51 protein-coding genes and 1 tRNA gene (2 of these 52 only partly in view) are annotated in these 57,671 nt (G+C 44.9%); 7 read left to right on the forward strand and 45 right to left on the reverse strand.

Features of this window, described 5'->3' with window-relative positions; translation table 11 throughout:
- A protein-coding gene (gene polA / locus R2J37_RS09670) for a DNA polymerase I (RefSeq protein ID WP_316264766.1) crosses the window boundary here: on the reverse strand, positions 1 to 1,283 show its start. It extends 1,330 nt beyond the left edge of the window; the window shows 1,283 of its 2,613 coding nt (coding positions 1-1,283); the start codon lies at positions 1,281 to 1,283; its stop codon lies beyond the left edge, outside the window.
- A 140-nt stretch (positions 1,284 to 1,423) separates the two neighbouring features.
- Between polA and R2J37_RS09675 the strand changes: the two genes are divergently transcribed.
- Together R2J37_RS09675 and R2J37_RS09680 are read left to right on the forward strand one after the other, a co-directional pair.
- Positions 1,424 to 1,506, forward strand: a tRNA-Leu gene (locus R2J37_RS09675).
- 113 nt (positions 1,507 to 1,619) lie between these two features.
- Positions 1,620 to 2,336: a DUF169 domain-containing protein gene (locus R2J37_RS09680; protein ID WP_316264768.1), complete on the forward strand. Its 717-nt coding sequence runs from the start codon at positions 1,620 to 1,622 to the stop codon at positions 2,334 to 2,336.
- Here the strand turns inward: R2J37_RS09680 and R2J37_RS09685 are convergent.
- From R2J37_RS09685 to R2J37_RS09700, 4 genes are all read right to left on the reverse strand, one after another.
- Positions 2,333 to 2,983 carry a hypothetical protein gene (locus R2J37_RS09685; RefSeq protein ID WP_316264770.1) on the reverse strand — a complete coding sequence of 217 codons (651 nt, stop codon included), beginning with the start codon at positions 2,981 to 2,983 and terminating at the stop codon, positions 2,333 to 2,335. The genes R2J37_RS09680 and R2J37_RS09685 overlap by 4 nt on opposite strands.
- A gap of 61 nt (positions 2,984 to 3,044) precedes the next feature.
- Entirely contained in the window at positions 3,045 to 4,316 is a 1,272-nt protein-coding gene (locus tag R2J37_RS09690; RefSeq protein ID WP_230105948.1) for a diaminopimelate decarboxylase, read from the reverse strand.
- 39 nt (positions 4,317 to 4,355) lie between these two features.
- Positions 4,356 to 5,822 carry a pyruvate kinase gene (pyk, locus tag R2J37_RS09695; RefSeq protein WP_316264771.1) on the reverse strand — a complete coding sequence of 489 codons (1,467 nt, stop codon included), beginning with the start codon at positions 5,820 to 5,822 and terminating at the stop codon, positions 4,356 to 4,358.
- Between the two features lie 49 nt (positions 5,823 to 5,871).
- A complete protein-coding gene (locus R2J37_RS09700; protein WP_230105946.1) occupies positions 5,872 to 6,732 on the reverse strand; it encodes a rhomboid family protein in 861 nt (286 codons plus the stop codon).
- 266 nt (positions 6,733 to 6,998) lie between these two features.
- On the opposite strand from R2J37_RS09700, the gene R2J37_RS09705 reads away from it, so the two are divergent.
- Positions 6,999 to 11,252, forward strand: coding sequence for a 2-hydroxyacyl-CoA dehydratase (locus R2J37_RS09705; RefSeq protein ID WP_316264774.1), 4,254 nt, complete (start codon positions 6,999 to 7,001; stop codon positions 11,250 to 11,252).
- 184 nt (positions 11,253 to 11,436) lie between these two features.
- On the opposite strand, the gene R2J37_RS09710 is transcribed toward R2J37_RS09705, so the two are convergent.
- From R2J37_RS09710 to R2J37_RS09760, 11 genes are all read right to left on the reverse strand, one after another.
- Complete coding sequence (locus tag R2J37_RS09710) at positions 11,437 to 12,108, reverse strand: hypothetical protein (RefSeq protein ID WP_230105944.1); 672 nt, start codon at positions 12,106 to 12,108, stop codon at positions 11,437 to 11,439.
- Between the two features lie 205 nt (positions 12,109 to 12,313).
- Positions 12,314 to 13,852, reverse strand: a complete 1,539-nt coding sequence (gene gpmI, locus R2J37_RS09715) for a 2,3-bisphosphoglycerate-independent phosphoglycerate mutase (protein ID WP_256193554.1) — start codon at positions 13,850 to 13,852, stop codon at positions 12,314 to 12,316.
- 14 nt (positions 13,853 to 13,866) lie between these two features.
- Positions 13,867 to 14,691, reverse strand: coding sequence for an alpha/beta hydrolase (locus R2J37_RS09720; protein ID WP_230105942.1), 825 nt, complete (start codon positions 14,689 to 14,691; stop codon positions 13,867 to 13,869).
- A 69-nt stretch (positions 14,692 to 14,760) separates the two neighbouring features.
- On the reverse strand, positions 14,761 to 15,510 hold the full coding sequence (tpiA, locus tag R2J37_RS09725; protein WP_256193553.1) for a triose-phosphate isomerase: 750 nt from the start codon (positions 15,508 to 15,510) through the stop codon (positions 14,761 to 14,763).
- Between the two features lie 198 nt (positions 15,511 to 15,708).
- The gene (locus tag R2J37_RS09730) at positions 15,709 to 16,902 is read right to left on the reverse strand and encodes a phosphoglycerate kinase (RefSeq protein ID WP_230105940.1); all 1,194 of its coding nucleotides are present in this window, start codon (positions 16,900 to 16,902) and stop codon (positions 15,709 to 15,711) included.
- A 108-nt stretch (positions 16,903 to 17,010) separates the two neighbouring features.
- A complete protein-coding gene (gap, locus tag R2J37_RS09735; protein ID WP_230105939.1) occupies positions 17,011 to 18,024 on the reverse strand; it encodes a type I glyceraldehyde-3-phosphate dehydrogenase in 1,014 nt (337 codons plus the stop codon).
- 130 nt (positions 18,025 to 18,154) lie between these two features.
- Positions 18,155 to 18,958, reverse strand: a complete 804-nt coding sequence (locus tag R2J37_RS09740) for a histidinol-phosphatase HisJ family protein (RefSeq protein ID WP_316264777.1) — start codon at positions 18,956 to 18,958, stop codon at positions 18,155 to 18,157.
- Positions 18,959 to 18,980: 22 nt separating this feature from the next.
- Positions 18,981 to 20,066 (reverse strand): tRNA 2-thiouridine(34) synthase MnmA, encoded by a 1,086-nt coding sequence (gene mnmA / locus R2J37_RS09745; protein ID WP_316264778.1) that lies wholly within the window; start codon positions 20,064 to 20,066, stop codon positions 18,981 to 18,983.
- A gap of 18 nt (positions 20,067 to 20,084) precedes the next feature.
- Positions 20,085 to 20,528: a Fe-S cluster assembly scaffold protein NifU gene (nifU, locus tag R2J37_RS09750; RefSeq protein WP_076777272.1), complete on the reverse strand. Its 444-nt coding sequence runs from the start codon at positions 20,526 to 20,528 to the stop codon at positions 20,085 to 20,087.
- Positions 20,529 to 20,546: 18 nt separating this feature from the next.
- A complete protein-coding gene (gene nifS, locus R2J37_RS09755) occupies positions 20,547 to 21,728 on the reverse strand; it encodes a cysteine desulfurase NifS (RefSeq protein ID WP_316264780.1) in 1,182 nt (393 codons plus the stop codon).
- Between the two features lie 30 nt (positions 21,729 to 21,758).
- On the reverse strand, positions 21,759 to 22,220 hold the full coding sequence (locus R2J37_RS09760; protein WP_230105935.1) for an RrF2 family transcriptional regulator: 462 nt from the start codon (positions 22,218 to 22,220) through the stop codon (positions 21,759 to 21,761).
- A 126-nt stretch (positions 22,221 to 22,346) separates the two neighbouring features.
- Here R2J37_RS09760 and R2J37_RS09765 point away from each other — a divergent pair, with 126 nt between their 5' ends.
- Entirely contained in the window at positions 22,347 to 23,711 is a 1,365-nt protein-coding gene (locus R2J37_RS09765) for a polysaccharide biosynthesis protein (RefSeq protein ID WP_230105934.1), read from the forward strand.
- Positions 23,712 to 23,731: 20 nt separating this feature from the next.
- On the opposite strand, the gene R2J37_RS09770 is transcribed toward R2J37_RS09765, so the two are convergent.
- The 19 genes from R2J37_RS09770 to spoIVA form a co-directional block, all read right to left on the reverse strand.
- Positions 23,732 to 25,318, reverse strand: coding sequence for a ClC family H(+)/Cl(-) exchange transporter (locus R2J37_RS09770; RefSeq protein ID WP_230105933.1), 1,587 nt, complete (start codon positions 25,316 to 25,318; stop codon positions 23,732 to 23,734).
- 51 nt (positions 25,319 to 25,369) lie between these two features.
- Positions 25,370 to 26,401 carry an RIP metalloprotease RseP gene (gene rseP, locus R2J37_RS09775; protein ID WP_316264784.1) on the reverse strand — a complete coding sequence of 344 codons (1,032 nt, stop codon included), beginning with the start codon at positions 26,399 to 26,401 and terminating at the stop codon, positions 25,370 to 25,372.
- Between the two features lie 13 nt (positions 26,402 to 26,414).
- The gene (locus R2J37_RS09780; RefSeq protein ID WP_230105931.1) at positions 26,415 to 27,557 is read right to left on the reverse strand and encodes a 1-deoxy-D-xylulose-5-phosphate reductoisomerase; all 1,143 of its coding nucleotides are present in this window, start codon (positions 27,555 to 27,557) and stop codon (positions 26,415 to 26,417) included.
- A gap of 14 nt (positions 27,558 to 27,571) precedes the next feature.
- On the reverse strand, positions 27,572 to 28,369 hold the full coding sequence (locus R2J37_RS09785) for a phosphatidate cytidylyltransferase (RefSeq protein ID WP_316264785.1): 798 nt from the start codon (positions 28,367 to 28,369) through the stop codon (positions 27,572 to 27,574).
- Positions 28,370 to 28,387: 18 nt separating this feature from the next.
- Positions 28,388 to 29,086 carry an undecaprenyl pyrophosphate synthase gene (locus tag R2J37_RS09790; protein WP_230105929.1) on the reverse strand — a complete coding sequence of 233 codons (699 nt, stop codon included), beginning with the start codon at positions 29,084 to 29,086 and terminating at the stop codon, positions 28,388 to 28,390.
- 106 nt (positions 29,087 to 29,192) lie between these two features.
- Entirely contained in the window at positions 29,193 to 29,744 is a 552-nt protein-coding gene (gene frr / locus R2J37_RS09795; RefSeq protein WP_230105928.1) for a ribosome recycling factor, read from the reverse strand.
- A gap of 29 nt (positions 29,745 to 29,773) precedes the next feature.
- Positions 29,774 to 30,469, reverse strand: a complete 696-nt coding sequence (gene pyrH / locus R2J37_RS09800) for a UMP kinase (protein WP_230105927.1) — start codon at positions 30,467 to 30,469, stop codon at positions 29,774 to 29,776.
- A 110-nt stretch (positions 30,470 to 30,579) separates the two neighbouring features.
- On the reverse strand, positions 30,580 to 31,941 hold the full coding sequence (locus tag R2J37_RS09805) for an MATE family efflux transporter (protein ID WP_316264788.1): 1,362 nt from the start codon (positions 31,939 to 31,941) through the stop codon (positions 30,580 to 30,582).
- Between the two features lie 184 nt (positions 31,942 to 32,125).
- Positions 32,126 to 32,863: a tyrosine-type recombinase/integrase gene (locus R2J37_RS09810; protein ID WP_316264790.1), complete on the reverse strand. Its 738-nt coding sequence runs from the start codon at positions 32,861 to 32,863 to the stop codon at positions 32,126 to 32,128.
- Between the two features lie 54 nt (positions 32,864 to 32,917).
- Entirely contained in the window at positions 32,918 to 33,457 is a 540-nt protein-coding gene (locus R2J37_RS09815) for a stage II sporulation protein M (protein WP_316264792.1), read from the reverse strand.
- A gap of 85 nt (positions 33,458 to 33,542) precedes the next feature.
- Positions 33,543 to 34,112: an NUDIX domain-containing protein gene (locus tag R2J37_RS09820; protein ID WP_316264794.1), complete on the reverse strand. Its 570-nt coding sequence runs from the start codon at positions 34,110 to 34,112 to the stop codon at positions 33,543 to 33,545.
- A 96-nt stretch (positions 34,113 to 34,208) separates the two neighbouring features.
- Positions 34,209 to 35,762, reverse strand: a complete 1,554-nt coding sequence (gene rny, locus R2J37_RS09825; protein WP_230105922.1) for a ribonuclease Y — start codon at positions 35,760 to 35,762, stop codon at positions 34,209 to 34,211.
- A 72-nt stretch (positions 35,763 to 35,834) separates the two neighbouring features.
- Positions 35,835 to 36,452, reverse strand: a complete 618-nt coding sequence (locus tag R2J37_RS09830) for a regulatory protein RecX (protein WP_316264796.1) — start codon at positions 36,450 to 36,452, stop codon at positions 35,835 to 35,837.
- Entirely contained in the window at positions 36,452 to 37,492 is a 1,041-nt protein-coding gene (gene recA, locus R2J37_RS09835; protein ID WP_316264798.1) for a recombinase RecA, read from the reverse strand. The genes R2J37_RS09830 and recA overlap by 1 nt, the downstream gene beginning before the upstream one ends.
- Before the next feature lie 164 nt (positions 37,493 to 37,656).
- Positions 37,657 to 39,186, reverse strand: a complete 1,530-nt coding sequence (locus R2J37_RS09840) for a sodium:solute symporter family transporter (RefSeq protein WP_316264800.1) — start codon at positions 39,184 to 39,186, stop codon at positions 37,657 to 37,659.
- A 202-nt stretch (positions 39,187 to 39,388) separates the two neighbouring features.
- Entirely contained in the window at positions 39,389 to 39,865 is a 477-nt protein-coding gene (locus R2J37_RS09845) for a methylglyoxal synthase (RefSeq protein ID WP_230105918.1), read from the reverse strand.
- 40 nt (positions 39,866 to 39,905) lie between these two features.
- Positions 39,906 to 41,480, reverse strand: coding sequence for a putative ABC exporter domain-containing protein (locus R2J37_RS09850; protein WP_316264802.1), 1,575 nt, complete (start codon positions 41,478 to 41,480; stop codon positions 39,906 to 39,908).
- 1 nt (position 41,481) lies between these two features.
- Positions 41,482 to 42,174, reverse strand: coding sequence for an ABC transporter ATP-binding protein (locus R2J37_RS09855; RefSeq protein ID WP_256193540.1), 693 nt, complete (start codon positions 42,172 to 42,174; stop codon positions 41,482 to 41,484).
- A gap of 200 nt (positions 42,175 to 42,374) precedes the next feature.
- On the reverse strand, positions 42,375 to 43,847 hold the full coding sequence (spoIVA, locus tag R2J37_RS09860) for a stage IV sporulation protein A (RefSeq protein WP_256193539.1): 1,473 nt from the start codon (positions 43,845 to 43,847) through the stop codon (positions 42,375 to 42,377).
- 192 nt (positions 43,848 to 44,039) lie between these two features.
- Here spoIVA and R2J37_RS09865 point away from each other — a divergent pair, with 192 nt between their 5' ends.
- Both R2J37_RS09865 and aroD read left to right on the forward strand, forming a co-directional pair.
- A complete protein-coding gene (locus R2J37_RS09865; RefSeq protein ID WP_230105914.1) occupies positions 44,040 to 44,927 on the forward strand; it encodes a quinate/shikimate dehydrogenase in 888 nt (295 codons plus the stop codon).
- A gap of 19 nt (positions 44,928 to 44,946) precedes the next feature.
- The gene (aroD, locus tag R2J37_RS09870; protein WP_256193612.1) at positions 44,947 to 45,714 is read left to right on the forward strand and encodes a type I 3-dehydroquinate dehydratase; all 768 of its coding nucleotides are present in this window, start codon (positions 44,947 to 44,949) and stop codon (positions 45,712 to 45,714) included.
- A gap of 74 nt (positions 45,715 to 45,788) precedes the next feature.
- Here aroD and R2J37_RS09875 read toward each other — a convergent pair whose 3' ends face one another.
- The 4 genes from R2J37_RS09875 to R2J37_RS09890 all read right to left on the reverse strand — a co-directional run bounded on the left by R2J37_RS09875 (position 45,789) and on the right by R2J37_RS09890 (position 49,885).
- Entirely contained in the window at positions 45,789 to 46,421 is a 633-nt protein-coding gene (locus R2J37_RS09875) for a PepSY domain-containing protein (RefSeq protein ID WP_316264805.1), read from the reverse strand.
- Positions 46,422 to 46,503: 82 nt separating this feature from the next.
- On the reverse strand, positions 46,504 to 47,871 hold the full coding sequence (locus R2J37_RS09880; RefSeq protein WP_316264807.1) for a sensor histidine kinase: 1,368 nt from the start codon (positions 47,869 to 47,871) through the stop codon (positions 46,504 to 46,506).
- Positions 47,868 to 48,545, reverse strand: a complete 678-nt coding sequence (locus R2J37_RS09885) for a response regulator transcription factor (RefSeq protein WP_316264808.1) — start codon at positions 48,543 to 48,545, stop codon at positions 47,868 to 47,870. The genes R2J37_RS09880 and R2J37_RS09885 overlap by 4 nt, the downstream gene beginning before the upstream one ends.
- A gap of 311 nt (positions 48,546 to 48,856) precedes the next feature.
- The gene (locus R2J37_RS09890) at positions 48,857 to 49,885 is read right to left on the reverse strand and encodes a TRAP transporter substrate-binding protein (RefSeq protein ID WP_316264809.1); all 1,029 of its coding nucleotides are present in this window, start codon (positions 49,883 to 49,885) and stop codon (positions 48,857 to 48,859) included.
- 307 nt (positions 49,886 to 50,192) lie between these two features.
- On the opposite strand from R2J37_RS09890, the gene R2J37_RS09895 reads away from it, so the two are divergent.
- Positions 50,193 to 51,377: an IS110 family RNA-guided transposase gene (locus R2J37_RS09895; RefSeq protein WP_316264811.1), complete on the forward strand. Its 1,185-nt coding sequence runs from the start codon at positions 50,193 to 50,195 to the stop codon at positions 51,375 to 51,377.
- A 157-nt stretch (positions 51,378 to 51,534) separates the two neighbouring features.
- On the opposite strand, the gene R2J37_RS09900 is transcribed toward R2J37_RS09895, so the two are convergent.
- The 6 genes from R2J37_RS09900 to R2J37_RS09925 form a co-directional block, all read right to left on the reverse strand.
- On the reverse strand, positions 51,535 to 52,824 hold the full coding sequence (locus R2J37_RS09900) for a TRAP transporter large permease (RefSeq protein WP_256193533.1): 1,290 nt from the start codon (positions 52,822 to 52,824) through the stop codon (positions 51,535 to 51,537).
- Positions 52,825 to 53,325, reverse strand: coding sequence for a TRAP transporter small permease (locus R2J37_RS09905; RefSeq protein ID WP_256193532.1), 501 nt, complete (start codon positions 53,323 to 53,325; stop codon positions 52,825 to 52,827). It lies immediately after the preceding gene.
- Positions 53,326 to 53,461: 136 nt separating this feature from the next.
- Complete coding sequence (locus tag R2J37_RS09910) at positions 53,462 to 54,739, reverse strand: MFS transporter (RefSeq protein ID WP_230105907.1); 1,278 nt, start codon at positions 54,737 to 54,739, stop codon at positions 53,462 to 53,464.
- Positions 54,740 to 54,755: 16 nt separating this feature from the next.
- Positions 54,756 to 55,631, reverse strand: coding sequence for a shikimate dehydrogenase (gene aroE / locus R2J37_RS09915; RefSeq protein WP_230105906.1), 876 nt, complete (start codon positions 55,629 to 55,631; stop codon positions 54,756 to 54,758).
- A 42-nt stretch (positions 55,632 to 55,673) separates the two neighbouring features.
- Positions 55,674 to 57,599 carry an oxidoreductase gene (locus R2J37_RS09920; RefSeq protein ID WP_256193531.1) on the reverse strand — a complete coding sequence of 642 codons (1,926 nt, stop codon included), beginning with the start codon at positions 57,597 to 57,599 and terminating at the stop codon, positions 55,674 to 55,676.
- 57 nt (positions 57,600 to 57,656) lie between these two features.
- Positions 57,657 to 57,671: the 3' end of a sugar phosphate isomerase/epimerase family protein gene (locus tag R2J37_RS09925; RefSeq protein ID WP_230105904.1), read on the reverse strand. The gene runs 825 nt beyond the window's last position; 15 of the gene's 840 nt are visible here — the last part of the coding sequence; the start codon falls outside the window, past its right edge; it ends in the stop codon at positions 57,657 to 57,659.

Raw genomic sequence — 57,671 nt, forward strand, 5'->3', positions numbered from 1 at the left:
TGTTCTCTTGCCACATCCTCAAATCCATAATCATTTTTAAGAGGATTCAAAAGATATGCTGCAATAATCCCGTCGAAACAATTGTCTTTGACAGATGGCGTAAAATATTTCATTGTTTCTTTCAGATGAAAGACAGACAACGTCTTCGGGCCGGCAGATAATTTTTCCAGTTTCTCCAGGAGTTCCGCTATCTCCATCTTCTCTTCCGGAATACAGTAAATTTCCTTTTCTCCGAAGCAAAGAGCAACTCCTCCAATCCGTGCCTCTCCTGCAAAAAGCGGAAGTGCCTCTGCTGTTCTCCGAAAGACAGCCACACCCAGAGTTTCTGCTTCCGACGCTTCTTCGAGAATGCGTTCCGCCTCCTCGCGGCTTCCGGCAGTCCGGAAGGAATCTTCCACCGCATGGGAAGGGCCTTTCACCTCAAAACGGCTCAAAAGATTTTTGAACTGCAGTTTCTGAAAAAGGGTATATGCCTCTTCCGTGAAAATATTTCCAAGTCTTGCGCTTTCAATATCATAATCCAGCGATGCATCTACACAGATTGCTGCCAGCTTCTTGCTCATCACTGCCATATCCCAGTATTCTACAATAGCTTTGGATGCACGGGGCGGCTTCAGCTCCCCGGCATGCTGGTACGCGTTTTCTATACTGTGGTATTCTGTAATGATCTTCGCCGCAGTTTTCTCCCCAATTCCGGGAACTCCGGGAATATTATCTGAGGTATCTCCCATAAGCGCTTTCATATCAATAAATTCCAGAGGAGTCACCTGATAACGCTCTTTTACATCAGCCGCATAATAGTCCTCCACTTCTGTTCTTCCCTGCTTCGTCTTAGGGATACGGATCTTTACCTTGTCCGTGGCAAGCTGCAGAAGATCCCGATCTCCGCTGATGATGGTCACATCCATGCCTTCGCTCTCACATCGTTTTGAGAGCGTCCCCAGAAGATCATCCGCTTCCAGGCCTTCCTGTTCTATGATCCTGATTCCCATGGACCGGAGGACTTCCTTCATTACAGGGACCTGCTGTCGCAGCTCGTCCGCCATAGGTTTTCTTGTCCCTTTATATTCTTCATACATTTGATGCCGGAAGGTTGGCGCATGTACATCAAAAGCTACCGTAAGATACTCCGGCTTCTCCTCATCCAGCAGTTTTAACATAATGTTAAGGAAACCGTAAATGGCATTCGTATGAAGTCCCTCCGAATTTGTAAGATCCGGAAGGCCAAAAAAGGCTCTGTTCAAAATACTGTGTCCGTCAATCAATACAATTTTTTCCGCCATATTTTTTCTCCATCTTATAAAGCTACTGAATCTACTATACAACAATCTTTCCCATTTTAAAAGAAAAAATTTGTTGAAAAATCTTGTAATTCAAATATCAATATGCTATACTTACATTCGGTTCTTACAAAAGACCACCTGCGGATGTGGCGGAATGGCAGACGCACAAGACTCAAAATCTTGCGGAGGTGACTTCGTGTGGGTTCAAGTCCCACCATCCGCATCTTCTATTTTCAGACGCAAAAGTGCAGTTTTCTAAATCAGAAAACTGCATTTTTAATATACAAAAATAAAATTTGCAAAGATAGCATTATCTAAAGGAAAGGAATGTCTCTTATGAACAGTAAAATAGCAGAAGCAATTAAACTAACCCGTCAGCCGGTGGCCGTATTTACATCAAAAGAAATCCCGGAAAATGCCATGCAGTTTCGAAAAGGCGTATGGGGATGTGTGATCGCCATGATGCATGCAGTCTCTAAAGGCAAAACAGCTGCATTTGACAGGGAAACCGTTGTCTGCGCGGGAGGAAAGGCGGGACTGGGTATTCGAAAGTTTGAGCTTGGAACCATTGAATACTTTCTTTCCATCGGCGGAAAGGGACCGAAAAAAGGGGAATTTTATAAAAAAAGTCCGGACATTGCACGAAATTATATCGAAACAATGCCGGACATTGAAACAGATGAATATGTTATTATGAAACCTCTCAATGAATTAAAAGAAAATGAAACGCCGGAAATCGTCATTTTTCTGGTAAATGCCGACCAGCTTTCCGGTCTTGCAACATTGGCAAATTACGACCGGGAAACACAGGACAATGTGAAGCTTTCGTTTGGATCCGGATGCGCACAGTCAGTCCTTTACGGCCTTGATGCGGCACGGAACAATCCCACTGCCTGTTATATCGGTCTGACAGATCCTTCCGCCAGGAAATGTATACCAAGCGATCTCCTTTCCTTTACAATTCCTTTTCATCGTTTTCTGGAGATGGAGGAATGTGTGGAAAGCAGCTTTTTTCACACAGATACCTGGAAGGTCATTGCAAGAAGAATCTAAAATCCTTCCGTCGGAAACAGAATTTGATCTAAAGCCGTCAGATCAGACTCCGCGACAGAATATACGTTGTCAGAATCAGCCGCTACATGAAGATCTACCTGCTGCGGCTCCCCGTAAGTGGGCGATTCCATCCGGCTTTGAAGCCCTTCATACATCTTTTGGAATACCATCTGATTAATTTCATCTTCTCCCGGGATCTGGGAAACATCGGTGATACCCGCCAGTTCTGCCTGCACTGCCTCTGTAACTTCAGCTTCCAAACCTTCAAAAGCTGTGAGCGGCTTTGCCGTAACAGCTACTGTGAAGCTTCCATCCTCTTCTTCTGTTACCTCTCCCACTTCATACTCCGCCAGCGCCAACATGTCTTTAAAAAGCTGGCGGTAGTTGTCCAGCAATTCGTCTGACAATCCTGCCGAATCATAACCGGCAATGGTCATCATCTGATCAATATTGTTCTCATAAAGGTTTTCTGCTTCTTCCTTTGTGGAATCTGTCTGTTCCGTGTACTCGTCAAAATCCGCCTTATAACTGGCATCCAGAATCGATTGTGCATAAGTTCCAACTTCTTCCGGACTCATTTTGCAGGCTGTCAGCAGCATAACAGCCGCCGCCACGAGAAGACCAACTGCCTTTTTCCTTCTTTTCATACTTTTTCCTCCTCAATAAAGTAATTTTCTATATTTTACCTCATTAAGGACATATTATCAATTATTTCAGCAGTTTTTTCCCTATTTCAAAACAGTCAAATGTAGCGAAATAGTCTTTCGGCGTCTCTGCACGGCGGATCAGCTCTGTACTTCCATCTTCTTTTAAAAGTACTTCTGCTGACTTCAGCTTTCCATTATAATTATATCCCATAGCAAAACCGTGTGCTCCGGTATCATGAATGACAAGCAAATCTCCGGCGTCAATTTTCGGCAAGTGCCGGTCGATCGCAAACTTATCGTTATTCTCGCAGAGGGATCCTGTCACATCATACAGATGATCGCATGGCTCATTTTCTTTTCCCATCACAGTGATGTGGTGATAAGCGCCGTACATCGCCGGACGCATCAGATTCACCGCACACGCATCCACTCCGATATATTCTTTGTGAGTATGTTTTTCATGGATAGCCTTTGTCACCAGACAGCCATAGGGTCCCATCATAAATCTGCCAAGTTCCGTATAAATTGCCACATCACCCATTCCGGCAGGAACCAGCACCTCTTCGTACACCCGCCGCACGCCTTCTCCGATGGCGCGAATATCATTAGGCTCCTGATCCGGTTTATAAGGAATACCGATTCCGCCTGACAGATTAATAAATTTAATGTGTGCTCCGGTTTCCTTCTGAAGTTTCACTGCCAGTTCAAAAAGCACCTTTGCCAGCATCGGATAGTATTCATTTGTTACAGTATTGCTTGCAAGGAAAGCGTGAATGCCAAATTCTTTCGCACCTTTTTCCTTTAGGATCTTAAAGGCTTCAAAAATCTGCTCTGTTGTCATGCCATATTTTGCATCGCCCGGATTGTCCATAATATCATTACTGATCTTAAACAAGCCTCCCGGATTGTATCTGCAGCTGATTGTCTCCGGTATGTACCCAATCGCCTTCTCCAGGAAATCAATGTGTGTGATATCATCCAGATTGATGATCGCCCCAAGCTTTTCGGCCAATTTAAAATCTTCTGCCGGAGTATCATTGGAAGAAAACATAATATCGTCTCCTGTGGCTCCAATGGCTTCTGAAAGAAGCAGCTCTGTGTACGAGGAACAATCACATCCGCATCCATATTCTCTTAAAATCTGTATCAGGAAGGGATTAGGCGTTGCCTTTACCGCAAAATACTCTTTGTATCCTTTATTCCACGCAAAAGCTTCCTTCAGCGCTTCCGCATTCTTTCGGATCCCTTTCTCGTCATAAAGATGAAAAGGAGTGGGATACTTCTTTACAATTTCATCCAGCTGTTCTTTTGTCACAAATGTCTCTTTTTTCATAGGTACGTTACTCCTTATATCTGTACAGATTTTAATTTATTATTCAATCACAGCAATTCTCATCATATTGCTGACACCTTCTTTTGCACGGTTTACATTCGGGGAGGGAATGCCTGCTGTCAGCACCACAACATCTCCCGGATCAGCCATTTGCTTTGCACATACCAGCTCGATCGCCCCGGAACAAATATCCTCCGTCGTATTGAACTGAATAGATTTGATTGGCTTTACTCCCCAGTAAATCTGCATTCTGCGAAGAGAACGCTCATTAGGAGTCACGCCAATAATCGGCATTTTAGGCTTAAATTTAGAAACAACTCTGGTAGTAGCACCCGATACAGACGGAGTGATGATACACTTCGCTCCCAGATTGTATGCTGTCGTAACAGAAGCATGGCCAATGGCACTGGAAATTCCTTTCATACGGTGTTCCTCTGCCTTTTTGAGCATAAGATCATAATCCAGATGCTCCTCTGTATTCTCCACAATATGCACCATCATCTGAAGCGCTTCTAATGGATATTTTCCCTGTGCAGTTTCTCCAGACAGCATGACTGCATCCGTTCCGTCATAAACTGCATTCGCCACATCCGTCACTTCTGCCCGTGTCGGACGAGGATTGCGGATCATGGAATCCAGCATCTGTGTTGCTGTAATAACCGGTTTATAATAATAATTACATTTCTGAATGATCATTTTCTGAAGATAAGGCACTTCCTCTGCCGGAATCTCCACGCCAAGATCTCCTCTGGCTACCATAATACCGTCTGCACAGCGAATGATCTCGTCAATATTCTTAATTCCTTCTGCATTTTCAATCTTTGCGATGATCGGAATGTATGGAGCATCACATTCTTTCAGAAAAGCGCGGATCTCTACAATACACTCTGCATTGCGCACAAAGGATGCCGCAATAAAATCAATACCCTGTTCCACGCCGAAACGGATATCTTCTCTGTCCTTGTCTGTGATAGCCGGAAGTCTTACAGGCACATTAGGCACATTCACGCCCTTGCGCTCTCCCAACTCTCCTCCGTTCACAATCTCGCAGACAATATCCGTTACTGTTTTGCTGATCACCCTAAGACCAATCAACCCGTCATCTATCAAGATCGTGCTTCCAACAGATACATCGTCTACAAGTCCGCTATAGGAAATGGATACTTTCGTTTCATCCCCTGTAATATCCTCAGAGGTCAGTGTAAACTTTCTGCCTGTCTCCAGCATTACCTTTTTTCCATCTTTCAGGATACCGGTACGGATCTCCGGACCTTTTGTATCCAGCAGGATCGCTGTTGGCATATGTTCTTCATCCCGGATACGCTTCAGCATATCCATTCTGCCCTTCTGTTCTTCATGACTTCCGTGTGAAAAATTGAATCTTGCAATATCCATCCCATTCTTCACAAGCGCTCTCATCAGATTTTCATCATTTGTGTTAGGTCCCATTGTACAGACTATTTTTGTTTTCTTTTTCTTCATTTTTTTCACCAATTCCTTTTTCATATTTTTATTTCCAAAGTTTCAGGACAAATGCCCTGCTCTTTCCACGTTACTATTTTACATGTATATGGGAAAAGAGATGATCCTGACAGTACTCATAATTCCCATTACATCTGGAACAATACCGGAACTCCAGGGACGGATCGTCCAGCTCTGTGCGTCCGCACACGGCACAGCGGTGTCTGGCTCCGCCTGCATAATGATTTTCCGGCCGGATCTTCTGCTGAAATTCTCTTTTTCTCTTTCTCTGTTTTGGAGAATAAGGCTTCATATTTCTTGAACCCAGGAAAAAGATCACAAAATTCAAAATGGAAACTGCCGCCGCAATCGCGTTTGCCTGGTACACAACTCCCACCAGAGGATTTCCTCCATAGGAGGGCAGAAAAGCCTGCAATATGGTGTAGAGGAAATAAACGCCATCCAGGATTCCCAACCATTTTGCCTTGACCGGGATCGCAAAAAACAGATAGAACTGCATATCCGGATAAACAGCTGCAAATGCAAGAAACAATGACATGTTCAAATACCATGTCCCCAGCGGGAAGGATACCCCCACCAGGAAATAGGCGGCAAATGCCGCGATCACATGAAATAACATACCCGAAAAGAAATAAAGGTTAAACCGAAACGCACCCCAGGTATTTTCCAGTTCCCTTCCCAGCATATAATACAGATAAAGGGCAAAAATCATAAAGAGATATCCGGTCTGAGGCGGCTGTATAATGAAGGTTACGATCCTCCAGATCTGTCCGCGCAGAATTGCGCTGACATCAAGACTCAAATACTGATAATAAAAAGAAGGAACCAAAAGCTGCAGAACCAGCCCCACAACATAAAGGATAATAATGTAATACATCAGATTGTGGATGGCATATCTGCCGAATTTCCGTTCCATTTTTTCCAACCAATTCATAGAAAAAATACCTGCTTTCCCATATTACTCTAATACTGTAGTCATTCTACCTTTTTAGGAAGTCTTTGTCAATTACACCGGATAACTTTACCGTATTTTAATATTTCTATTACATTTGTTGATTGTCTTTTCAATTTTTTTGTCGTATAATGTTACCGTTTAGGAAAACAACATTTAATATGTAGAATTACATATATTCCCAGACAGGATTTTTATCTTTGTCATACTGAAATCTATACTATTACAAAGACAAGGAGTACATATTTATGAATCAACAAGAATTATTTACCCTGGGGATCGATATCGGATCCACCACAGTAAAGATCGCCATTCTGGATGATCAAAATGATGTGCTTTTCTCTGATTATGAAAGACATTTTGCAAATATCCAGGAAACCCTTTCTGACCTTTTGGGAAGGGCTATCTATAAACTCGGTTCTATCCGGGTGTCTCCTGTTATAACAGGATCCGGAGGACTGACTCTTGCAAAACATCTGGGGGTTCCCTTTGTGCAGGAAGTTGTAGCCGTATCCACTGCTCTTCAGGACTATGCGCCTCAGACAGATGTGGCAATTGAGCTTGGAGGGGAAGATGCAAAGATTATTTACTTTGAAGGCGGCAATATTGAGCAGAGAATGAATGGTGTCTGCGCCGGCGGAACCGGCTCTTTCATCGACCAGATGGCTTCTCTTCTGCAGACCGACGCCTCCGGATTGAATGAATACGCAAAAAATTATAAAGCTCTGTATTCTATCGCTGCCAGATGCGGCGTATTTGCGAAATCAGATATTCAGCCGCTGATCAATGAGGGGGCTTCCAAAGAAGATCTGGCCGCCTCTATTTTCCAGGCAGTTGTAAACCAGACCATCAGCGGACTTGCCTGCGGTAAACCGATTCGCGGACACGTAGCATTTCTGGGAGGACCTCTTCATTTCCTTTCAGAGCTTAGAGAAGCGTTTGTCCGCACACTGAAGTTGGATGAGGAGCACACTATTGCTCCAAATCATTCTCACCTTTTTGCAGCCATTGGTTCTGCCTTAAACTCTACCAAGGAACCCATCGTGCCTATCCGTGAGCTCCAGGAACGCCTGGCAAAACGGATACAGATGGAGTTTGAAGTAGAGAGAATGGAACCTCTTTTTGCAACCGAAGCAGAATATAAGGAATTTACAGAGCGCCACGCAAAACATCAGGTTCCGGTTAAGGATCTTGCCTCTTATAAAGGCAAAGCATTTCTTGGTATCGACGCCGGTTCCACTACAACTAAAGCGGCTCTTGTAGGAGAAGACGGAACCCTTCTGTATTCTTTTTACCATAATAATGAAGGAGATCCTCTCGGTACCACAATCTCAGCAATCAAAGACATTTATTCTCAGCTTCCCGAGGATGTGGAGATTGTTCATTCCTGCTCCACCGGATATGGCGAAGCACTGATCAAAGCTGCTCTTCTTCTTGATGAAGGAGAAGTAGAAACCGTTTCTCACTATTATGCCGCCTCTTTCTTTGAACCGGATGTAGACTGTATTCTGGACATCGGCGGGCAGGATATGAAATGTATTAAGATCAAAAACCAGACTGTTGACAGTGTACAGCTGAACGAAGCCTGCTCTTCAGGCTGTGGTTCCTTTATCGAAACCTTTGCCAAATCGCTCAACTATTCTGTAGAAGATTTTGCGCACGAAGCTTTATTTGCCCATAATCCGATTGACCTTGGAACCCGCTGTACTGTATTTATGAACTCTAAGGTAAAACAGGCACAGAAAGAGGGAGCTGCCGTGTCCGACATTTCTGCCGGACTGGCCTACTCTGTCATTAAGAATGCTCTTTTCAAAGTAATTAAAGTATCTGATGCAACAGAACTGGGACAGCACATTGTTGTGCAGGGCGGTACTTTCTATAATAATGCTGTTCTAAGAAGTTTTGAGAAAATTGCAGGCTGCCACGCAATCCGCCCGGACATTGCCGGCATCATGGGAGCGTTCGGTGCTGCCCTGATCGCAAGGGAACGCTATGTGGAATGCGAAGGTACTACCATGCTCTCCATCGAAGATATCGAAGCGCTGGAATACCGGACAACGATGACAAAGTGCCGCGGATGTACCAATAACTGCCGTCTGACGATCAACCATTTCAGCGGCGGAAGAAAGTTTATCACCGGAAACCGCTGTGAAAAGGGACTTGGAAAAGAAAAATCGAAGAACAACCTTCCCAACCTTTTTGAGTATAAGAGTCAGCGGTATTTCGGCTATACGCCTCTTTCAGAGGAGGAAGCTTCCCGCGGCGTGATCGGTATACCCAGAGTTCTGAATATGTACGATAACTATCCGTTCTGGTTCACATTCTTCACGGATCTTGGATTTCGTGTAGTTCTCTCTCCCGCTTCCACAAGGAAGATTTATGAGCTGGGAATTGAGTCTATCCCAAGTGAATCTGAATGTTATCCCGCCAAACTTGCCCACGGGCATGTACAATGGCTGATCAATGAAGGCATCCGGCATATCTTTTACCCTTCTATTCCTTATGAAAGAAATGAATTTGCCGATGCCAACAACCACTATAACTGTCCGATTGTTACCTCCTATCCGGAGAACATCAAAAATAATATTGATGCCATCGTAAACGGCAACGTGGATTTCATCCATCCTTTCATGTCCTTTGCCAGCGAGGAAACCCTTTCTTCCCGCCTGATCGAAGAACTTGCTCCAAAGTTTGATCTCACAGCAGAAGAAATTAAAACTGCTGTTCATAAAGCCTGGGTTGAGCTTGAAGCGTGCCGGAACGATATGCGCAAAAAAGGTGAGGAAACCGTTGCTTTCCTCGACAAAACAGGAAACCGGGGAATTGTTCTTGCCGGACGTCCCTATCATATTGACCCCGAGGTAAACCATGGACTTCCGGAGCTGATCAATTCCTACAATATCGCCGTATTGACAGAAGATTCCGTATCACACCTTCACCCGGTAGAGCGGCCTTTAAATGTTATGGATCAGTGGATGTATCACTCCCGCCTCTATGCGGCAGCAAATTATGTAAAGACAAAAGATAATCTGGATCTGATCCAGCTCAATTCTTTCGGATGCGGACTGGATGCCGTCACCACAGATCAGGTTGCCGATATCCTGACTCGCTCCGATAAGATCTACACCTCTTTAAAAATCGATGAGGTCAATAACCTGGGAGCTGCAAGAATCCGTGTCCGCTCTCTGCTTGCTGCAATCCGCGTCAGAGAACAAAGGGAACAGAAACGGCATATTGAGCCATCTTCCATAAAAAAGGTACCTTTTACAAAGGAGATGCGCAAAGAGTACACCATCCTCTGCCCGCAGATGTCTCCAATGCATTTTGAACTTCTGGAACCTGCTTTCAACGCTTCGGGTTATAAAGTGGAAGTCCTTCCAAACGACAATAAGCAAGCCGTTGATGTGGGACTGAAATATGTTAATAACGATGCCTGCTACCCTTCTCTTATGGTTGTAGGACAGATTATGGAAGCTATTTTATCCGGAAAATACGATACAGATAAGATTGCTGTCATTATCAGTCAGACCGGAGGCGGATGCCGTGCTTCCAACTATATCGGATTCATCCGCCGCGCATTGAAGAAAGCCGGCTATGAACATATTCCGGTTATTTCTATCAACTTAAGCGGGCTGGAAGGAAATCCCGGCTTTAAGATTACACCGGCATTAGCGCTTCGCGGAATCTATGCTGCTGTTTTCGGAGACATTTTCATGAAATGTGTTTACCGCCTCCGTCCATACGAGGCAGTGCCCGGTTCGGTTGACGCTATGCATCGCAAATGGGTAAAAGTTTGTGCTGATTTTGTTTCCCAGGGCTACCCTTCCCGAAGAAAATTCAAAAAACTGTGCCGGAATATTATTGAAGACTTCGACAACAATATTGAACTTTTAGATATCAAGAAACCCCGCGTAGGTGTAGTTGGAGAAATTCTGGTAAAATTCCTCCCTGCCGCCAATAATCATCTGGTGGAGCTTTTGGAGAGTGAAGGCGCCGAAGCTGTCGTTCCAGATCTTTTGGACTTCCTTCTGTACTGCTTCTACAATCAGAATTTCAAGGTATCCCATCTTGGTTTTGCCAAGTCAAAGGCTACTATTGCAAACCTTGGAATCAAAGCGCTGGAATGGTTCCGCTCTCCTGCCAGCAAGGCATTTAAAGAGAGCAAGCACTTCGATCCTCCGGCTGATATCCGGGATCTGGGCAAAATGGCATCTGAGATTGTTTCCCTCGGAAACCAGACTGGCGAAGGTTGGTTCCTCACCGGAGAGATGCTGGAGCTGATCCACAGCGGTGCCACAAACATCGTCTGCACACAGCCTTTTGCCTGCCTTCCGAACCATGTAGTGGGCAAGGGGGTTATCAAAGAGCTGCGACGACGCCATCCGCTGGCAAATATTGTTGCCATCGACTATGACCCGGGTGCAAGTGAGGTAAATCAGCTGAACCGTATTAAACTAATGCTGTCAACAGCGAATAAAAATCTGGCAAAAACGGAAGGATAGTAAAATTTGGGACGTAGTAACATTTAAATTCAATGTCATTAAGTTTAGAAATTAGGATTCAAAAAAGCATGGAACGAAAAATTCCATGCTTTTTTAGTAAAAACACTTGACAAATCATACAAATCTGCGACAAAGCTATATGAATATATAGTTTTTTGAAGGTCTTAAATCACGGATTATTCCCTTATTCTTCTCGATCCATACAATTTCCTTTTTTATCGATCCAATATCGGACAGTATGATGTTTAGACGCACCAGAACCACATTTAGGACATCGGGATATATCTCGCATCTGATTAATAGCATATGTGGACATGGAGAGTGCATTATGAACATTTTTTGCTCGATCCATGCTATTAGAATACCAGATAGCACCGCAAACGGTACACCGGTACTTTTCTTCTGTCTTTTCTTTGCATCCGGATCGCCTTCTTTGTTTCTCTAATCGAATGGCAGCCTGTTTCCCTCTTTCAAGCTTCAATTGTTTCTTTTCTTCTTCCTTTTGCTGTTTAAGGAGTGCTTTCTCTTCCTGTTTTTTCTGGATATCTGAAGAATGTTGCGCCATTCCTGCTTTCATAGCTCCCATAATTATTTCTTTAGCGCCATACTGCACCAAGTAATCATGCAGCCTTCTAATCTCTCCCTTATCTTTCCGATTAGTACAAAGGTATGCCGAATTCATGCCAGGAGCAACAAAATATACACCAGGCACTCTGGAAAAAGTTGCTTCAGGTTGATAGAAAGTAATTTCTATTTCTCTGATATTCATCCTATAAACTTCCTTATCTTTCTTCATGATAGTCAACACTTCATCATCTATGCTTTGATACATAAATTTCCCAATTGTTATCTCCACTAAATGTCCCCCTCTCGAAATAGGAATAGAGACATTATACTGGATTTAAACACCAAAAAACAGGAAATAGAAAAAATACCTTGGTTTAATGCAAAAAAGACCGAAGATTAGGGGGAATCCCCTCAATCCAAGGTCCTTTTTGGTTATTTTTATTTGCCTTTTTTAAGAATAATTGTTGTTGCCCTTACTCACCATATATTTCTCATTATTTTACAAGCAATGATCTTCCTGTCATCTCTTTTGGCTGTTTCATTCCCATCAGTTCGATCAATGTAGGAGCGATATCCGCCAAACATCCACCTTCTCTTAATTTGTAAGCCGGATCAGCATTTACAAGAATAAACGGTACCGGATTCGTTGTGTGGGCAGTGAACGGCTCTCCTGTCTCTTCATCGATGAGCTGCTCTGCATTTCCGTGGTCTGCACAGATAAACATCTGACCTCCCACTTCTTTGATAGCCTCTACAGTCTTTCCAACACACTCATCCACTGCCTCGATCGCCTTAATGGCTGCCGCCTCTACTCCGGTATGCCCTACCATATCCGGATTCGCAAAGTTAATGATAATAACGTCATACTTTCCAGAACGAATAGCTTCCGTCAGTTTATCGCAAACTTCGTAAGCGCTCATCTCCGGTTTCAGGTCGTAAGTAGCAACCTTTGGAGATTTTACAAGAATACGGTCTTCTCCTTCATTTGGTTCTTCTACACCGCCGTTAAAGAAGAATGTCACATGCGCGTATTTTTCTGTCTCTGCGATACGTGCCTGCTTCATACCGTTAGCAGCAAGAAATTCTCCGAATGTATTTGTAATTTCCTCTTTCACAAACGCAACCAGTTTATTTTCAATCGTCACATCATATTCTGTAAAGCATACAAAGACCGTCTTGATCCGCTCTCCTCTTTCAAATCCGGCAAAGTCATCATCGCAAAATGTTCTTGTGATCTCTCTTGCACGGTCCGGACGGAAGTTAAAGAAAATAATGGAATCCTGATCTTTGATTGTCGCCACAGGAGCGCCGTCTTTCTCTACAATTGTAGGAAGTACAAATTCGTCTGTTGTATCCTTATCATAGGAAACCTGGATTCCTTCCGGGCCTGACGCTGCCTTTTCGCCCTCTCCAAATACCATTGCACGGTATGCTTTCTCCACACGATCCCAGCGATTGTCCCGATCCATTGCATAGTAACGTCCCATTACAGTAGCAACCTGACCTACGCCGATTTCTTTCATCTTGGCTTCCAACTCTTCTACATATTCTTTTCCAGATGCCGGAGGAGTGTCTCGTCCATCCAGGAAGCAGTGTACATATACCTTTTCAATTCCCTGTCTCTTTGCAAGCTCCAAAAGTCCGTAAATGTGAGTATTATGGCTGTGCACGCCGCCGTCAGATACCAGTCCCATAAGATGGAGCGCTGAATCATGTTTCTTCACATTTTCACATGCTGCAAGAAGAGCTTTGTTTTCAAAGAAATCACCATCCTGAATTGCTTTTGTAATCTTAGTCAGATCCTGATACACAATGCGGCCGGCACCCATGTTCAGATGTCCTACTTCAGAGTTACCCATCTGACCATCCGGAAGTCCTACCGCCATTCCGCTTGCATTTCCCTTTACAAAGGGATACTCTGCCATCAGCTTATCCATAACAGGAGTTTTCCCTTCTGCTACCGCATTGCCTTCTTTCTTTTCATTTAATCCATAACCATCCAAAATCATCAGTACTGTTGGTTTTTTACTCATTTTCTATTCTCCTTCTATTGGTCTTTGCAGATGTTTTCCATCCACTTGTATGCCAGATCCATCCAGCATTGACATTCCTCCTGAACGCCGCTTCCATCAGCACGCCTGGATTCTTCTCCTGCGCTCCCCAGTCCATGAGAGCCTTTCTGAAACAAATGAAGCTCTGTCCTGATCCCTTTCTCGTGCAGCGCTTCTGCCATTCTGACAGAATTTTGAACCGGAACGGTTCTGTCTTCAAAGGTATGCCATATAAAGCAGGGAACTGTATATTCTGTCACCTGTCTTTCTAAGGACAGCATCTCTTTCTTTTCTTCATATTCATCCTGAAGAAGATTTAGGAAACTTCCCTTATGGGAAATATTTTCATCAGAACTTATCACCGGATAACTGAGCAGCAGTCCCGCCGGTCTTAATTTCTCTGATGGGATTCCAAGCTTTTTGGAAAGAAATGTACTGTTCCAGAAAACTCCAAGACACCCTGCCAGATGTCCTCCCGCTGATGAACCCTGAACAAAAATCTGCCTTTCGTCCACCTTCCATTCTTCAGAATGTCCTTTAACAATTCCCATTGCCATTCCAAGTTCCAGAAGCGCTGTGGGATATTTTGCCGGGGCAGTGGAATATCGCAGAATCCCTACATGATACCCTTTTTGCAGAAAGTACATTGCAATAGGCTCTCCTTCCCGAAAACTGGTTCTCTCATATCCGCCTCCCGGACATAAAATAACCATGGGACGCTTTTTTATATGCAGATCTCCCGGCGTATCTAATACATAAGCGATAAAATGAGCATCCGGAAGGGAACCTTCCGTCTGCAGTTTCATTCTTTCAATAATCACACTCTTCACTCCCGAAACTCAAAAGCCCGCAGGAACTGTCTTGCAAGCCCCTGCGGTTCAATCTGGTTCTTACTTATAATTTACAATCTTTCCGAAGTCTGCCTTCAAAGAAGCTCCTCCGACAAGTCCTCCGTCAATGTCAGCCTGTGCAAATAACTCTGCAGCATTTCCTGCATTAACAGAACCGCCGTACTGAATACGGATAGCTTCCGCTGTTGCTTCGTCATAAATCTCTGCAATACATGCACGGATTCCGGCACACACTTCTTCTGCCTGTTCTGTTGTTGCTGTTTTTCCTGTTCCAATCGCCCAGATCGGTTCATATGCGATCACAGCTGTCTTTGCCTGATCTGCTGTAATTCCCTGGAATCCAACCTTAACCTGCTGACGAATGAAATCCATGGTAACGCCCTGTTCTCTCTGCTCCAGAGATTCTCCACAGCACATGATAGGCGTAATGCCATGTTCAAATGCCTTGTGCATTTTCTTGTTGACATCCTCGCTTGTCTCGCCAAAGTAATCTCTTCTCTCTGAATGTCCCAGAACTACATATTTTACACCCGCATCTGTAAGCATTGCCGGAGAAATTTCTCCTGTGTATGCTCCGCTTTCCTCGTAATACATGTTTTCTGCTCCAACCTGGATGTTTGTCCCCTTGCACGCTTCCACTACCGGAATAATATCAATTGCCGGAACACAGAATACAACGTCTGCATCCTCTGTTGCAACTAAAGGCTTTAATTCTTCTACCAGCGCAACTGCCTCGCTGGGAGTTTTATTCATCTTCCAGTTTCCTGCTATAATCTTTCTTCTTGCCATTGTTTTCACTCTTTCCTTTATATATTCTTTAAAATCTGCATTCGTTACTAAGTCCCCTGCTTAAGCCCGTCAGGAAGGGGGGGATGTTCACCTTACTAAACTCACCTGTGCCCTAACGGGCTTGGTTCGCTAAGTGCGGTGAACTAAGTGCGCACTAGAATTCGTCCGGCGTCCTTCGGACTTGGACTCATTAAGTGCTTACTTATCGTTAGCTGCTGCTACGCCCGGAAGTTCTTTTCCTTCCAAAAATTCCAAAGATGCGCCGCCACCTGTAGAGATATGTGTCATCTTGTCACCGTATCCCAACTGATTTACAGCTGCTGCAGAATCTCCTCCTCCGATGATCGTCACAGCATCTGTTTCCGCAAGCGCTTTCGCAACTGCCTCCGTTCCGTGAGCAAAATTCGGCATTTCAAAACATCCCATAGGACCATTCCATACAACTGTCTTTGCATCTTTCACTGCATCTGTAAAAATCTTCTCTGTTTCCGGTCCGATATCCATTCCTTCCCAGCCATCCGGGATTTCTCCTGTCGGTACAATCTGGATATTTGCATCGTTAGAAAATTCATCTCCGATACGATTATCAACCGGAAGAAGCAGTCTTACACCTTTTTCCTCTGCTTTCTTTACCATGTTCTCTGCATATTCCAGATAATCGTCCTCACAAAGAGATGTTCCGATCTTTCCTCCCTTGGATTTTGCGAAAGTATATGCCATTCCTCCGCCGATGATCAAAACGTCCACTTTATCGATCAGGTTTTCAATAACAGAAATCTTGCTGGAAACTTTTGCACCGCCCAGAATTGCCACAAATGGTCTCTCCGGATTGTTGACTGCATTTCCGAGGAAATCAATTTCTTTTTGCATAAGATAACCAACTACTGCAGTATCTACATATTTTGTCACTCCAACATTTGAGCAGTGTGCTCTATGAGCAGTACCAAAAGCGTCATTTACAAATACGTCGCACAGGGAAGCAAGCTCTTTTGAAAATGTATCTTCATTTTTCGTTTCTTCCGCTCTGTAACGTGTATTCTCCAAAAGAACAACTTCTCCATCTTTCATGGCTTCAACAGCAGCTTTTGCATTTGGTCCTACAACCTCCGGATCAGCCGCAAATTTCACTTCCTGTCCTAACAGCTCTGACAAACGCTTTGCAACCGGTGCAAGAGACAGTTCCGGCACTGCCTGTCCCTTCGGTTTACCCAAATGAGAACAAAGAATCACCTTTCCGCCGTCTCCGATCAGCTTCTTAATTGTCGGAAGGGCTGCAACAAGACGATTCTCATCCGTAATCTTTCCATCGATAAGCGGTACATTGAAATCACATCTTACAAGGACCTTTTTCCCTTTTACATTGATATCATCTACAGATTTTTTATTAAGCATTTAAGTGCCTCCTTTCATTTTCCGATACTTTTGAAAAAAGTCGAAATTCTCTCATAATGCCAAAAACGGATCCGGTCCCAACAAGACCGGACCCGTTTTGAGTCTTAATTATGCTAATTCAGAGAAGTATTTGATTGTTCTTACCATCTGGCTTGTGTATGAATTTTCATTGTCATACCAGGAAACAACCTGTACTTCTGTTGTTCCATTCTCTAATGGAAGTACCATTGTCTGTGTTGCATCAAACAGAGAACCATATCTCATTCCTACGATATCGCTGGATACGATTTCATCTGTGTTGTATCCGAAGGATTCTGTAGCAGCAGCTTTCATTGCAGCGTTGATCTGATCAACTGTTACATTTCCTTCTACAACTGCTGTCAGGATTGTTGTGGATCCTGTCGGGGTTGGAACTCTCTGTGCAGCTCCGATCAGTTTTCCGTTCAGTTCCGGAATAACAAGACCGATTGCCTTAGCAGCTCCTGTGCTGTTTGGAACGATATTGCATGCAGCAGCACGTGATCTTCTTAAGTCACCTTTTCTCTGTGGTCCGTCCAGTGTCATCTGATCGCCTGTGTAAGCGTGGATTGTACACATAATACCGGATTTGATCGGTGCAAGATCATTCAGAGCCTTAGCCATTGGTGCAAGACAGTTTGTTGTACAGGAAGCTGCAGAAATAACTGTATCTTCCGGTTTCAGTGTTTCATGGTTTACATTATATACGATAGTCGGCAGATCGTTTCCTGCTGGTGCAGAAATAACAACCTTTCTAGCTCCTGCTTTAATATGAGCAGATGCTTTATCTTTAGATGTATAGAAGCCTGTACATTCCAGAACAACGTCTACTCCGATCTCTCCCCATGGAAGCTCTTCTGCATTTGCTTTTGCGTAGATCTTGATCTCTTTTCCATCAACAATGATAGAATCATCTGTAGCTTCTACTTTATCAGCCAGAGCATATTTTCCCTGTGAAGAGTCATATTTCAACAGGTGAGCTAACATTTTTGGGCTTGTCAGGTCATTGATCGCAACTACTTCATACCCTTCAGCTCCAAACATCTGTCTGAAAGCAAGACGTCCGATACGTCCAAAACCATTGATTGCTACTTTTACTGCCATGATTAATTCCTCCTAAAGTCTTTTCACTGTTTCACAGCTTTTATTTTTGCTCCTTAACTTCGTTAAAGAACCATCAACCATTAACAATTGTACTAAATCTCATACAAAAATTCAAGAGCCTTTTCCAATTTTATGTAAGTACTTTGAAAACAGGCTTTCTTTCCTTAAATTCCGTGTAATACCGGAATCCGCAGGATTTCAGGATATCGTCTGCCTTATGGAAATCATAGGCTATATGTTCCGGGCAGTGTCCGTCTGCCCCTACTGTGATGATTTCTCCGCCAAGTTCCCGGTAACGCTTCAGAATATCCGGGTGGGGGTGGGCAAAAGGCAGCCCGTATTTCAGTCCCGCCATGTTCAATTCTATTCCTTTCCCCCGCTCTATAACCGCTTTCAGGATTTCATCGATCTCATCTGCGTATTTTTGATAAGAATATCCCTCTGCTTTGCCGTTTCCGTATCTCACCACATAATCAATATGTCCAAGCACATCGAAATCCGGGGTGCTGCGTATATCTTCCAGCATCTCCACAAAAGCTCTCCGGTATACTTCTTCATCACTTTTTCCGTTAAAAAGCGTCCCAAGCGCCGGATCTTCCCCGTCGATCACATGCAGGGAGCCTATCACAAAGTCAAACGGGTACTGCTTTGTCAACTCTGTAAAAAATCCGCCCAGATGGGGCTGCATTCCAAGTTCTACCCCAATCCGTATATCCAGCCTGTCTCTGTATTTTTCCCTAAGAGGTTCCAGTACTTTAAAATATTTTTCTACATCGAAAACGCTTTCCTCTCCCCATCCGAGATAGTCCTTGTCATAGTGATCTGTAAAGCAGATCACCTCCAGCCCCTTTTCGATGGATTTTTGTATCATCTCTTCCGGAGCGCTCTTAGAATCATGGGAAAAGGAAGTATGCATGTGTACATCCGCCCTCATTTTCTTTCACATCCTCACTGGTTTATTGATTGTTTATGATCGTCCCGCCTCCCAGGACATATTCTCCGTCATAGAGCACTACCGCCTGTCCGGGCGCCGCGGCGCGAAGAGGCTCGTCAAAAGTACAAAGGATCTCATCTTCCCCTGTCCTTTCTACAGTACACCAGGCCCCTTTATGATTGTAGCGTATTTTTGCCCAGACTTTTTTTGGCTCCTTTAAATCTTCCACTGACATAAAATTGATCCGGTCAGCCCTTACGTATCTGGAAAGCGACTCTTCTGCCTTTCCCAGCACCACTTCATTGGTTTCCGGGCGGATAGCCAGCACAAAGACCGGATAGCCCATAGCTACTCCCAGTCCTTTCCTTTGCCCTACTGTATAATGAATGATCCCGTTATGACGCCCTACAATTGTTCCGTCTGCCAAAACAAAATTTCCCTGCGGGAATGTCTGGTCTGCCGTTTTCTCAATAAAGGAAGCATAATCTCCATCCGGCACAAAACAAATGTCCTGGCTGTCCGGCTTATGCGCCACGGGCAGGTTCATTTTTGCGGCCATTTCCCGAATTTCTTCCTTTGTATATCCGCCCACCGGCATCAGCGTCCTCTTAAGCTGCTCCTGCGTCAGATTATAGAGCGCGTATGTCTGATCCTTCCTTCCGGTAGCGGAAGTACGCACTGCATAGCGTCCGTTGGGAAGCTGCTCGACTCTGGCATAATGCCCTGTGGCAATATAGTCTACTCCAATATCCATGCTTCTTTTCAGAAGAGACTCCCATTTCACAAAACGATTGCAGGCGATACAGGGATTCGGAGTCCTGCCGCCAATATATTCATCTACAAAATAGTCGATCACATTCTCTTTAAATTCTCTTTTAAAATTCATGACATAATAAGGAATGTCAAGGCTGGCCGCTACCCTCCTTGCATCATCCACCGCCGTAAGACCGCAGCAGCCGCCGTTCTCCTCCTGAAGTTTCTCCTCTTCATCCTGCCAGATCTGCATGGTGACTCCGATCACGTCATATCCCTGTTCTTTTAAAAGCCAGGCAGCCACGGAGGAATCCACTCCTCCCGACATGCCTACTACAACCCTCTTCTTCTCCATTTTCGCTCTTTCCCCGGCCTAGTATTCCTCTTCTTCCTCTTCCTCTCCTTCGTGGATATCGGATTTCGGCTTTTCCAGTCCTTCTATTTTAATACCATTCTTTTCCGCGTAATCCCAAAGCGCTGCATGAATGGCTTCCTCCGCCAGAAGAGAACAGTGTACCTTCACCGGCGGAAGCCCGTCCAGAGCTTCCATTACCGCTTTATTCGTTACTTCCATGGCCTCCTGGATGTTCTTTCCTTTCACCAGCTCTGTAGCCATACTGCTTGTGGCAACTGCCGCTCCGCAGCCGAATGTCTTAAACTTGACATCCCGGATGATCTGGTTCTCATCAATATCCAGGTAGATTCTCATGATATCTCCGCACTTTGCGTTTCCTACTGTTCCAACGCCGCTGGCGTTCTCAATTTCTCCCATATTTCTTGGATGCTGAAAATGATCCATTACCTTTTCTGTATACATAGTCCATTCCTCCTGCTCTTATTTGTTTTTCTTTACAAAATCTTCGTACAGAGGAGACATATCTCTCAATTTAGATACGATCTCCTTTAAAGCATCTACTACATAGTCAATATCTTCCTTTGTCGTTTCATCACTTAAGGTCAGTCGAAGTGATCCGTGAGCGATCTCATGCGGCAGTCCGATCGCCAGAAGCACATGAGACGGATCCAGTGAGCCGGATGTGCAGGCAGAACCGCTGGAAGCGCAGATTCCCTTCATATCCAGCATGATCAAAAGGGATTCCCCTTCAATAAACCGGAAGCTGAAGTTGGCATTGTTAGGCAGACGCTTTGTCCTCTCCCCGTTCAGCTTTGTATACGGAATTTCATCCAAAACACGGCCGATCAGATAATCACGAAGTTCTGTTTCCTTCCGCGCTCTTACATCCATCGTGTTCACTGCTCTTTCCACTGCTTTTCCAAGTCCGATGATGCCTGGTACATTTTCTGTTCCGGCGCGGCGTTTTCTCTCCTGTCCTCCTCCGTGGATGAAAGAACGGATTTTTACTCCCTTCCGGATATAGAGAAAACCGATTCCTTTCGGGCCGTTCAGCTTATGGCCGCTGGCACTTAACATATCAATGTGGCACTCATCTACATTGATGGGAACCTGTCCGAAAGCCTGCACAGCGTCTGTATGGAATAAAATGCCGTGTTCACTGGCAATCTTCCCGATTTCCTTAATAGGTTCAATCGTTCCGATCTCATTATTTGCAAACATAACAGAAATAAGGATGGTATCCGGGCGGATAGCCTTCTCAACTTCTTCCGGATGCACGGTTCCATTTTCATCCACATCCAGATAAGTCACTTCAAATCCTTTTCTTTCCAGATACTCTGCCGTATGGAGAATAGCATGATGCTCTATTTTTGTAGTAATAATGTGTTTTCCTTTTTCTCCATATGCTTCCGCCGTTGCTTTCAGGGCCCAGTTGTCGGATTCCGAACCACCGGCTGTAAAGTAAATCTCATTGCTCTTCGCTCCCAGCGCTTCAGCGATGATCTCTCTTTGCCTTGTCACTGCATCCTTGTTTTTGGAAGCAAAACTGTATACACTGGACGGATTTCCATAATTCTCCGTAAAATAAGGAAGCATAGCCTCCACTACTTCCGGCGCTGTTTTTGTTGTTGCTGCATTATCTAAATAAATCAGTTTTTCCATTTTCTCCTCCTATCTGCAGTCATTTTCTATCTATTTTCTGCTGCATGCTTTCTCTGTATTCTCCTCATTCTCGCCAAGAACTTTGCTCTCCTCCACCAGTTCATTCAGATGGATTTCATCTACAGTCTGATTGATACTGTCATTGATCTTTTGCCAGACATATTTCGTTACACAGTTGGCAGAAGCCTTGCACCCCTTTTCAGGATGGAAAGCAGCGCATTCAGCCGGTTCCAACTTTCCCTCCAGAGCACGAAGCACATCTCCTACAGAAATCTCTTTTGCAGACTTTGCCAGCACATATCCTCCTGCCGCTCCCCGAATACTCTTTACAAGACCGGCTCTTTTCATGAGCGCCATCAGCTGTTCCAGATATCCTTCCGAAATATCCTGGCGCGCCGCAATACTGCTTATGGAAACAGGCTCTTCCTCGCTGTATCTTGCCAGATCAATAAGAGCGCGAAGCCCGTATCTTCCTTTTGTTGAAAGCTTCATTTTTCCACCTTCTTCCCAATCCCTAGTATTTTACTCGGAATTTCTATCAGTAGAATATCACCCGCCGGGTGTTCTGTCAAGGAGAAAATCGGAATATGCTGTAACAAGGCTACCTGGGAGTTTTCTATGGATCAGAAACACGCCATTATCAAAGGCGCATTTATTCTTACATTAACCGGTTTTGCTACCCGGTTTATCGGCTTTTTTTACCGTATCTTTTTAAGTCAGTCTTTCGGAGAGGAAAGCGTGGGGCTCTATCAGCTGATCTTTCCGGTTTATGCGCTTTGCTTTTCCCTGTGCTGTGCCGGTATTGAAACTGCCGTTGCAAGGAACGTGGCTGCAAGTTCTTCTCTGGGAGATAAAAAAAGGGCGGTTATATTTTTATACTGTGGCCTTTTTTTATCTTTCCTCCCCTCTTGTATCATGATGCTTCTTATGCAAAAGGAAGCAGATTTTATCGCTTCCTTCTTTTTAGGAGAACCGAGGTGTGCCCCTTTGCTTATTATCATCTCCTACGCCATGCCCTTTGCCGCTGTCCACAGCTGCATATGCGGGTACTATATCGGATTAAAAAAGACAAGGATACCAGCCATTTCACAGCTGGTTGAACAGATTGCCAGGGTGTGCTCTGTCTTCTTTCTTTACCGTTATTTTATGGAGCGCTCTTTGTCAGCCGGCATCTCTCTTGCTGCTGTCGGACTGGTAATGGGGGAAATATTTTCCTCCCTTTTTTCTCTCCACGCTTTTCGTAAAGAAAAAAGGCAGACGCTTCTTCCTGCTTCTGCAGTTCTTCCTCAAAAGCCGGGCAGCTGGAGAAATGGAATGAGGGGCATCCTTCAGACTTCTCTTCCTCTGACCGGCAACCGTGTACTTTTAAATATCCTCCAAAGCACAGAAGCCGTTTCCATCCCTGCAAAGCTCCAGATCTTCGGATTTTCTGTCAGTGACTCCTTAAGTATCTATGGGGTTCTGACCGGTATGGCTCTTCCCTGCATCCTCTTTCCATCAGCCATCACCAATTCCATCTCCACCATGCTCCTTCCCGCAGTTGCTGAAATCCAGGCTGGCGGAAGCATAAAAAAGCTTCGGGAAGTGATCCGGAAAGTCTTCTTCTGCTGTTTTGCCCTGGGGCTTGCCTGTTGCTTTGCCTTTCTCCTTTTTGGACAGCTGGCAGGCGAACTTCTTTTTCACAGTCAAATGGCCGGACAGTTTATCATAACTCTGGCCTGGATATGTCCCTTCCTCTATACAAACAGCACTCTTCTTAGCGTCATCAACGGACTAGGAAAGGCCAACATTTCTTTTCTGCTTAATACAGCCGGACTGCTTCTTAGGATTGCCAGCGTCTTTTTCATGATTCCTCTTTCGGGAATCCGCGGATACTTGTGGGGACTTCTTATCAGCCAGGGAACTGTCTTTTTGTTGTGTCTTATGTATCTCGGACTTTACATAGCGTCAATATGCAAAAAGGAAAACAGGGGAGTAAAGTAATCATTCCCCTGTTCTCCTTTTTAATTCACATGAAAATCTGTCAGATTTTCACTGCATATTTTCCGGATTTCTCCGATTACCGCCGGACTGTCTGCTTCATCGGTCAAAAAGGCAAGACAGTCCCCTGTTTGTATTTTTGTGCTTCCCCTTGGGATAATTTCTTCTTCTCCCCTTCGCACGGACACAAGCAGGCACCGCTCCGGCCATTCCACTTCCCGGATTCTCCTTCCTGCCGCACAGGAGCCAAGCATAACCGTACATTCTGTCAGTACTTTTTCTCCTCTCCTCTCAAGTACTTTTTCTCCTCTCTTTTTCAGAAGATTTCTAAGAAGGCTTTCATAAATCGGCTCTGAGCGCATTAAAGTCGCTACAATATAAGCCATGATAGACACAAGCGCCAGGGAGAGCATCTGATTGACAGAACCTGTCATTTCAAAAATAAGTATAATACCGGTCAGAGGCGCACGGACAATTGCCGTAAAATAGCCGGCCATGGCAAGAAGAACGAAGTTATTCAGGTAAATTTCCTCCAATCCGAAAAAGACATGACCTGCCTCCGCAAAAATACCTCCGATAAACGCACCGATGATCAGCATAGGAAAAAAGATTCCTCCCGGCGCACCGGAGCCAAAACTGACGGCGGAGAACAGAAATCTTCCCACCAGAAAAAATACCATGGTTCCAAGGGCCATCTCTCCTGCTGTCAACTCTTCAATAAGCATATGCCCTGTTCCCAGCATTTCAGGAGCAAAAAGCCCAATGACTCCCGCACACAAAAAGGGGATCAGGATTTTTCCTGTGTTTCCCATCCTTGTCATGCAGCTGTACAATGCCTGGATCTTCAGGGTAAACCAGTTATAAAACGCACCAAGAACGCCAAGCAGGACGCCAAGGGCAAGGATCATTCCATAATACTCTGTAGGCAGAACTTTCAGAAGTTCAAAAGAAAATACAGATTCTCTCCCCAGAATTGTTGTGGCAAGAAAATCTGCTGTAAGAGAAGCCGACATGACAGAAATCAGCACAGACACAGAGAAATTCTTATGAACTTCCTCCAAAGAGAACATAACTCCGGCAAGAGGCGCATGAAAGGCAGCGGCCAAACCTGCACTGGCGCCGCAGGTGAGCAGAAATTTTTCCTCCGTCTTTCCCCGGTCAAGAAGGCGTGACACAACTTTTCCCGCCATGGCCCCCAGCTGAATGGACGGACCTTCCCGTCCAAGAGCCAGACCGCCAAAAATGCAGAGAAATCCTCCTGCAAATTTTGCCGGAAGCACCCGCCACCAGGCCTGATCGATCTTCCCGGCAATCTCCCCTTCCAACTGCGGGATGCCGCTTCCTGAAATCAACGGTTCATATGAGACAAGTGCTGCTGTCAGCAGCGCCATTAAAACCAAAACCATGAACCAGCCGGCAATCAACAGCGGATGTCCGGTTATGAAGCTTAAAATCCTATTTAGCCAGTCCCCGGCGCATCCAAGGATCATTCGATATAAGATCACTACAAGTCCGCCAATCCCCCCGACGATTATCCCCTCGCCGATCAGAATAACCTGAAATCGTTCTGCACGACGGATTGTGGCGGAAATATTTTTATTTTCTTCCATTTTCTCATTCCTCCGAATCTATTTCTCCTGCAGAAAAAAAGAGGGTATTCTCTAGAAAAATACCCTCTGAATGTCATTGAACAGGACAACAACCATCAGCACCATCAAAACAACAATACCGGCAAAGTGTACATCCCCCTCTTTTTCCGGCGAAATCCTCTTCCTCCGCACAGCCTCAATGGCGAGAAACACGAGTCGCCCTCCATCAAGTGCCGGAAGAGGAAGCAGATTCATTACCCCCAGGTTGGCTGATATCAGGATCGCAATGTTCAGCATGTTCACGGTCACTGTCAGCGCTCCATAATCTCTTGTCTCCTTATAGGTGGAATCTACCACATCCACAATTCCTACCGGCCCGGAGAGCTGGTCTATTCCAATCCGCCCTGTAACAAGCATTTTCAGACTGGACAAAGTCGTGTCGATCCAGTATTTCACCTCGTAAGCACTGTACTGCAATGTTTTAAGAGGCGTTGCCCTGGTATTTCCCGCTCCGTTGATTCCAAGAAGATAATAGGATATCTCTTCATTATACTTTGGCTGCAGGATCACTCCCCGCTCTATTCCGTCCCTCTCAAAGATAATCTCCACTTCTTCCCCCTGGTGGAACTGATTGTAAGTCTTCACCTCTCGGAAAAGATGGATATTCTTTCCATTGATCTCCACTATCCGGTCTCCGGGCTGCAGACCTGCCTCTTGTGCCGGATATCCTTCGTCGAGAGATCCGATCACCGGCTCGTCATATCCCACGAAAGCGATCAGCACTATCGCACAGACAAAGGCCAGGATAAAGTTAAAGACAGGACCTGCAGCAATGACGGAAATCCTTGCCCACACTGATTTATTATTGAAATTGGCAGGTGAATCCGTTGCCTCGTCATCTTCCCCCATTGCACAGTATCCTCCGATCGGAAGGATCCTGACCGCATAGAGTGTTCCATGATACTCCTTTGCAAAAAGGGCCGGCCCCATTCCGATCGCAAATTCCTGTACCTCAATGCCATTGAGCTTTGCCAGAACAAAATGTCCCAGCTCGTGAAAAAATATGATAAAACTGAAGATTAAAATTGCAATGATGATTCCCAAATTCTACCTCCTGCTATTTCCTGCTGTTGATATATTCATATACCCCCTCTTCCGTATCCAATATCTCTTCAAGAGACGGCTGTTCCACATTTTTGTGTCTTTCCATACATTCCTTTATAATCTTCGGGATTTCCAGATAACCGATTTTCCGCTCCAGGAAAAGCTGCACTGCCCGCTCATTTGCCGCATTAAACACCGTAGGCAGGCTGCCGCCTCTTCTTCCTGCTTCGTATGCAAGGGCAAGACCGTAAAATGTATCGGTATCCGGCTTTTCAAAGTCCAGTTTTCCCAGATTCCAGAAATCCAGCCGTTCGCCCGGCAGATACCTCCGCTCCGGATAGTAAAGAGCATACTGTATAGGAAGCTTCATATCCGGAGTGCCAAGCTGAGCAATCACCGCTCCGTCCTCATATTCCACCATGGAGTGAATGACGCTCTGGGGCTGAACCACAACCTGAATCTGACTGACATCCACATCAAAAAGCCACTTTGCCTCGATCACTTCCAAGCCTTTGTTTACCATGGTAGAGGAATCAATGGTAATCTTCCTTCCCATCTCCCAATTTGGGTGTTTCAGTGCATCCTCCACCTGGATATCTGCAAGTTCTTCTCTTTTCTTTCCTCTGAAAGGTCCTCCTGATGCAGTAAGAAGGATCTTTTTCACAGCCTTTTGCTGTCCTCCCTGAAGAGACTGGAAAATAGCGCTGTGTTCACTGTCCACCGGTAGAATAGAAACTCCGTTTTCTTTTGCAAGAGGCATAATAAGATGACCTGCTGTCACTAAAGTTTCTTTATTTGCAAGAGCAATATCTTTTCCCGCCTTTATAGCTTCCATTGTAGGACGTATGCCGATCATTCCGACAATTGCTGTTACCAGTATCTCCATTTCCTCAAATGCTGATACCTGGATCAGCCCATCCATACCGGAAACAATCTTAACCGGCAGGTCTTTTACTCTCTCTTTCAGCTCTTTCGCCTTCTTTTCATCCCATACAGCGGCAATACGGGGCGCAAACTCACGGATCTGTTCTTCCAGAAGCCGGATATTGCTTCCGGCTGCCAGAGCAGTCACTTCAATATCCTTATTTTCCCTTACCACTTCCAGGGTCTGAGTTCCAATGGAACCAGTAGAGCCAAGAATGCCTATTTTCTTCATTTTCTTTCCGCCTCCTATCCAAGCAGCACTGTCAGATAATAGATGACCGGAGCTGTAAAGATCACGCTGTCAAACCGATCCAGGATCCCTCCGTGACCCGGAATCAGCTTTCCATAATCCTTGATCTCATGATTTCTTTTAATAGCTGAAGCGGCAAGATCCCCGATCTGGGAAATAATGCCTCCGATTCCGCATATCAGCGCATAAAATGCCGGTGAAACATCAGCCTGTGCCCATTGATTCATGGCCAGTGAGAACAATGCTCCAAGGAGAGCGGCTCCAAGCACGCCGCCCACTCCTCCTTCTACAGACTTTTTCGGGCTTAACTTAGGCGCCATTTTATGCTTCCCGATCAGCATTCCCACACAGTAAGCACAGGTATCGCATCCCCAGGAACTTAAGAAGATCAGCCACACTGCCACGCCTCCGTCCGGCAGCATTCTTGTCTGATAAACATAAGAGAGCATGACTGCTACGTAAAACAAGCCAAAATAGGTAACCATCACCTGTTCCGTACGGTACTTTGGAAATGCGAAAACATAGACCGCCATCACCAATACAAGGAACAGGACAGTAAGGGCCGTCACCGCTTCCATTCTTCCTGTAAATAACAGCCCATAGTAAACCACCGCCGCCAGATAGCCCACAATGCCAAGGCTGGTTTTTTCTACTTTTACTACTTTATAAAGTTCACTCATGCCGATCAAACTGATCACCGCCAGGACTCCGAACAGCAGATTGCCTCCGTATCCCACAGTAATGATCAGCACGATCACCAGTATGATCCCACTTAAAAGTCTCGTTTTAAACATCTGTTATTCCTCCCTCTCCTACACCTTCCCATATCGGCGGTCTCTGGCATTATACTGTTCGATTGCTTTCCAAAGTTCCTCCTTTGAAAAATCAGGCCAGAGTACGTCTGTGAAGTAGAACTCGGAATATGCCAGCTGCCACAGCAGATAGTTGGAAAGACGTTCCTCACCGCTTGTGCGGATCAAAAGATCCGGATCAGGAATATCATGTGTATCCAGATAGGACTCAAAACAGGACTCATCAACAGACTTCGGATCCAGAATCCCGGAAGCTGCATCCTGGGCAATTCTTCTGACAGCACGTAGAATTTCATCCCTGCTTCCGTAATTAATAGCAATCTGAAAATTCAGCCCTCCATTATTGACGGTAGCTGCTTCCAGCTCATTGATCCGATCCTGAATGTCCTGTGCCAGCCTGGTTTTGTCTCCAATGACACGTATCTTCATATCATTTTTTTCTGCTGTTTTCAGACAAGTTTTCATATAATTACGGAGCAGCTTCATCAGCGCATCCACCTCATCTTTGGGGCGGTTCCAGTTCTCCGTGGAAAAAGCATAAACGGTAAGATACTTTATCCCCATCCTCCAGGCCTCTTCGCAGATTTTTTCTACTGTTTTGCTCCCCTGTGCGTGGCCGTAATTTCTGGGCATTCCCTTAGATTTTGCCCATCGTCCGTTTCCGTCCAGGATGATCGCCACATGTCTTGGTATATTCATCACCAAATTCCTCCTGCTATGTTCTTTTATCGGGAAAAGGCATTACGCCTGACGCTTTAAACGGGGACACTATTTTCATGTCCCCGTCCCCGTTTTGTCCTTTCGTTTAAACTGTCATGACTTCTTTTGACTTATGCTCTACTGATTTTTCTGCTTCTGCCACATATTTATCAGTCAGTTTCTGCAGCTGGTCTTCCAGATCTTTGATCTCATCCTCTGAGACGTCGCTTCCTTTCAGTTTTTTGAAGGCATCATTTCCATCTCTTCTGATATTTCGGATCGCTACCTTTGCCTGTTCTCCCTTTTTCTTTACATCTTTTACCAGCTCTTTCCTGCGCTCTTCTGTAAGTTCCGGAAATACCAGGCGTACTGTAGTTCCGTCGTTTGTAGGATTGATGCCCAGATCTGACATATTGATAGCTTTTTCAATCACCTTGAGCATACTCTTTTCCCATGGCTGGATCTGTATCATACGGGCTTCCGGTACAGAAATGTTTGCAACCTGCTGAATCGGCGTCGGTGTTCCATAGTAATCTACCGTGATCTTATTGAGCACATTCGGGTTGGCACGGCCGGCACGTATTGTGGCCAGCTCTCCGTCCAGGTTTGCCAGTGTCTTTTTCATTTTTTCTTCATATACCTGCAGTTTTTCGTTCATAGTAATTTCCTCCCTTATCTTTCTTTATACTACACGGTCACTTTTGTACCGGTAAAGGTTCCTGACATAGTGTTCACAATACTGTTTTCTTCGCCCAGTCCGAACACCAGCATGGGCATTTTATTTTCCAGACACATAATGGACGCTGTCAGATCCACGGCCATCAACTTTTTATCGATAATTTCCTGAATGGAAATCTCATCATACTTCACCGCATTTGGATTTACCTTGGGATCGCTGTCATAGATACCGTCGATTGCCTTTGCAAGAAGCATGGCATCCGCCTCAATCTCGATTGCCCGAAGAACAGCTCCCGTATCTGTAGAAAAGTACGGGTGTCCGGTTCCTCCTGCAAAAAAGATCACCTTTCCATCTTCCAGCGCTTCCACTGCCCTGTCTTTGGAAAACAGTGTTGTAAATGCTCCGCACACAAAAGGAGTGAACACTTCCGTTTTCATACCTACATGGCGGAAAATATCTGATACATAAATACAGTTCATCACTGTTGCCAGCATCCCGATCTGATCTGCTTTTGTACGGTCGATCGTTTCACTGGTTCTTCCTCTCCAGAAATTTCCCCCTCCTGTCACAATAGCGATCTGATATCCGTCATCTGCAAGTGTTTTCACCTGACGGGCAACTCCAATGCAAGTCGCCTCATCAAATCCGGTCTTTTTATCTCCTGCAAGCGCTTCTCCGCTTAACTTTAACAATACTCTTTTCATAAAGTCATGCTCCTTATTTTCCAACATAATGAGATGCACACCTGGTATTCTTCATTTGTGCATACCTAAGGTAAAGTATAGCATAGGTTCTCTGAAAATGGAATAAATGATCACCCTTTTCTGACAGCTTTTTTTCTCTTTTCCTCTCTGTTTTTAGCATAAACAATACCAAAATACATAATCAGAAGAAGGCCGCCTGCCAAAATCCAGGCAGCGGGGCTGGCCATGCATGTTCCTATATAGCTTCCGCGGGAAGCGGAAATAAGAGCAACACTTCCTCTTCCGATCAGCTCTGCCACACCTGCCAGCATTGGGAGCAGTCCGTATCCCATTCCCTGTATCCCATTCCTGTAAATATTGACAACAGCCAAAGGAATAAAAGTAACAGCCACACATTTCAGATAGATATCTGCAAGATGCATAATCTCATTCACCTGTTCTGATACAAAAAGAATGGTGAGATATTTCCCTCCCAAAATGACAGCAGCTCCTGTCAGGACCGCATAGATACATCCGATCAGAGTAGACGCTCCAAATCCTTGCCTGATCCGGTCAAATCTTCCCGCCCCTGTATTCTGTGCGCAGTAAGTTGCCATCGCTGTCCCCAGGGCGACATATGCCTGTGTCACTACCTGCTCGATCTTGCTGGCTGCCGCAAACCCTGCAACTGCCAGTGATCCCAGCGTATTCAGGGCAGCCTGGACCATGATAGTTCCCACTGCAGTAATGGAATACTGCAGTGCCATAGGAAGACCGATCTTCATCTGCCATCCGGCCATACTCCAGTTTATCTTCCAATCCTCCTTTTTCAGATGGAGTTCCGGAACCTTTTTCCCGATGTATACAAGACACAGTAGTCCCGATACGCCCTGTGAGATCACCGTCGCGAAAGCCGCTCCCGCCGCTCCCATGTGGAACACAATAATAAACACAAGATCCAGTACCACATTCAAAAATGCCGCCAGTACAAGGAAATATAAGGGCACTTTACTGTTGCCGAGAGCACGCAGAATGCTGGCCAAAAGGTTATAGAGCACCTGAGCCGCAATTCCCCCGCAGATTACCATAATATATCCGTAAGCTTCCCCATAAATGTCTGAAGGCGTATTCATCCACGCCAGAATCTGTTTCATTGCAAGCATACTGCCCACTGTCATAATGACGGATATGGCTGCAGACAAAATTGCCGCTGATGCGACAGACTGCCGCACAGCCTTTTTGTTTCCGGCCCCAAAATACTGTGAAGTGATCACGGTAAATCCTGCCGTAAGTCCAAGTAAGAATCCCAAGATCAAAAACATAATTGTTCCGCAGGATCCCACCGCCGCCAGTGCCTGCGGCCCTACAAACTTCCCTACGATCACTGCGTCCGCCATATTATACAGCTGCTGAAATATATTTCCGATAAAAATGGGTATCGTAAAGTTCAAAATGGCCCTTCCCGGGCTTCCTACTGTCATGTCTTTTTCCATTTTTGTTTCCTCCTGCATTTTTTACGCAAACGTTAATCATTATACCGAACCTCGATTTCGAATGCAAGAGGGATAGAGCCAATTTTCCCGTCATACAACAAAAAAGGACATCCGTCCGGAATGTCCTTTCGTTTTCCCATAATGCGCCAAATATTTGTAAAATTCCCGTTATGAAACTGCCGTCTTAGGAATGCCGAAGCATACTTGGAGTGATAGTCCCTTTGATTCCGGCTTTTGCCGCATACCCTTTCAGTATCTTCCAAAAGCCCTGCCGGCTCATTTTCTTTCCGCTGATATTTGGAAAGAGGACGTCGGAATCACGGCCTTTCAAAAGTGGCTCTCTTCCACTTTTTAAATAAGTACGCAAAGCTTTCAATGCCTGTTTATCAATCGGATATGCATTTTCATTTCCGCTAAGGCTGCACTGCAGATATCCCATTTCCATGTTGATATCCTGAATCCTCAGAGCTACAAGTTCTTCCACCATAATTCCGGTAGAATACAAAAGTTCTATCATTGCCTTGTCTCGAAGAAGCTTCGGAGTCTTGCCGGAAGGTACGGAAAGAACCTTCTCCACATCTTCCTTTGTCGCACTCTTTGGTTCCCTTCTTTCTACCTTCGGACTTGTCAGACAATCTGATACATCTTCCGTAATATATTTCTTTTTCAGCAGATAATGAAAGAATCCCTTTATTGAAGCGACATTTCTTGATATCGTTGTATTCGTCAGCTGCTGTTTTTCCATAAAAAGCATATATGAAGTCAAATTTGTGGAAGTAACTTCATCCGCTTTATAGATATCCTGTCCTGCCAAATAGCGCACAAGTTTCATCAAATCGCGGCGATACGCCATCTCCGTATTGACAGATATTCCCTTTGTCGCTTTTAAATACTCAACATACTCTAAAACTATTTTCTCCATATTCTTTTATCTCCCATCGTATAACTTAGATTATACGAAGAAAATTCAAAAAAATCAAATTGTTTTTAGCACAATTTTCATAAAAATCGGATTTGTGTAACACTCCAATATAATTCCGACTAAAATCACTGCCGCTACTGCTATCGTTTTTGTCAAATTCCAGCGTATCTGCGGATAAAGATACAGATGCCACAGCACAAGCCCATATCCCGCTGCATAAAAGATTCCCTGCGGAAGAAGCGCCGCCAGACATACAAGAATTCCCTTTATTCCAAGCTGCATGATAGCTGCCGTAAACAGAATACCCAGCAGGAAGCCTGTCCAGGCCAGTACTCCTGTCGCTGCCCACCGCCGAAATTTTATTTTCCCGGCCAAAGCAAGAAGCATAAGCGGCAGAATCCTTATCGGCAGGATATACCAGAAATACTCTTCAGCCTGAATTTCCGTATGAAGATACTGGCTCATATAATATTCACTGAACATTCCGCCCGAAGAAAGATATTGCCCAGACATAATATTCGTATACAAAATTCCCAAAAGGAACCCCGCCATACAGAAAATGAAAAAAATTCTGCCATAATCCCTTGTTTTCACCCGCATACCTCCATGCCTGACTCTCATGTCACAAGATATTTCATTATATGCCGGCTATTCAAGGATATGCCTTTCCTGTATTCTTTTATTTTCCTGTCTTCCTCTTCTCCATCCGGTCCTGACAGTATTTTACTTCATAAGCCAGAATTGCCGCTACTGTTTTGGAGTCCTGAAGCTCACCGGAAAAAATCTTCTCCTTCAGTTCTTCCATTGTATACGCTTCCACATCAATAAATTCATCCTCATCAAGATGCTGTCTGGAAGGGATCAGATTACGGGCCGCAAACACCTCAATCCTCTCGTTACAGAACGCTACTGTTGTGTGCAGTGTCAAAAGCGGTTCCAGATGTTCGCACCGGTATCCCGTCTCTTCTTCCAATTCCCTGGATGCGCATTCAATGCCCGGTTCTTTCGGATTATCCAGCTTTCCGGCCGGTATTTCTATCGTTTCCCTCTCCAGAGCATTGCGGTATTGTCTCACCATCAGGATCCTTCCATCCGGCAGCGCCGGAATAACAGCGGCTGCTCCGTCATGATGGATATAGTCCCATTTGGCCGTATGTCCGTCCGGAAATTCCATAGTATCTTCGTATATATCAATCACTGCGCCTTTATGCACCAATTCTCTTTTTATTCTTTTGATCTCTTCACTCATAATTTCTATTCTCTCCTGTCCATATAAAATAAAGTGGATTCCCCTACTAAAAAAGAGTTCCGCTCACGGAACTCTTTTTTATTTCAGACTTATCATCTATTTGGCATAATCTGTAACCCTTGATTCCCGGATCACATTTACCTTTATCTGTCCTGGATACTCCAATTCATACTCAATCTGCTTGGAAATATCTCTTGCCAGTAATACCATATCTGCATCAGATACTTGTTCTGGAACTACCATAATACGAATCTCTCTACCGGCCTGAATAGCAAAAGATTTCTCAACACCCTTAAACTGGTTGCTGATATCTTCTAATTGTTTTAATCTGTTTGTATATGTTTCGATGGTTTCTCTTCTTGCGCCAGGTCTTGCAGCTGAAATAGTGTCTGCCGCCTGAACCACACACGCAATCAGGGATTCTGGCTCCACATCGCCATGATGAGCTTCTACCGCATTGATCACAGTTGCTGATTCTTTGTACTTTCTGCAAAGTTCTACACCAATCTGGATATGGGATCCTTCTACATCATGATCGATGGATTTACCGATATCATGTAAAAGTCCAGCTCTCTTTGCAAGACGCACATCCAATCCAATCTCGCCTGCAAGAAGACCTGCCAGCTGCGCAACTTCAATAGAATGTTTCAGCGCATTCTGACCATAGCTGGTACGGAATTTCATTCTTCCAAGGAGTCTGATAAGCTCCGGATGGATTCCGTGAACACCTACTTCAAGAGCAGCCGCCTCTCCTTCTTCCCGGATAACAGCTTCCACTTCTTTCTGTGCTTTCTCCACCATCTCCTCAATCCTTGCGGGATGAATACGTCCGTCAACGATCAGCTTTTCAAGGGCAATTCTTGCAACCTCTCTTCGGATCGGATCAAATCCAGACAATACAACCGCTTCCGGTGTATCATCAATAATAAGTTCCACACCTGTCAGGGTTTCCAGCGTCCGGATATTTCTTCCTTCACGTCCGATGATTCTTCCTTTCATTTCATCGCTTGGGAGCTGTACAACAGAAATTGTTGTCTCAGCCACATGATCTGCAGCACATCTCTGGATAGCAGTCACGACATAATCCTTTGCCTTTTTCTCTGCTTCTTCCTTCGCCTGCGCTTCCATTTCCTTTATCATTTTTGCAGTATCATGTTTCACATCGTCTTCAACAGTTTTTAACAAATACTCTTTTGCCTGTTCGGAGGTAAGTCCTGAGATTCTTTCTAGTTCCTGTACTCTTTGCTTGCTCAGCTCTTCCACCTTTGCTTCTCTGGCTTTAAGCTGCTCTTCTTTTGCTGTAAATCCTGCTTCGCGCTTCTCGATCGCTTCGGCCTTTTTGTCCAGAGATTCCTCTTTGGATAAGACTCTCTTCTCATAACGCTGTAATTCCGCCCGACGTTCCTTTGTCTCTTTCTCGAGCTCATTCTTCGTTCTGATAGATTCTTCTTTAATCTCTAAGAGGGATTCCTTTTTCTTGGCCTCTGCCGTCTTCACTGCGTCATCAATGATCTCACGGGCCTTGCTTTCCGCACTTCCGATTTTAGAATCTGCATTCTTCTTCAGATTGGAAACCGTGACGAAATGACTGATGACTGCTGCTGCTATAACGAGCACTGCAGCTACAGCAATAAATATTCCATACGGCACAGGAGCACCTCCTTATTTAATTTTCATTGTACAAATACAACAGTTAAATTTTATACTGTTTTCACAAAGATGTCAAGCATTCCAATCGGGAACTTGTATCACTTGACGGATATCCTCATAGCGAAAGCCTTTCCTTGTCAGATATGCGCACAATTTCTGTTTTTCTTTAGAAGTTGCCGTCGCCGGATCATAATGCCTTTTCTTGGCAAGACGGCGGATAGCATCCAGTGCATCTTCCTGCCCGTACACTTCCTCCAGCGCACTTTCCACCTCTTCTCTTGAAAGTCCTTTTTGTAGAAGAAGACTCTGGATTTCCCGCCTGCTTTTGCTTTTCTTACGGTTCTCGGCGAAACGTCTTGCATAATCTTCGTCATTCACATACCCAAACGACTTCACATAGTCCAGTGCGTCCTGGACCGCCTCCTTTGGATAGCCCCCCTCTTCCAGCTTGGACCGAAGCTGGCTTTCTGTCCTTTCCATGGCATTCAGAAGGTGCATGGCGCGAAGCCTTGCCCGCTTTCTTATTACTTCCTCAATCTGAGCCAGCACAGTCTCTTCCAGAACAGCTCCCTCCCGGATATGATAACGGGACAGCTCGCCTTTGTACAAGACAAAGGCGGGCTGTCCGTCCAAAAATACTCTGTATTTTGTTTTTCCTCCTGCCACAGCTTCAATCTGTGTCACTGTCATTATTCTTCCTCTTTCTTCTCTGCCCCGTCATCCTCTGCCGCGCTGCCGTCAATGTGATAATGGGCTCTTACCTTTGCTTCCAGCTCCTCCATAACATCAGGATGCTCTGTCAGATAGTTCTTGGCATTCTCTCTTCCCTGGCCGATCTTATTTCCATTGTATGCATACCAGGCTCCGCTCTTATTTACAAGGTTAATGTTGGTTGCAAGATCCAGAATATCTCCTTCTTTTGAGATTCCTTTTCCAAACATGATGTCAAACTCTGCCTCTTTAAACGGAGGCGCGATCTTGTTCTTCACGATCTTGACACGTACATGATTTCCTACCATCTCGCCGCCCTGCTTCAATGTCTCCGTTCTCCGAATATCCATTCTCACAGAAGCATAGAATTTCAAAGCACGTCCGCCTGTGGTCGTTTCCGGATTTCCGAACATTACTCCCACTTTTTCCCTGAGCTGATTAATAAAGATCACCACGCAGTTGGATTTGCTGATAACCGGGGTCAGCTTTCTAAGCGCCTGGGACATCAGCCTTGCCTGAAGACCTACATGGCTGTCTCCCATATCGCCTTCTATCTCCTGTTTTGGCACCAGAGCCGCAACAGAGTCAATTACAATAATATCCATAGCTCCGGAACGCACCATTGTCTCCGAAATCTCCAGCGCCTGATCTCCACTGTCCGGCTGTGAGATATACAGCTCGTCAATATCTACGCCTATATTTTTGGCATAAACCGGATCCAGCGCATGTTCCGCATCAATAAATCCGGCAATTCCTCCTCTTTTCTGTACTTCTGCGATCATATGGAGGGCAACCGTTGTCTTTCCACTTGATTCCGGTCCGTAAATTTCAACGACACGTCCCCTCGGAACGCCTCCCACTCCCAATGCCAGATCAAGGCTCAAAGATCCGGTGGGAATCGTTTCTACAGCCACCTGCGCCTTGGGATCGCCCAGTTTCATCACCGTACCTTTTCCGAAGTCCTTCTCTAATTTTGCAATCGCTGCATCCAGCGCTTTTATCTTCTCTTCATTAGCCATAACATACTCTCCTTGCTGACACGAACGAATGTTCGCTCTTACTGTTTTATATACTATTATAGTTGCTTTCAAATGTCAATACACTTTTATTAAAACCTTTTGCGCAGACATAATTATAACACAGCATTTTTGAATATGTCAACCTATATACAAAGTCTCTTGCCTTAATCCTCCTTCAGGGAATGCTTCTTTTTGACGGTAACTCTCTCCTCATAGCAGGCAAAAATTCCATCCAGGTGATCCTTTGACAGTTTAGGCGTTGCCAGACTCACCACTGGAACGATGAGCATTCCGGCAAGCATGGCAATAGCCCCCGCATTGATAGAAGACTCAATGTAATGAAGAAACATATTGGACACTGTAATTCCCACTCCTGCTATAAAACTTGCCCATACAGCCGCTCTTGTCACGCCCTTCCAGTACAGACCGTACATGAACGGCGCCAGAAACGCACCTGCCAGAGCTCCCCATGAAATTCCCATAAGCTGTGCAATAAAGGCAGGCGGATCCAGAGCGATGACAACGGACAGTACAATGAAGAACACGATCAGCACCTGCATCACCGCAACCTGCTTTTTTTCACTCATCTTTTTAAACACAGTGTCTTTCAGAAAATCCAGCGTCAGGGTAGAGCTTGAAGTCAGGACCAGTGAGGAAAGCGTGGACATGGACGCCGAAAGCACCAGTATTACTACGATTCCCACCAATATATCCGGAAGTCTGGATAGCATAAAAGGAATAATGCTGTCATAAACCACCTCTCCGCTTCCGTCATAAATCTCTGCCGAATCAAACAGTCTTCCAAATCCTCCAAGGAAGTAACATCCCCCTGAAATCACAACTGCAAATAAAGTAGAGATCACTGTTCCGGTATGGATAGATTTTTCATCCCGGATGGCATAAAATTTATGGATCATCTGTGGGAGTCCCCAGGTCCCCAGGGAAGTAAGGATCACCACCCCGAGAAGATTCAGAGGATCCGGACCAAAAAATGAGGTAAACGCTCCCGGCTGCCCCATAGTGACAGGAACGTCGCTTGGAATTTCAGCCATCTTGCCGACCGCTTCCATAAATCCGCCCTGCCCGCTCAGTACAGCTCCTATTACGGCAACAATACCGATCAGCATAATGATCCCCTGAATAAAATCATTGATCGCTGTAGCCATATATCCACCCAGTATCACATACACAGCCGTGATAACTGCCATGATCACAACGCACCATGCATAAGGAATATGGAACGCCATCTCAAAAAGCCTGGACAGCCCATTATAAATAGACGCTGTATACGGCACAAGAAAAATAAATACAATCGCTGAAGCAGTAATTTTCAAAGACCTGCTCTCGTATCTGCTTCCGAAGAAGTCCGGCATGGTCCTTGATTTCAGATGCTGGCTCATAACCCGCGTCCTCCTGCCCAGGATCACCCAGGCTAAAAGGCTGCCGATCACTGCATTCCCAATACCGATCCATGTTGAAGCCAGACCGTACTTCCAGCCAAACTGCCCGGCATATCCTACAAATACCACAGCAGAGAAATAAGAGGTCCCATAGGCAAAAGCGGTAAGCCACGGGCCGACAGAGCGGCCGCCCAGTACAAATCCGTCTACACTGCTGGTATGTCTTCTTGCATAAATCCCAACTGCTATCATAACCGCAAAAAACAGGATCAAAATAATTAATTTTACTGCCATTTCTTTTCCCTCTTCTTTCTTTTTAGCTTTAAACCGTAACGCTTTAACGCGTTAAATTATTTATTAAAAAATAACATACTTTATCATACTGTGTCAAGAAGAATTTTCCTATTAAACCAAAAAAGGAACCAAAACAGAAAATCTACCGATCCTCTGTTTCAGCTCCTTGTCTCATTCTATATTATGTATCCGCGCAGCCTTTCTATTTCATTTTCTCTACCCGATCCTGGATCGTCTTGTTGAAATTCTCGATCTTTCTGCTGTATGGTTCATTCATATATTTAGAATGAAGCATAAAGTCTGCAGTGGCAAGGTTATTTGCAATCGGAATATCATAGACAACTGCAATCCGCAGCAATGCTTTTACATCCGGATCATGAGGCTGTGCTTCCAGCGGATCCCACAAAAAGATCATAAAATCAATCTGTCCTTCCACGATCTTGGCACCAATCTGCTGATCTCCTCCCAGAGGACCGCTGCAGTATCCTTTCACAGGAAGCCCGGTGCGCTCTGCGATCAGACGGGCTGTTGTACCTGTCCCGCACAGAAAATGACTCTTCAAAATATCCTTGTTCCTGTCGCACCATTCTACCAGCTCCTGCTTTTTACCGTCATGGGCGACAAGGGCAATATGCTTTGCCTTTTCAATTTCCAGTGTAACATAATCTTCTGACAACATTTTTTCACCTTCTTAGCTGATTTTTTTCCTATGCCGCTTCTTACTCCCACTGTTCCATAGACTCAAATCTGGGAAGACTTAAAGCAGCGATCAGAACTGTTATTATCATACTATAAACCGGAACAATTAGGAAGAGCAAATTGAAATTTAAAATTCCTGCCACTACAGCAAGAACAACTCCGATTCCGATAATACCTCCCTGGACACCCATGCGGAAAAACTGCTTTGCCGTTTCCCCCAGCGTATTTCCGAAGATACTCTCTCCCAGAACTTTGATATACAGGCGATTTGCCTGCAAAACCACATAAGTTGCAATGATCATCGCCATCTGATAGACGGGAATCTTCCAGGCGATCCCTACCGGAACAACAAAAATTGTCACATCGATCAGTGATCTGATATGATCCATCAGCGTAGCATACCAGAGTTTTTTGACTGCCGGAGCCGGGATTAAATAAATATACGGAAGTTCCAGTTCCTTTCCCCATTTTCCGAGAAATCCTGTACTGACAAATGTCATATAAGCGATCACTCCCATCAAAACAGTTCCCGGGGGAAGCTGAGGCGGAAATTCTGCTGCAGGATCTATAAATACAATGCAGACTATCGCTCCGATCACTGCAGTCAGTGTAAAACCACCGAATATGAAGAATCTTTCCTTTTTGTACTCAGACAGCTGCCGATAAAAAATTGCTTTTGCGCCTGTCCCTCTGTATGTTGCTCTGGCTGCCCGGTATTTCTTCTTCCCTAAAGAAAATGAACTTTCTCCCTTTTTGCTTTTCTCTTTCAGTTTCTTGTAATCATCAGCGAATTTCGCCGCGTCTTCATAGTATTCTCCACTGCATTTGATCCGGTATGCCGCCACAATCATAACGGCGCACAGCAGAATATAAAGGATTGTTCCTGCTATAGTCCACGTATTTCCTCCTAATACAATGAGGCGTACAGCAGCCGTATTCCAGCCGGCCACAGGAATCATCTGCAGTATGGGAGACTCCAGAAAATGAAGCGCGCTGGCAAAACTGAATCCTTCCTTTATCAGATACCAGCCTGCAGTTGCAGCCACTGCCCCTAATATCAGAAAGATACCAATACGGACTGCAAAAATCAGTCTCTGAAATCTCTCTTCACCGGAATAAAGAAAGACGATCAGCCCTGCTTCAAATGCAGTCTCTGTAATAAAGGTAAAGAAAAACAGAAGGACCGCATTGGTCAGAGGTACATCAAATACCCAGAAAGCTGCCACTGAAAACAGCAAATCTGCCACAAATGTTACCGTATAATTCAGTATAGCGCCATGCAGCAGGACAATTTTTGAACTGATAGGTGCTGTAAATACCAAATGCGCATGGCTTGGCCTGAAAATAATTCCTTTCATTTTAGCGTAGGAAAGAAAGTTAGAGCAAAAAATAAAATAGATCCACACGGTCATCAGATAGACAATTCCTCTTTTGTCTTTGATGCCTCCGGTTTCGGCCAGACTCCCGAAACTGAAAATAATAAGGATCGCATACGCAATGATCAATACAAAGTACAGATAGGATACCGGCTTTTTCAGCGCCCGTTTCATACGGTTAATAAAACTTCTCTTTGTCAGATACCACAACGCCTTCATCCTATTCACCACCTGTCATCTCAAAGAACAGATCATCCAGATCTTTATTGCCCACTTCTTCCTTGCGGTAAGAACCGATGATCTTTCCTTTTTTCATTACGTACATAATATCCCAGAGTTCCTCTACCATCTCCAGCATATGAGTACTGATCAGCACAGTCACCTGCTGCCTTTTCAACTCCAGAATTACTTCCTTGAGTTCTTTGATTGCCTGGGGATCCAGCCCCACCATAGGCTCATCAAAAAGAATAACCCTCGGTTTAACCGCCAGGGCGCAGCAGATGCTTACTTTCTGCATCATCCCCTTGGACAGTTCACTTCCCATCTTATCCTGCTTGTCCTGAAGTTCAAATCTTTCGAGCAGTGCATCGACCTCCTCTTCTGTAATATCAGAAGAATAAGCCATTTTCATATACTCAATATGTTCTCTTACCGTCAGTGCATCAAACATAGCCGGAATTTCCGGAACATATCCAAAAATTCTTTTTGCTTCAAGTTCTTTGGACAAAATGCCATTGATCCTGATCTGTCCTGTGTATCTTAAAAGGCCTGCTATACTTTTGATGATCGTTGACTTTCCGGCGCCGTTTGGTCCCAGCAAAATGCCGATCTGTCCATCCGGCACCTGAAAGCTTACCCGATCTACCGCCAGGTTTTTCCCATAATATTTTGTTAATTCCCACACCTCTAACATCGTCTTCTCCTTCATCTGTCTGTGCTTTTATTGTATTATTATTTTAATACAATTATATTCATATGCCTTTTCTGTGTCAAGTCTTTTCTTTTGTACTTTGATTACTATTCACAGCCGTTTCAGACTTGGCAGCATGCGCGTTGTACTTGCACAAAAGCACTTGCTGCCAAGTCTGAAACAGAACTGCGAATAGTAACAGCCTATATAATAATGCAGACCATTCCTCCGTTGCTGTCATTGACAATTTTTTGCATGGTATCCTGCAGTTTTACCTGGCTTTCATCATTGATCATGGAAATCTTGCTCTGCATGCCATCCATCACCAGTTCTTCAATGGATTTTCCAAAAATGTTAGTCCCCCAGATTCCTCCGTCAGAATCCTTAGCGTTCTTTATATAGCGGATCAAATCCTCTGCCTGTTGTTCACTTCCCACGATCGGGGCAATCTCCGTCTCAATATTTGCTCTGATCAGATGAATAGACGGAGCGTGGGAATGGATCTTCACGCCATACTTATTCCCCTGACGTATTACTACCGGCTCGTCAAGAGTAATTTCCTCCCTTACCGGTTTTACAACTCCGTATCCTTTCATCCGCACACTGGCAAATGCCCCCTGTACTCCTTCGTATTCTTTCTTCATCTCTGACAGACGATGGAGTTCCGATATCAGCTCATATTCCCCTTTGATCTGTGCTCCGGTCAGATCGCTTAAAACCTGATAATAATATTCCTCTCCTACTTTGATCTGTATTTTTACGCATCCGGTATCCATCTCGATTTTATCTACTCTCATCTCTTCTATGTATGGACTGTCCGGCTTTTCTATCCCTGCCGCCGCATCGCGGATCTCGCCCAGCTGTTCCATTACTTCCCGTATATGTACAAGAAGCTCCTGTTTGATATCATGTTCTCTTGGAAGCATCTCCACCCATTTGGGAATAAAAAACTGAACTTCGGCAATGGGAAACTCAAAGAGCACTGCCTTCATGATCTTATGGATATCTTCTTCTTTCAGCTGTTCACAATTCACCGGAATCGCCTGCACTTTGTACTGCTGCCTGATATATTCTGCCGTTTCTTTCGCTTCTTCGCTCATCGGTCTTTTGCTGTTCACCAGCACAACGAAAGGCTTTCCAATACTCTGCAGTTCCCGGATCGTGCGCTCTTCCGGCTCCAGATAGTTCTTTCTTTCAATCTCTCCGATACTTCCGTCTGTTGTTACTACGATCCCTATAGTAGAGTGATCATGGATCACTTTCTGAGTCCCGATGCCTGCAGCCTTTGTAAAAGGAATTTCATAATCAAACCAGGGGGTTTTTACTTTTCTCTCTTCCTTTCCTTCCTCATGCCCCACTGCCCCTTCCGTCATATATCCCACACAGTCGATCAGCCGTATTTTCACTGACACATCTTCTGTCAGGCTGATCTGGGCTGCCTCTTTTGGTACAAACTTGGGTTCTGTAGTCATAATGGTCCTTCCTGAGGCTGACTGCGGCAATTCATCCCTTGTTCTTGCCTTTGCATGTTCCTCCGTCATATGAGGCAGAACAAGAACATCCATGAATCTTTTAATAAATGTTGATTTTCCAGTCCTCACCGGTCCTACTACTCCTATGTATATTTCTCCGTTTGTCCTTACCTGTATATCCTTGTATAACTGATAATTGTCCATGTTCTCTGGCCCCTTCCACATATGCTGTTAGAATATATGCACTCCTTTCCCTGTTTAGAAGCTGCTTTCTCTGGTTTTTCACCTTTTAATAGCCTGTATCTATTGTTTCTGTGTTTATTTTGTATTGGATTGCAAATGCCTGTTTTGTTAAAATGTAAACAGATAAATACAAAGAAAGAGGAGCGAATAATCATGGAAAGACATCAGATTACCGGGCATACTGAGTTGATCGGTCTTATGGCATACCCCATCCGACATTCCCAGTCTCCGGCCACTCATAACGCTGCCTATGAAAAATTAGGCGTAGATATTGTAAATCTGGCATTTGAAGTAAATGCCGATGATCTGGAAGACGCCATCAAAGGGCTTCGTGCTCTGAAGATGAGAGGTTCCAACATCTCCATGCCAAACAAAACCATCGTACACAAGTATCTGGACGAGGTTTCTCCGGCTGCCATGCTCTGTGGCGCCGTCAACACTATCGTAAATAGAGACGGATACCTCATCGGTCACAATACAGACGGGATCGGATATGTCCAGTCTCTGAAAGACAACAGCATTGATCCTGCCGGAAAGAAAGTAACCATTGTCGGGTCCGGCGGCGCGGCAACTGCCGTACAGATTCAGTCTGCTTTGGACGGAGTCAGGGAAATGTCTATTTTTGCAAGAGATGACAGTTTCCGGGATAATGCACTGGAAACAGTGGATAAAATCAACAAAAACACAAACTGTAAAGCCACATTTTATCCTCTGGAAGACCTGGACTGCCTGAAAAAAGAGATGGCTTCCAGCTATCTGTTCACCAACGCCACCGGAGTCGGTATGAAACCGCTTGAGGGACAGACCTACATTCCCGACGCTTCCTTTTTCCCGAAGGAGCTGATCGTGACAGACGTCATTTACTCCCCCCATGAGACTGCCATGCTGAAAATGGCAAGAAAAGCGGGATGTAAGACCATGAACGGCCAGGGTATGATGCTCTTTCAGGCAATTGCCGCTATTGAGCTGATGCTGGGACAGCGCGTGGACAGTGAATACATGAAAGAAAAACTTGGCATTTCCTATGTCTATGAAGACTGATATTCAGGGAGGTAAAATGATGCATACAGTAAAAATCAGAAATCTGGAACTTGGGGCTGGGATTCCCGCCATCTGTATCCCTAATGTAGGAAAAACGGAAGAAGAGATTCTCTCCCTTACCAGACAGTATAAGTCCATGCCCATGGATCTTATGGAATGGCGGGCAGACTGGTTTGAGGAAGTGGAACATACAGAGCGGGTACTGGATGTGCTGTCTAAAATTCATGAAATTCTTCAGGATACGCCTCTTCTTTTCACTTTCCGCACCCAAAAAGAAGGCGGTGTCCATCCAATGGGCACTGACTCCTACGTATCTTTAAACAAGTCCGCCGCCAGATCAGGACTTGCAGATCTCATTGATGTGGAGTTTTTCACGGGTGATGAGATCGTTGCCGATCTCATCCGTTTCATCCATGAAAACGGCGCAAAAGTTGTGGCCTCCAACCATGATTTTGAAAAGACTCCGGCCAAGGACGACATGATTTACCGTCTGCGCCGGATGCAGGATATGGGAGCTGATATCCCAAAACTTGCCGTCATGCCTCAAAACAAACGGGATGTGATCACTCTTCTTGCAGCCACAGAAGAAATGGCGTCTGATTATGCCAACCGGCCGATCATTACCATGTCCATGGCCGGAACAGGAAGCATCAGCCGTCTCTCCTGCGAAGCTTTCGGATCCTGCCTCACTTTCGGATCCGGCTCCATGGCTTCTGCCCCCGGACAGATTGCAGCGGGTGAACTCTACGATGTGCTTAAGACAGTACACAGCGCCCTGGGCTGTTAAGTCAAAAAACCCACCGGCAGAAACGGCTTTTCATTCAGCCGATTCTGCCGGTGGGTTTTTCTTAACATTATTTCCTAATATCTTTCTTCAGACCATTTCAGGAACTTTCCGGTCTGTGCATCAATCTCAAATTCATATTCCTTTTGCTGGTAGATGATATCTCCTTCATATACGTAATATCCGTCATCCAGTTCCAGCTCCATGCGGATATCTGCCTCGGTAGCTCCGCTGACTCTCTCAAGGGCCGCTGCCTTTGCATCAGCTTCACTCACTGCAACATTGGCTCCGGAAGTTCCGGATGCATTTGCGGTATTTCCACTGTTTGTCTGGTTCTGCGCTGTGTCTCCATTGCTTCCTGCCTGGCTCTGTACCGCATTTCCTCCGGTTGTCTCTACATCTGCACTCAGGATTGTTCCGTTTGTTCCATTAATTTCATAATCATATTCTTTTTCCGCCACAGTGAACTGTACATCATACTGCAGGCTTCCATCATCCTGATCCTGACTTATTTTCATTCTTGTTGTATCAGACTCCTGTACACCTGCATCCTCTAATGCGATCTTTTTTGCTTCCTCCTGCCCAATATCGGTACTGCTTCCCGATGTATTGTTCTGTACAGTGCCGGCTCCCGAAACTCCGCATCCTGTCACTAAAACTGCCGTCATCATCACTGCTGCTCCAAGCATTTTTACTCTATTTCGTTTCATTTCTGTAATCTCCCTTCTTTTTCTTTGTTGTATTTACTATACCCACAAAAAATTAAAGTAAGATTAAAAAAGAAAAGTTTTTTTAATTTTCTTTTGAAGGCAGTGGAATCCTGCAGATAAACCGGCTTCCTTCTCCCAAAACACTTTCTGCCTCTATGTCTCCTCCATGTTCTTTCGCGATCCATTTTACCATGGAAAGACCCAGGCCGGAATGACTGCCGTCGCTTCTTGCACTGTCTGCACGGAAAAATCGGTCCCATATGTGGGGAAGATCCTCTTTTGAAATCCCGATTCCATCATCCTTTACCTGAAGAACAGCTGCTCCTTCCTTTTGCTGCAGGGAAACTTCCGTATGACCGCCTCTTTTACCGTAGGAAATGGAATTGGAAATTAAATTCACGAGAAGTCGTATATACAGGCTCTCATCCACGGCTGCGTATATCCCTTCCTCTATTGTTTCCGTAATCATAATTTCTTTTTCCCTGGCCAGGATGGTTTGTTCTTCTACTATCATCTCTGTCAACTCACTGATGTCCAGAAGTTCCTTTTGTATCACCTGTCTGCCCTGATCCGCCCTGGAAAGGAGCAAAAGCTGTGAGATCATGGATGATATTTCTTCCGCTTTTTTCTTTATCACCTCTGTCTGTCTCCTTTGCTCTTCAGAAAGAGCCGGATCCTGCAGGATTTCCTCACACTGCATCAGTATTACAGTCACCGGAGTGCGAAGTTCATGGGATACATCAGAGGTAAACTGTCTTTCTCTGTGAAAGGATTCCTCCAAATCTTCCAGCATATTGTCAAAAGTTGCTGCAAGATAATAGATCTCATCTTTTCCTTCCGGAAGACCTACCCGCATGGAAAGACTTCGTTCCCTTTGGATCTTCTGCACTGTCTCTGTCATCTTTTTTACCGGAAGAAACGCCCGGCGGATAAAGCAATAGCAGATAATGATCGTAATGGCTGCCAGCAGAGGAAGCAGGATCAGGGCAAAGCGCAGAGTGACCCGCATCGAATTTTCCGCCCGTGTAACGGAAGTAATTCCCCTGACGTAAACTTCTCCATATCCGTCCGCCCGGAAAGAAAGGTCAAACACATACCAGCTTTCATTTCTTCCTTTGATCGTCTGCAGCCCATCCGGCATAAAATCTGCCTGTGCGTCAAATCCTGCCGGAATCATTCCATAGAGAAATTCTCCGTCCTGTCCGTCATAGACAGACAGATAAACCCCTTCTTCCAGCGTATAAAAATCCGAATCTATTTTAAGATTTCCCTCACTTCCTTCGATATCCTCCAGACTTTCCTCTACCTGCTCCCTAAGTTTTGACTGAACGGAAGAAAGGATTTCCTGATTACTCAAAGAAAACAGGATTGCCAGAGCCGCACAGGTCAAAAGGACCATAAAAGCTGCATAGAGCAGAGTAAGTTTTGTTTTTGTCGACCACCTTTTCATACATCATCCCTCAACACATATCCTGCTCCGCGTACTGTATGGATCAGTTTTTTCTCACTGCCCTCATCAATCTTACGCCGCAGATAGCGGATATAGACATCAATGACATTGGAACCGCCTGTAAAATCATAATTCCAGATATGCTGTTCCAGCTTGTCCCTTGACAGTACAATTCCCTGATTCTGCATCATATATCTTAAAAGGGTATATTCCCTGGCCGAAAGCGTAATCTCTCTTCCTCCTCTTGTCACTTTATGAGTATCCGTACACAAAACCAGATCTCCGACCATCAGGCAGTTTCCTTCTGCCTGCGCCGAAGGCTTCCTGAGCATAACCCGGATCCTTGCCAGCAGCTCTTCCACAGCAAAGGGTTTCACAAGATAATCATTGGCACCGGCATCCAGTCCGGCTACTCTGTCCTCAATACTGTCCTTTGCCGTCAGCAGAAGAACCGGAAGCGTCTTATCTTTTGCACGGATTTTTTTCAGAACAGAAAGACCGTCCAGCACCGGCATCATTATATCCAGTACAACCGCATCATATTCTGCTCCGCTCAAGTAGTCCAAAGCCTCCTGCCCGTCAAAACAGGAATCCACACTGTAATACTCTTCCTGAAGTCTCCTTTTCAACATCTGGTTCAGATTTTTTTCGTCTTCCGCAATGAGTATGCGCATTCTATTCCTCCATTCTTCTTTCCTGTTTGTACCTGTTTTGTTACTATTCACAGCCACCCCGCCTGTATGCGCACTCGTCGCGCTTACGCGCTTCAGTTCCGCCCCGTACGGGGCTAAGACTGCTTATATAGGTGGGGTGACTGCTTCACAGTCCTGTTTCAGACCTGACAGCAGGAGCTTTTGTGCAAGCACAACGCCTCTGCCGTCAGGTCTGAAACGGCTGTGAATAGTAACTCTGTTTTCTATAAATTACCGCAGGAAAAAGGATCCGTCAAGCGGATCCTTTTTATCGGTACTTTTGTCCGGCCGTTCTATTCATCCGTTCCCATATAGAGATCAAATAGTTCCTCTCCCGCCTGTTCCCGGATGTTTTCATATACCGGCTGGCAGGCCTGTCTCATTTCCTGCCATGTCGTCTCATCGACAGATATGATTTCCATTCCTTCTTCCTCCAGCTGCTTCTGCCTTTCTCCCTGTCTTGTATCGGCAGATTCTCTGGCCTTTTCCTGGGCATTTTGGGCCGCCTGGCGGATGATCTCCTGCTGTTCCTCCTCTAATGTCTGGAAAAATTCGTCGCTGGAGATCAAAGTAATATAATCCGGGACTGCATTCGTCTGGATCAGATATTTCTGCTGCTCATAAAGTTTTGCGCTTACAATCAGCTCATAGGCATTCTCCTGTGCGTCGATCGTACCCTGCTGAAGCCCGATATACACTTCACTGAAAGTCATCGGAGTCGGATTGGCTCCCATTGCTTTCCAGAACTGGAGATGATAAGTATTTTCCATGGTACGGATCTTCTGCCCTTTAAAACTTTCCATCCCTTCAAATGGTTCACTGCTGGTCATCACCCGGAAGCATTGATCCGCCATACCGAGGAGCTGATATCCTGCATTCTCATAAATTTCCTGAACAATTTCCTGAAAACGGGGATCATCAATGGTATCCCTTGCCTCCTCTATATCCTCAAATGCACAGGGGGTGTCGAAGACGCACAGTTCCGGCATAAAGCTGACCTGTGGCGCCGGAGACTGCACTACAAAAGGAATATCGCCGTCCTTACAGCTCTCCATCAGTTCCCGGTCTCCTCCAAGGGTACTTTGCGGATATACCTGGATTTCCATCTGTCCGTCACTTAAACGTTCCACTTCTTCAGCAAATGATTCAGCAAACACATGGGTAATGGTATCTTCCGTACTGCAGGTAGCAAGAGGCCACGCATAGCGCTGTTCTTTTCCGTCTGCAGCCTGCTTGTCTGTGGAAGCCATGCCGAATGCCGCTGTCCCGGCGCTTGCCGCCAGGAGAACTCCCACAATTGCTCCGCTCCATATTTTCTTCATCTTTCTTCTCCTGGTATATTGTAATTGACTCATCTAACGGTCACTTACAAATATACCGTCTCCTTTCTATCAACCTTTTAGTCCGTGGTTGATTACGGTATTGTACATTTGTATGATGTAAATATGTGATGTGGATTTGTATTTTTTTATCCTGTGGCTTTGACTACTTGTAGGAGGTTCTCACCACACCTTATTTCTAAATAATGATTAGTTAGATGAGTCTTGAATTCCTATCTTGTACCAGGTTTTACGAAGTAAGTGCTGTGGATAACACATTGCATATTTTTTACGAAAGGAATGTATTATCATGATTTTAGTCGGAATTGACATTGGTAAACATCAACACATCTTCTCCATCATTGACAAACAATCCGGTGAAATACTTTCTAATCCTTCTGTTTTTCATAACAATCAAGATGGCTTTTTGTTACTCATCGGAAAACTAAGCTGCTATGCCAAATCACAGCTTCTTATTGGCATGGAAGATACCGGGCATTATCATTTTGCCTTACTCAAATATCTTCTTAACAGGCACTATACTGTTGCTCTGATCAACCCAACCACTACTGACCTTACCAGAAAACTTCAGGGCGGCATTACCAAAAACGATCCCCTGGATTCTCTTACCATTTGTGATGTCATCGGCTCAAATCAGCGTAAAAAGCCTTATCGCATTACAAAAGTAAACCGTTTCGACCTTTATGAACAAAAGCAGCTGACACGCCATCACCACAACCTGAAAGAGGAATTAAACCTCTACAAAAACCGGCTTCAGAAATGTATTGATATCGTATTCCCTGAATTTAATTCCTTATTCCGTTCAAAGTATGGCATTGTTTACATGAATGTTTTAAAATCGTTTGCTTCTGCTGAAAAGATTGCAAACTCTGATATCCGGACCATCCGGAAATGTTTTGAATATGAGGGGCGCGGAAAACGGATTCAACTTTCTGCCGAACAGCTTAAAACAGCAGCCAAAGCTTCTGTCGGCATCTCTTCTGTTGCTGAAGAAATCCAGATCAGACACCTTGTAAGTCAAATTGAAATGATAGAAGAACAACTTTCTGAAATAGACAAAAAGATAGAAGAGTTTTCCCTGCAAAACAACTCTCCTATCCTCTCCATACCAGGAATTTCACACTTCTCTGGTACTTCTATTTTAGCGGAATTAGGAGATGTTTGCAACTATACAAAAGCGTCTCAAATCATTAAATTTGCCGGTGTCGCCCCATATCACTATGAATCCAGTCAGTTTATCGCCCGGCATACTGCAATCACCAAGAAAGGTTCCCGGTATCTGAGAAAAACACTGTATCAGATTATCTTGCCGGTCATCAATCACAACAGGGTCTTCACTTCTTATTACAACAAAAAGATAGCCGAAGGCAAAGGTCACAGATGTGCTCAAGGTCACTGTATCAGAAAACTTTTAAGAGTCATCTATCATCTTCTAAGTACCGGACAGAGTTTTGATTCTACGTTACTGATATAGCTATAATTACAACCCAGCTTATTACAATGAGCCTTCTTGGGAAGGTCTGTTTGTTGTGCCACAAAATCCATAATTATTCACATATTTTCAAAGTACATACTTTTACTAACTAAAATTCAATGTTAAAAAAACTACTTGATTTTTATATAGTTAGCTCCTATAACAACGCAAGACTTAACTGCGGAATAAATGTGATCAGCAAAAGGGCGATCAGGAAATATCCGATCATGGGAAGCGCCCGTTTTGCAATCTGAATCACCGGTATATCTGTCAGCGAGCTTGCCACAAACAGATTCACCCCAATAGGCGGCGTTACAAATCCAATGGCAAGATTTACTACCATCATTACTCCAAAGTGGATCGGATCCACTCCCACTCCTGTCATGATGGGCAGAAGGATCGGCGTCAGGATCAGAATAGCCGGTGTGGTATCCATGATCATTCCCACCAGAAGGAGGAAAAGATTTACGACAATAAGGATCAGTATTTTATTAGAAAAATTCTCCAGTATCCAGCCGCTGATCGTCTGAGGCACCTGCATTAAAGTAAGAACCCTGGAAAAAGCAATGGAGGCTGCAAGAATAAAAAGAATCGGCGCATATGTCCTCACTCCCTCAGCAAACACTGCGTACAAATCTCGGAAAGAAAGGGATTTATACAGAAACAGGCTGACAATCAGAGAATAAAATACAGAAATCACCGCTGCCTCTGTGGGAGATGCAACCCCGGAATAAATACAGCCCAGTATGATCACCGGAGAAAGTACTGCAAAGAAGCTGCTTTTAAACACTTTCCAAAGTCCCTGTGACCGCAGATGATCGATTTCCCCGTTGATCCTTTCTTTATCTTCCCCGTTCTTTTTACAGTAATAAACGGCATACACCATCAGCATAACCCCGATCAGTATGCCCGGAATGATCCCGGCAATAAAAATATCACTGACCGACACACCGGAGGCCATTCCATACATAATAAAGGGAATGCTGGGAGGAATGATGACGCCCAGGCTTCCTGCTACAGCAACCAGGGCTGTGCAAAATCTTTTATCATATCCTAAATTTACCAGCAGAGGAATGGTCATACTCCCTACTGCTGCAACTGTAGCAATCCCGGAACCGGAAATTGCCCCGTAAAACAGGCAGGTTACAACGACCGCGCAAGGCAGGCCTGCTGTTTTTTTGCCGATAAAGTAGGCAAAAAGATCAAAAAGCCGCTTGGAAATACCGCCTCTTGCCATAATGATACCGGACAGGATAAACATAGGAACCGCAAGAAGCGGAAAACTGTCCAGTCCTCCGAACATAGAGCGGATCACATAAGTAGCGCTTGCCGTAAATGACGGGTCAAATGCCCCTGGCAGTACGGACACGATTCCCAGTGAAACCGAAATGGGAATCGCGATCAGCAGACACACAAAAAACAAAATCAATACCACTGCAGATGACATTTAATCCTCCTCCTTTTCTTCTCTTTCCCCCAGAATGATCTGGAGCCGATACAGCCATTTCTGTATCAGGCGGATGACACACAGTACAAAACTGATCACTGTAAATGACTGGATGACATACATGGGGATTCCACAGGCGGGACTTAACTGTCCGCTCTCTATTCCCGACATGACATATTTCCATGCAAAAGGGATCAGATAAGAGAAAAATACAAGCTGTATGCTGTAACTGATCAGGCGGAAAATATGTACGCCTCTTCCCGGCAGCATATTCACTAACTGATCGATCTTCACTGACAGACTCTTCTTAATACAGTAGCTGGCACTTAAAAATCCGGAGCATATAAACAGAAATCTTGTTATTTCCTCTGACCAGGACAGGGACGATGCAAATACATATCTTGCAGTGATCTGTATCCCCATAACAACGACCATAATCCCCAGCATAATGAGAAGCAGGGCTTCTTCCAGATAATCATCCAGCCATTTTAAAAGTTTCATTTGGGCTACCTCCCTCGCCGTTTTATTCCTTTTTCTTTTTTAATTGATATATTTTATCTATACTTTTTCCTAAAAAAAGGATGTGGATACTGCACACATTTACAGTATTCACACCCTTCTTTTTTCGTCCAACGCTTTATTTGCTAAGGGCACTCTTACCGAAAATCTTCTTATACTGTACAGCCAGATAAGCCATCATAAGAATTGCGATCACTGCTGCCGCAAGAAGCAGTCCCATCATTGTATATACGGCTGACGCCTCCCCGATGGATTTTGTCATTGCGGACACGATATATGGAAGGAAGCAGCTTGCAAGTCCCATCCATGTATAGTAGATACCTGTATTCCTTCCTTTTGGTCCCGGGCACATTTCCTGGCGGACTCCCAGCCCTGTCTGAAGGGCGCCGCCTGCTGCGAAGAATCCCAGAAGGGCAATTGCCACATAGATTACCGCCACATTGCTTACAAGGAGCACAATGCCAAGTGCAACTGCTGTGAATACAGAGTCGATCAGTACAACCTTAAGAGGATTCCACTGAAGCTTACCCATCATGACCGCCCAGAATATAACAGCAATGACAGAACCGGCTGTATATATGGATGTCATGCCTGCTGCCTGTGCTTCTGTCAGACCGCAGTTGCTCATACCAAATGCCTTTGTATACTGCTGTGCGCCATACATAATAAACATACACAGGAAACCATAGAACATGGTAATAAAGTTTACAAGTCCGTTTGGCTTCACAAGCATTTTTGCCTTTGCTGCTTCAATTTCCGCCTGCGCTGCATTTTCTGTCTTTCCATCTGCCGTCTTAACTGTTTCTTTCATCTGATCGTCATAGGCAAACGGCGCAATCACTGCAAGCACTACTGCAATGATCGACATGACAAGCGGAATCCAGATATTGATCTGCCAGTTTCCTGCTGCAGAAAACTGAACTGCCAGAAGCGGGTAAATGATACCGGACAAAGATACGAAAAATTTAATTCCGATAAGAGCAGATCCGGCATATCTTTGCTGAACGGATTCCTGCGCTGCCGGATAGAGGGATGCATCCCAGAATCCTGAAGTTGCCACACCTGCCAGGAAAGCGCTCACACATGCCACCATAAAGTTAGAAGTGAACAAAAGTCCTGCAAAACAGATGATATAGAGGATTCCACCTGCGATTGCCATTTTCTTCCGCCCGATCCGGTCGGAAAATTCTCCTCCAAGCCACACGGTCAGCATTTTTCCAAAACCTGTTGCCGTAATTGCCAAAGACACGGCTGCCGCGCCTTCTACAGCGTCTGTGTATCCCCACTGGGTATAAAAGTTCACCTGGTTCTGTGACAATATGATCGCCTGAATACCATGAGTGAAGTATGCCATGTACACCATTGCCAGTGATAAAATATACTTTTTCGCTTTCATGACCTTTCTCCTCTTCCTATTTTGCCTGTTCTGCCTGGAATTTCTGATACTCTTCCAGCGGCATCTTCTTTCCTACGAACAATTCATAATTGACAGCTCCCTGCTGAAGCAGCATTCCCTTTCCGCCGATGGCCTTACAGCCTGCCTCCTCCGCTTCAAGGATCATTTTTGTTTTTTCCGGATTATAAACCGTATCAGCTACTACAAGATCCTTGCGGTACCAGGACTTGTCGATCAGTGTCACATCGTCATGAGGCTTCATACCCATTGTTGTGGCATTGATTACGATATCGCAGTTTGCAACTGTTTCTTTCAGTTTTTCCTGATCTTCCAGGTCCTCTACTGTCACAACACATTCCGGACATTTCTCTGCCAGTTTTGCTTTTGTTCCTTCTGCTCTTTCAAAAAACTCATCTTTCACATTGAAAATATGTACCTCTTTTGCACCGTCCAAAGCAAGCTGCACCTGGATCGCTGTTGCGGCTCCGCCTGCTCCCAGTACAATTGTCTTTTTGCCTTTTACGTCCACTCCATTGACTTCCAGATTCTTTACAAATCCCACGCCGTCTGTAATATGTCCGGTGATAACGCCGTCATCATTGACAAAGGTGTTGCAGGCTCCGATGATCTCTGCAGCCGGGGACAGTTTGTCCACCAGCTTGGCAGCGATATTTTTGCAGGGCATCGTAAAGTTTCCGCCCCTCATTTTCAAAAGCCTTATTGTCTCAAATACTTTCGGCATCTGTTCCACATTTACATCAAACGCCAGATATGCATAGTCCAGGCCATCGTGCTGAAAACTGAAATTATACATTGCCGGTGATCCCGAATGTCCTACCGGGCTTCCGAATAACGCCATTAAACCTGTATGTCCTGAAATTCTTTTTTCCATTTTTCCTTCCTCCCGACTTGTTCTATTTGATACAGACTTTTCTTAAATCTGCATTGCCGCCGCATAGGCTTCTTTTGTAGCATCCAATGCTCTTCTTGCTCTTGTTGCGTCTCCGACTACATATACTTCCTGACCAAGTTCTTCTAACTGTTCTGCAAACGGATTGTAATTCTTAAATCCCATGGAAAGGACGACAGAATCAAATCCTCTCACTTCATGTCTGCTTCCGTCCGGAGACTCATACTCTACACCGTCGTCAAAGAATTTGCATACTTTCGCACCTGTAATTTCTTTGATTCCGTAATTCTTAAAGTCTTCCATCAGAAATACTCTGTGTTCATGGATCACGTCCGCACCTACTGTATCGCGGTATTCGATAACGGTCACATCATGCTGCTGCTCTCCCAAAAAGGCTGCTGTCTCACATCCTACCATACCGCCGCCTACAACAAGGACTTTTTTGCCGGCCGCCCTCTTACCGTCCAGAAGATCAGAACCGTGAATAATAGCAGGATTTTCAATGCCCTCGATAGGGAGGATCAGTGTTCTTGATCCGGTAGATACGATCACTGCATCCGGTTTTTCTGCTTTTACCATCTCAAGGTCAACCGTTGTATTCATATGAATTTTCACGCCTGCTTTTTCGCATCTTACGATATAACTGCGGATCATATTTGTAATATCGCCTTTTCCCGGCGGATAAGCTGCAAGCCGCATATTTCCGCCCAGTTTATCTGTGCTTTCATAAAGAGAAACATCATGCCCTCTTTCTGCTGCGACAAAAGCTGCACACATACCGGCGACACCGCCTCCGATCACCATAACTTTTTTGGATTTTTCCGCTTTCGGATATCCCTGCGCCTCATGTCCCAGGAATGGATTCACCAGACAGCAGATTGGCTCGCCTTTATACATATTTGCAACACAGCCCTGCAGACAGGCGATGCACGGAACCAGATCTTCCAGATTGTCATTCATTGCTTTTTCCGGCATATGAGGATCTGCCAGGGACTGCCGGCCAAATGCCACAAGGTCAGCGCGTCCTTCCCGAAGAAGAAGTTCTGCATAATAAGGCTCTGTATAACGTCCTACTGTAATGACCGGAATAGAAACTGCCCGTTTGATCTCCGTAACAAGATCTGCGGAAAATCCGGCATGTACGGCAGTTGGCGCCCACATATATTCATCTTTGATATGTACAGCACGGGATACGTGGAGGCCTTCTACGCCGCAGTCTTCCAGATAAGCGGCAATAGCAGCGCTGTCATGTACATCATCTCCGCCTTCCACCTCATCGGAACTGTTAATACGGGCAAGGATCGCAACCTTTCCTCCCACTCTTCTTTTGACCTCTTCCACAATGAGGCGCGGAAAACGCATTCTGTTCTCAAAGTTTCCGCCAAACTCATCTACACGTTTATTTGTCCGCGGGGAAATAAAGGAATTTACCAGGTAACCGTGAGCCATATGAATCTCTACAGCGTCTGCTCCTGCTTTCATGGCACGCTCCGCTGCATCTCCATAACCTTTTACCAGTTCATAGACCTTTTCTGTCGGTACTTCTACCGGCGTGTCTTTCCCATATACAGAAGGAATGGCGGAAGCTGCTTCAATTGGAGCTCCTGCGTTCTTTGCATTTCCCTCGGGCCCTGCATTCTGCAGCTGAATGGAAACCTTAGCTCCCTCTGCATGACAGGCATCGGTAATCTTTTTCAGACTCTCAATGCTGCTGTCATCGTAAAGGCAGGGCTTTTTCGGTCCTCCCTTTGCACCGTGATGGACAACAGTTGCCTCAATTGTGATCAATCCGAACTGTCCTTTTGCCCGCTCTGCATAATAAGCAACGGACTGATCGCTCCATGTTCCATCCGGATTTGCAAAGTTATTTCCCATAGGAGGGACAACAAAACGGTTTTTTACTGTCATAGGTCCGATCTGAATCGGGGAAAACATTGTCTTAAATCTCATCTTTATTTCCTCACTTTTTCTATTTGTTTTTCTCAATTTAAAGTTTTACAGGGCTTCTTAGTCTTCCACCAT

Origin of the sequence: Claveliimonas bilis, from assembly GCF_030296775.1 — a bacterium.
Classification (GTDB): Bacteria; Bacillota; Clostridia; order Lachnospirales; family Lachnospiraceae; genus Claveliimonas; species Claveliimonas bilis.

Bases quoted from the DNA above. Each gene is read 5' to 3' on its own strand.
- R2J37_RS09790 (WP_230105929.1), bottom strand. From the start codon at position 29,086: ATGAATATACCAAGACATGTGGCGATCATCCTGGACGGAAACGGACGA.
- aroE (WP_230105906.1), bottom strand. From the start codon at position 55,631: ATGGAAAAAAGAATTTCAGGACATACAGGTTTAATGGCGTTATTCGGA.
- R2J37_RS09905 (WP_256193532.1), bottom strand. From the start codon at position 53,325: ATGAAACTTTTAAAATGGCTGGATGATTATCTGGAAGAAGCCCTGCTT.
- R2J37_RS09910 (WP_230105907.1), bottom strand. From the start codon at position 54,739: ATGAAAGCGAAAAAGTATATTTTATCACTGGCAATGGTGTACATGGCA.
- R2J37_RS09810 (WP_316264790.1), bottom strand. From the start codon at position 32,863: ATGGAGAAAATAGTTTTAGAGTATGTTGAGTATTTAAAAGCGACAAAG.
- nifU (WP_076777272.1), bottom strand. From the start codon at position 20,528: ATGTATACAGAAAAGGTAATGGATCATTTTCAGCATCCAAGAAATATG.
- R2J37_RS09900 (WP_256193533.1), bottom strand. From the start codon at position 52,824: ATGTCATCTGCAGTGGTATTGATTTTGTTTTTTGTGTGTCTGCTGATC.
- aroD (WP_256193612.1), top strand. From the start codon at position 44,947: ATGCATACAGTAAAAATCAGAAATCTGGAACTTGGGGCTGGGATTCCC.
- R2J37_RS09730 (WP_230105940.1), bottom strand. From the start codon at position 16,902: ATGCTTAATAAAAAATCTGTAGATGATATCAATGTAAAAGGGAAAAAG.
- gpmI (WP_256193554.1), bottom strand. From the start codon at position 13,852: ATGAGTAAAAAACCAACAGTACTGATGATTTTGGATGGTTATGGATTA.
- frr (WP_230105928.1), bottom strand. From the start codon at position 29,744: ATGAACGAAAAACTGCAGGTATATGAAGAAAAAATGAAAAAGACACTG.
- mnmA (WP_316264778.1), bottom strand. From the start codon at position 20,066: ATGGAGAAGAAGAGGGTTGTAGTAGGCATGTCGGGAGGAGTGGATTCC.
- R2J37_RS09840 (WP_316264800.1), bottom strand. From the start codon at position 39,186: ATGGCAGTAAAATTAATTATTTTGATCCTGTTTTTTGCGGTTATGATA.
- spoIVA (WP_256193539.1), bottom strand. From the start codon at position 43,847: ATGGACAATTATCAGTTATACAAGGATATACAGGTAAGGACAAACGGA.
- R2J37_RS09765 (WP_230105934.1), top strand. From the start codon at position 22,347: ATGGATCAGAAACACGCCATTATCAAAGGCGCATTTATTCTTACATTA.
- R2J37_RS09845 (WP_230105918.1), bottom strand. From the start codon at position 39,865: ATGTTGTCAGAAGATTATGTTACACTGGAAATTGAAAAGGCAAAGCAT.
- R2J37_RS09805 (WP_316264788.1), bottom strand. From the start codon at position 31,941: ATGGAAAAAGACATGACAGTAGGAAGCCCGGGAAGGGCCATTTTGAAC.
- R2J37_RS09865 (WP_230105914.1), top strand. From the start codon at position 44,040: ATGGAAAGACATCAGATTACCGGGCATACTGAGTTGATCGGTCTTATG.
- R2J37_RS09895 (WP_316264811.1), top strand. From the start codon at position 50,193: ATGATTTTAGTCGGAATTGACATTGGTAAACATCAACACATCTTCTCC.
- pyrH (WP_230105927.1), bottom strand. From the start codon at position 30,469: ATGAAAAGAGTATTGTTAAAGTTAAGCGGAGAAGCGCTTGCAGGAGAT.
- R2J37_RS09700 (WP_230105946.1), bottom strand. From the start codon at position 6,732: ATGAATTGGTTGGAAAAAATGGAACGGAAATTCGGCAGATATGCCATC.
- R2J37_RS09880 (WP_316264807.1), bottom strand. From the start codon at position 47,871: ATGAAAAGGTGGTCGACAAAAACAAAACTTACTCTGCTCTATGCAGCT.
- recA (WP_316264798.1), bottom strand. From the start codon at position 37,492: ATGGCTAATGAAGAGAAGATAAAAGCGCTGGATGCAGCGATTGCAAAA.
- R2J37_RS09780 (WP_230105931.1), bottom strand. From the start codon at position 27,557: ATGAAGAAAATAGGCATTCTTGGCTCTACTGGTTCCATTGGAACTCAG.
- R2J37_RS09685 (WP_316264770.1), bottom strand. From the start codon at position 2,983: ATGAAAAGAAGGAAAAAGGCAGTTGGTCTTCTCGTGGCGGCGGCTGTT.
- R2J37_RS09680 (WP_316264768.1), top strand. From the start codon at position 1,620: ATGAACAGTAAAATAGCAGAAGCAATTAAACTAACCCGTCAGCCGGTG.
- R2J37_RS09855 (WP_256193540.1), bottom strand. From the start codon at position 42,174: ATGTTAGAGGTGTGGGAATTAACAAAATATTATGGGAAAAACCTGGCG.
- R2J37_RS09850 (WP_316264802.1), bottom strand. From the start codon at position 41,480: ATGAAGGCGTTGTGGTATCTGACAAAGAGAAGTTTTATTAACCGTATG.
- nifS (WP_316264780.1), bottom strand. From the start codon at position 21,728: ATGGAAAAACTGATTTATTTAGATAATGCAGCAACAACAAAAACAGCG.
- R2J37_RS09820 (WP_316264794.1), bottom strand. From the start codon at position 34,112: ATGAGTGAAGAGATCAAAAGAATAAAAAGAGAATTGGTGCATAAAGGC.
- R2J37_RS09830 (WP_316264796.1), bottom strand. From the start codon at position 36,452: ATGACAGTGACACAGATTGAAGCTGTGGCAGGAGGAAAAACAAAATAC.
- tpiA (WP_256193553.1), bottom strand. From the start codon at position 15,510: ATGGCAAGAAGAAAGATTATAGCAGGAAACTGGAAGATGAATAAAACT.
- R2J37_RS09760 (WP_230105935.1), bottom strand. From the start codon at position 22,220: ATGAAGCTTTCAACAAAAGGAAGATACGGGCTTCGCGCTCTTATTGAT.
- R2J37_RS09885 (WP_316264808.1), bottom strand. From the start codon at position 48,545: ATGCGCATACTCATTGCGGAAGACGAAAAAAATCTGAACCAGATGTTG.
- R2J37_RS09890 (WP_316264809.1), bottom strand. From the start codon at position 49,885: ATGAAGAAAATATGGAGCGGAGCAATTGTGGGAGTTCTCCTGGCGGCA.
- R2J37_RS09785 (WP_316264785.1), bottom strand. From the start codon at position 28,369: ATGTTTAAAACGAGACTTTTAAGTGGGATCATACTGGTGATCGTGCTG.
- R2J37_RS09920 (WP_256193531.1), bottom strand. From the start codon at position 57,599: ATGAGATTTAAGACAATGTTTTCCCCGATTCAGATCGGACCTATGACA.
- R2J37_RS09690 (WP_230105948.1), bottom strand. From the start codon at position 4,316: ATGAAAAAAGAGACATTTGTGACAAAAGAACAGCTGGATGAAATTGTA.
- R2J37_RS09875 (WP_316264805.1), bottom strand. From the start codon at position 46,421: ATGAAACGAAATAGAGTAAAAATGCTTGGAGCAGCAGTGATGATGACG.
- R2J37_RS09770 (WP_230105933.1), bottom strand. From the start codon at position 25,318: ATGGAAGAAAATAAAAATATTTCCGCCACAATCCGTCGTGCAGAACGA.
- R2J37_RS09705 (WP_316264774.1), top strand. From the start codon at position 6,999: ATGAATCAACAAGAATTATTTACCCTGGGGATCGATATCGGATCCACC.
- gap (WP_230105939.1), bottom strand. From the start codon at position 18,024: ATGGCAGTAAAAGTAGCAATCAATGGTTTTGGACGTATCGGACGTCTT.
- pyk (WP_316264771.1), bottom strand. From the start codon at position 5,822: ATGAAAAAGGAATTGGTGAAAAAAATGAAGAAAAAGAAAACAAAAATA.
- R2J37_RS09740 (WP_316264777.1), bottom strand. From the start codon at position 18,958: ATGAGGGCGGATGTACACATGCATACTTCCTTTTCCCATGATTCTAAG.